A 57,671-nucleotide genomic window follows, 5' to 3' on the forward strand; every position below is an offset into this window, starting at 1 on the left:
GGCTGGCGGGTGCCGCTGGCAAGATGCCGCACCAGCTTTCCGGCGGTGAGCAGCAGCGCGTTGTAATTGCCCGCGCCCTGCTCAACGAGCCGTTGCTGCTGCTGGCCGACGAGCCCACCGGCAACCTGGACCCCGACGTGGCCGATAGTATCATGCGGCTGTTCGTGGAAATCAACAATGCCGGCACGGCAGTGCTTATGGCGACCCACAACTACCAGATCATCAAACAGTACCCAAAACGGGTGCTACAGTGCAAAGATGGACAGCTGCTCGATTCGGCCCGCGCTGGAATTGAACTGAGCTGATGCACGATACTTAGGTGAGGCCAAGGCTGGTATTTCGCGCAGAATGCCTCTTTGTATTATAGTAACTTAGGTTAGCACTGAATTTATACCTTTGCTGGCTCATTGTTCACTGCTAAACGCCCCTCAAATGCCTGGCCTTTCCATTCTGATTCCGGTTTACAACCGCGACGTGAGAGAACTGGTGCAGACGTTACAGGCGCAAGTCGCGGAGTGGCCGGGGGCGGTGGAAATTATTTGCCTGGATGATGGTTCGGAGCAGGCGTTTCGGACCTTGAACCAGACGCTGGCTAGCTTACCCGAGGTGCAGTACGAAGAGCTGCCCCGGAATATTGGCCGCGCTGCTATTCGCAACCGGCTGGCGGCCCGCGCCCAGCACCCGTGGCTGCTGCTGTTGGATAACAACGTGCGGCTGCCTCAGGAAGGATTTCTGGCGCGCTACGCAGCCGCGCTCGACCAGGCACCCGTGCTGGTGGGCGGTACGGCGTACGAACGATACGCGCCCACGCAGCTGCCCTACGTATTGCGTTGGAAATACGGCAGCAGTCGTGAGGCACGGCCTCTTGCTAGCCGCCAACAGGCTGCTTACGAGCATTTTAACCTGAAAAACGTGCTGCTGCGTGCCGATGTACTGCGACAAACGCCTCTGGATGAGCGCCTGACAGGATATGGTCACGAAGATACCCGCTTCGGCTGGGACCTGCGCACGGCCGGTATTCCGGTGCTGCACCTGGATAACCCCGTGCTGCACAGTTTCTTGGAATCAGCGGAGGCTTTCCTGAACAAAACCAGCGAGGGCGTCCGCAACCTGGCTTGGCTGTACCACCAGGATGGCCTAGGTGCCGAAACCCGCTTATTGCGAACAGCGCTGCTGCTGCGGCGCTGGCGGCTGAGTAAAGCCGCCCGAAAGCTTCTGGAGGCGCGGGAGCCACGGATGCGGCGCAATCTGCTGTCGCCCATGCCCAACCTGCGTCAGCTCGATCTGCTTAAGCTTTATTGGCTCCTCACGGAGCTAGCTCGTCTGAACGGACGAGGGTAGGCCACGAACGCAAAAAAGCCGGCGCTGTGAGCAGCCGGCTTTTTTTTGTTGATTCAAAAGGATGAAGGCGTGCCGGACGGTTTAGTCCTTCTTGTCGCCTTTCACTTCCTCTTTCACGTCTTTGAAGGCGCCTTTCACGGCTCCGCCGACTTTTTTGCCGACTTTCTCGGCACCGTTCGCCACGTTTTTAGCGGCGTTGCCTACGTCTTTGCCGGTATTCTGAGCCGATTGCTTCAACTCCACGCCTTCGCCTTTTGCTTTGGCTTCTTCTTTCTTACCCGTTACTAGGTCGCCGACCTGCGAGCCGCGCGCTTCGGCCTTGTCGAACGATTTGAAGGCGGCATATTTCAACTTTTCCTTCGTGATTTCAGCCTTATCTGAGCCACTGATGTTGCCCTTAATCTGGTCGTATTTCGTATCCATGGCGCGCCACTCAGCGTTGATGTTGCGCCAGTCGTCGATGTCGTAACGATCCTCGTTCTGCTTCACGCGTTGCACAAATGCCTCATAGGTAGTGCGGGCGTTAGCGGCCGTCATGGCGGCAGCCGGGGAGCTAGGTTTGTAGTACTTACCTAGCTTGCTGGGGGCGCTGCTAGCCGTTGAGGTTGTGGTAGTTGTCGTCGTCGTGCTGAGCGTGGTGGTGTCGGTAGCGCCGGCACGGTTGCGCCAGGCTTGCTCACGGGCGTCGTAGGCGGTGGTGTAGCGGGCGCGCAACTGTTCCAGCTCGGCACGGCGGGTGTCGTCGTACTTGTCCGCGTCGCGGTCGATGGCAGCTACGGCGGAGTCATAATCGGCCTTGAGCTTGGCGGTTTGCTGGTCGTATTCTTCCTGCGTTTCGTTGGCTACGTCTTTGGCGCTGGCCTCCGTGTTTGCCACGAACGTTTTGAAGTTGTTGTACGCCTCGTCCGTTTCCTGCGAAGCTTCTTTTTTATCAGCTTGCGAACAGCCTGTTTGCGAAAGCGAAACCCCACCAACTGCCAGCAGGAGTGTCAGGGCATTGATAGTCAGGATTTTCTTCAACATAGGTGTAAGGTTTAAAGGGTATGTAAGGCAGGGCGAAAATATGCGGAGCCTTTGCGCTACTTAACGCAAGCTTTCCGCGAGTGGTTACAGTTCAGCTCAGTATGAGGCAGATACGCCAAGGCTTCTATCTTTGGTGTCTGCCTACTACGCCAACGCCCTTGCCGAAACTTCTCACCCCGCCCGCCCCGATCCGGATGCTGGATCTGTCGGCCCAGCACGCCGCTATTCAGCCCGAACTTAACGCCGCTCTGCAAGCGGTACTTACCGAAGCTGCCTTTATTCAGGGCTCTGATGTTCAGCTATTTGCCACAGAGCTGGGCCAGTACCTAGGGGGGGCGCACATCGTGCCCTGCGCCAACGGCACCGATGCCCTCCAGCTGGCCCTGATGAGCCTAAAGCTGCCACCCGGCGCGGAGGTGATTGTGCCCGCCTTCACCTACATCGCCACGGCCGAAGCGGTAGCTATTCTGGGTCTGCGCCCCGTGGTGGTCGACGTGCTGCCCGACACTTTCGGCCTCGACCCGGCGGCAGTAGAAGCTGCTATTACACCGCGCACCGCCGCCATTATGGTGGTACATCTGTTTGGGCAATGCGCTGACTTGGAGACATTAACGGAAGTAGCTGAAAGGCACAACCTAGCTTTGATCGAAGATAACGCGCAGGCTATCGGGGCCACGTTTCAGTTTGCCGACGGCAGCCAGCGCTACGCGGGCACCGTGGGGCACGCGGGTACCACATCGTTTTTTCCGTCCAAAAACCTAGGTGCCCTCGGCGACGGCGGCGCCCTGCTCACCCGCTACGCGGGCACCGCCACGTATCTGCGCCAGCTCGCCAACCACGGTCAAACCCGCAAATACCACCACGAGCACATCGGCCTGAACTCCCGCCTCGATACGCTGCAAGCGGCGCTCCTGCGCGTCAAGCTGCGCCACCTAACTGCCTGGACCGCAGCACGCCAGCAAGTTGCCGCGCACTACGATGCGGTATTAGTCAATATTCCCGAGCTGCAAATTCCGGTGCGCGACCCACGTAGCACTCACGTTTTTCATCAGTACACCATCACCCTGAAAGACGCCGCGCAGCGCGATGCGCTACAGCAGCACTTGCAGCAGCACGGCGTGCCCAGCGTGGTGTACTACCCAGTGCCCACGCATTTGCAGCCGGCTTATCGCTACCTGGGTTACTTGGAAGGGCAGTTTCCGGTGGCGGAGCGTCTGTGCCACACGGTGTTATCGCTGCCTATTCATCCGGCGCTCACGGAAGCGCAACTTGATTACATTGCAGAAGTAGTCCACACTTTCTTCGCCGCACCGTTCCCCTCCGCATGAGTCAGCAGCCTCCTTTCATAACGCTTACCCAGCTTCAGCCGCTCCAGGACGCCGTGGTGGCCGCCAAGCTAGGTCTGGAAAAAATAGACGCGCAATCCGGGCCGAAAACCATAGAGCCCGTCGGAGCGGTTCGCTTTGTTATCTGCGGCGTGGGCCACATCGGGCGGCGGCACGCTACGTTGGTTTCGCGCTACGCCGGCGCCGAGCTAGTGGCCTTGGTTGATACGCGCGCCGAGCTGCAAGCCGAGTTGGAGGCCGAATATGGCGTGCCGTTCTTCGCTTCCCTGGATGACTACCTAGGTCGTGGTCCGGCTGCCGATGTGCTCACCGTAGCCACGCCCAACTACCTGCACGCCGCGCAGGCCGTGGCGGGGCTGCGGCGCGGTTTGCACGTAGTTGTCGAGAAGCCAATTGCCCTGCATAAGGCTGATGCTGAGCAGATTGTACACACGGCGCTGCAAACCGGTCGGCTGGTGTTTGGGGTGATGCAGAACCGCTACTCGCCGCCCGCCGCCTGGCTTAAGCAGGTGTACGACGAAGGAAAGCTAGGTCAGATTTATCTGGTGCAAATCAACTGCTTCTGGAACCGCGATGCGCGCTACTACCGGGCCGGCGGCTGGAAAGGCACGCTCGCCCAGGATGGCGGCACGCTCTTCACGCAGTTCAGCCACTTCGTCGATTTGCTCTACTGGGTGTTCGGCGACATTACCAATATCGCAGCTCGCTTTCGCGACTTCAACCATGAGGGCGTTACGGAGTTTGAGGACAGCGGCCTCGTCACCTTTGATCTGGTGCGCGGCGGCAGCGGCACCTTGCAGTACAGCACCGCCGTGTGGGACCGGAACCTGGAAAGCAGCCTGACGGTGGTGGCCGAGCACGGCAGCCTGCGCATCGGCGGCCAGTATATGGATAAGGTAGAATACTGCCACCTGCGCGACTACACACTGCCCGAGCTAGCCCCCACGAACCCCGCCAACGACTACGGCCCCTACCAGGGCAGCGCCGCCAATCATGTGCAGGTGATTGAAAATGTGGTGGATACGGTGCAGAAACGTAGTAGCGCAACGACGAATGCGCTAGAAGGCTTGAAGGTGGTGGAGATTATTGAGCGGATTTACTCTCTAGCTAGGTGAAAGCCGTGTACATCTCGAATAATTCAAACTGATGGATGCGTTGCATATTAATATTTAAGCTGAGCCTCGATATATTCCTGGCCTAGAGGACTTTCAATATGAAATCAGAATCTATTATCGTTGCGGTTCTATCATTGCTATTGTCTTTTTTGACTGTTTTGTTTACAAACCTATCCTCTATATGGGGAAAGTGGATTGATGCTCAACAGAAGAAAGATGATCATAGATTTTCTATTAGAAATGTATATGTAATAAATAAGATAAGAGCAGGCGAACAGGAGGTTGGTAATCTAATTATATTAATAAACGCTTATGAGGCTTTGGAGACGTATTATAGACACTTTAAAATAGAAGATATACTTGCTGAATCCACCCCATTTGATGTGCAGGAACGTATCAAAAGAGTTAATACCTTTACTGATAAGATTATAGAATCTGCATCAGCTTCTAACAATTATTGCTCTCTGTACTTTGATATCAATCAAGATTCATCAGATGTAGATGCAATTAGCAGCGAACTAACAGAGATTCGTGATTCTATAGATAATTTATCTGATAATATTAAAAAGGAGCATGGATTGTACCAAGAAGTTGAAATTCAGAGTGAGGGCAGGGTAAATTATGCAGATCAATTAAAGTTGGAAATAGAAAAATACTTAGATAAAAGTAAAATTGTGAAAGATTTTTATCACAGAAGAATCTTGATAATTCGTGAAGAGCTAGCCAAGTACGATATACTATAAATGCAAATGCGGTTTGTTCTTATACTTTAAAGAATGGTATGCAAAGAAGCACTTTGTTGATTGTCTGACTTATAGCGTAATGCAAGATTTATACTACTTCTGATGCTGCCGCTCATCGCCAACGTCGCTTCTCAGCTAGCTGCCCTCTGCCGCACGCGTCAGGTGCAGCAACTATACCTTTTTGGCTCGGCGGCAACGGGTAATTTTCAACCGGCTACCAGTGACCTAGATTTCCTGGTAACGCTTCAATCATTACCGCCATTGGAGCGAGGAGAAGCATTGATGAGCCTATGGACGGAACTAGAAGATTTATTTCAGCGCAAGGTAGATTTACTAACGCCGGAGTCGTTGCGTAATCCATATTTGGTGCAGGAAATTGAACGCACCAAAAAACTAATTTATGACGCAGCACGGCCGGAAATACTTGTTTGATATTCTCCGCGCTATTGAACTGGCAGAAGAATTTGTGCGCGACTTACCAAGCTTTGCTGCCTATCAGGTAGATGCCAAAACGCGAAGTGCCGTTGAACGGCAGCTAGGTATCGTAGGCGAAGCTGTAAACCATCTGCGGCGCGTGTGGCCGGAAGCAGAACTGCCGAATACGAAGCAAATGGTGGATTTTCGCAATAGGCTAATTCATTCTTACGATAACATTGATGATGCTGTCGTGTGGACCATCCTAAAAAAGCATTTGCCCATTTTAAAAGCTGACGTGCAACGCCGCTTAGCTTCGGAAGAGGAGTAGCCGCTATCTTCCGCTCATGACTTCCTACGAACAGCAAGCTGCCGAAGAATTGCGCCAGTGGCAGCAGAAGATGCAGCAGCGCCCTTCCATGCTGGACCGCGTTGCGCGGCGGGTGCAGACGCGCCTCAATGCCTTGCTGCCCGAGAAGCTGCACGCGGCCATCACTACGGCCATCAAGCAGATGGTGCGCGGCGTGCTGTTCGGGTCCATGCACACCACGCGTAAGCCGCTGCTCGAAGCCAGCCTGGAACAGCGCGAAACAGCCGTGCGCGCCCACGTGCGTGACTACCGCACGATGGCCGCCGCCGAAGGCGCCGTAACGGGTGCCGGTGGCTTCCTGTTTGGGCTGGCCGATTTCCCGTTGCTGCTGGGGCTGAAGCTCAAGCTCCTCTTCGACGTGGCCTCTGTTTACGGCTATGATGTGAAGGACTATACCGAGCGCCTCTACCTGCTGCATGTGTTTCAGCTGGCGTTCAGCAGCCAGCACACCCGCAACGACGTGTACCGCCGCCTGGCCGATTGGGAAGCCTACCGCCACACCCTGCCCACCGATGTGCACGAGTTCGATTGGCGCACCTTCCAGCAGGAGTACCGCGACTACATCGATTTGGCGAAGCTAGCCCAACTGGTGCCCGTAATCGGGGCGGCAGTGGGCGCGGTAGCCAACTACCGCCTCATCGAGCAGCTCGGCAACACGGCCATGAATTGCTACCGGATGCGCCACCAATCGGCAGCAGGTAAGCTTCTGTTTACCAATTTATAAGCTGTTAATTGTCATTCCGGGCAGCGCGAGGAATCTGAGTTGAGACCTAGGTTTTAAACCCAGATTCCTCGCGCTGCTCGGAATGACAATTCTGCTGGCTTTTTCAATCGGGCTGACCTAGGCTGCCTAACAACTCCGGCTACTTCGTGGTTGTCGGGTACTCCAAAACTTGCTTTACCCCGTAGAAGGTCCGGCTGCCAAGGCACCATAGGCTTTCTTTGCAAACTTGATGAAGTAGTATTTACTCTTTTTATGCTTAAAAAATCACTCGAACTTCTACACCAGGAAGCAGCCGAAACCGGCGCTAACACGCTGAAACGCAGCCTGGGCGGCCTCAATCTTATTGCAATCGGTATCGGAGTGATTATCGGGGCGGGGCTGTTTTCGCTCACCGGCATTGCGGCGGCCAACCACTCCGGGCCAGCCGTGACGCTGTCGTTTGTAGTGGCGGCGGTGGGCTGTGCGTTTTCGGCGCTGTGCTACGCCGAATTTGCCTCGATGGTGCCGGTGGCCGGCTCCGCCTACACCTACGCCTACGCTACCCTAGGTGAGCTGTTTGCCTGGATTATTGGCTGGGATTTGGTGCTCGAATACTCGGTGGGCGCGGCCACGGTGGCTATCAGTTGGTCGCAATACCTGGTGCGCTTCCTGAGCAAATACAACCTGCACATTCCACCGCAGCTAGTGGCTTCGCCCTTCGAGACCATCACGCTGGCGAGTGGCGCCCAGGTAACCGGCTTCGTAAATCTGCCCGCTGTTCTGATCGTGCTGGCCATTACGGCTATCATCATCCGGGGCACGCAAGGCTCAGCCATCTTCAATGCCATTGTGGTGGCGCTCAAGGTGTTAGTCGTGCTGGTGTTCATTGCCCTAGGTTGGCGATACATTGACCCGGCTAACTACCAACCCTATATTCCAGCCAACACCGGCAACTTCGGGGAGTTTGGTTGGAGCGGCATCTTACGCGGGGCGGGCGTCGTGTTCTTCGTGTTTATCGGGTTCGACATTGTGGCCACCATGGCGCAGGAAACCAAGAATCCGCAGCGCAACATGCCCATCGGTATCATCGGCTCGCTGCTGATTTGTACGGTGCTGTTCGTCCTTTTTGGGCACGTAATGACGGGCCTAGCCAATTATACGGAGTTCAAAAACAGCGCCGCGCCGGTGGCTATTGCCATCGAGAAAACGCCGTACGCGTGGCTGAGCCAAGCCATCATCATTGCCATTCTGATCGGCTACACGTCCGTGATTCTGGTGGATTTGCTGGGCCAAAGCCGCGTGTTCTTCACCATGTCGCGCGACGGATTGCTGCCGGGCGTGTTCTCGCAGGTGCACCCGCGCTTCCAGACGCCGCACAAATCCAATCTCTTGCTAGGCGTGTTTATCAGCCTATTTGCAGGGCTGGTGCCCATCAGCGTGGTGGGTGAAATGACGAGCATCGGTACGCTGCTGGCCTTCGTGATGGTGTGCATCGGCATCCTCATTTTGCGCAAGCGCGAGCCCAACACGCCCCGGCCGTTCCGCACGCCGTGGGTGCCGGTGGTGCCCATCCTAGGTATCCTGACGTGCCTGGTAATGATGGTGTCATTGCCAAAAGACACCTGGATTCGGCTGTTCGTGTGGCTGGCTATCGGCCTAGTGATTTACTTCGCTTACGGTAAGAAGCACAGCAAATTAGCCCAAGGGCAGGTGGCGGATGCCGGCATAGAGCCGCAAGGCACGCGGATGCAGTAAGGGTGTTGGTACCTAGGTGCTAGCTAGCCTAGCTTGGTCGGATTATAAATCCGGCCAAGCAACGACCTCTGTCGAACAAAGTCGAACAAATATGTAATATGGTCGACAGAAGTTGCTGATGTTATTGAGTTGGAATTTCCCTGCTTGACTCCTGCACAGCTAATGTATCGCCCGCTTTGACGCTTGCAATAGTAGCTTCCTTGAACTCGTTAAAAACCCTTCCAGACTTGTCGGAATACCTGTTATTTCCAGGAAGAGCCTGTTTGAAGCGGTAGTGTAACACGGCAAGGCGAATGTTGTTGCCTGCATTGTAGCCTACTACTACATGCTGAGCTACATAGCTATATGATAAATAATCAGGAACGGGAAGTAGTGGTGAAGTATACTTGAGCATCAGCCGGAAAAAATCGTTACGATCTGCGACCGGCATCATGAAAGGCGAATAGAATAGATATTGGTCTTTATTTCTACTTACGGAATAGCGTATGATGTTCGTGCCAATTAGAACTGTATCTGGTTTGACAAACCGGATAACATCGTCTGCGCTAAGGGTAGTAGTGGGTAGTACGAAGGAAACGCTTGATTGCTGGATAAAACGGTTCTTTACGGCTTCATCTTTAATCTCTTTACCATTCGTAAAAACACGCTGCCTGATTTTAGACGTGGGATTTTGCTCATCTTTTTTACAGGCTGATAAGCCGATAAGTGTTAGTAATAGAAGTGAAGTTGAATAAGCCCGCATCATATAAAAGACTTTACCAGTTTAGACGTAAAGTAATACATTAATAGTATATAGCAGGTCGTCTTAATTCTGCTTAAAACGGAATTTACGACCTAGGTTCTGCACAATCGTATTCACCTCCGGTACGGCCCGCGTCAGTAGGAGCACGGCGCCGTACACGGCCGTCAGTACCGCCGAACGGATGAGCATGGTGATGAGCAGCGAATGCACCATTGGCACCAGCCACGCGGCCAGTGCGGCGGCGGCGGCAATGCCCAGCACCAGCGGAATGCGCCAGGTGAACGGCTGAAGCCGGTAGCTGTACCACACAAACCACGTTCGGGCCACGTTGATGCTTACCTGCGCAATGACGGCCGCTACCGCTGCTCCGCTGATACCTAGCTTTGGAATCAGAAACCAGTTCAGCGCGACGGTGAGAATGGACAGGGAGACATTGAAAATCAGGTCGTAGCGGTAGCGCGGAGAGGTGACGACGATGAGGCCATTCACGCCGGTGATGCTGTCGAAGAGGCGGCTACCGAGCAGCAGCAGTACCACGAAGATGCCCTCGGCATAGCGTGATTTCATCAGCGAGTAGATGAAATCGATGTTCAGACCGATGCCCAAGGCTAGGTAGCAGCCGATTACCGTGTTGAGCAGCGTGGTGCGGCGGTAGAAGTCGGCCATGCGCGGCATGTCCTGCTGCTTCCAGTAGTCGGCCAGCAGCGGGAAGGCAATCTTATTGAGCGAGCGGGCCGGAATCGCCAGCGCCGTGCTGATGTTGGCCGCCACCCCGTAGATGCCCGCCGCGGCCAGGTTTACCTGCGCGCCCACCATCAGCGTATCGATGTACATGATGATACTGCCCGATAAGCTGCCGAGCAGCGTGAAGCCGCCTACGCTCAACAGCTCGCGCAAGGGGCGAATGCGGAACGCGGCGCGGGTGGGGCGTACGTGCAGTTCTTTAATGTAAGTCAGGTAGCCCGTCAGCAGGAGCGAGATAGTGCCGTTTACGCCCACAAACCACAGCACGTAGCCGCTGAAGGTGAGGGTGCCGTGCGCGTAGAGCAACGCCCCGGCCACGATCAGCAGCCGCTGCACGACATCCTGAATAAAGGAGGAAAACGCCGTGTGGTACAGCGCTTTAAGGTAGGCGTCCTGCAACGAATAGAGCAGCATGAACAGCGCCAGCACCGCGCCCCAGGCGTAGTAGGGTTGGAGCAGCGCGGCATCGTCGGCGTACCAATGCAGCATCAGAGGCTCGCCCACGAAGTACAGCACCGTCACGACCGCAAAACCGAGCAGCGGCACGCCAATCAGCAGCGGCAGAAAGCCGTGGTGGCCTACCTCGCGGTTGCGGAAATACGGGAAAAAGCGGATGCCTACGCTCGCAAACCCTAAAGCCGCAATCTGGGCGTACACCATGGCGATGGTGCTCAGCGTAGCCGTAAGACCTAGCTGTTGCGGCTCCAGAAAGTTTGGCAGCACCAAGGTCGTATTCACGAAACCTAGGCCCAGGCCGATGTAGGAAATAATAGTATTGCGCAGCCCTTGCCGCCGAACGATGCCCAAAGTGGTGAGATGGTAAGGTGGTGAGGTGGTGAGGTGGTGTTCAGGCTAATGCACTGCAAACTCACTATTTCACCAGCTCACCATTTCACAGATGTCCCGGCCGGTCACGAATGCCGCGCCTCGGCCACGAAGGTACTCCATTAGTGCTCGAAACTGCTCCGGACCATTGCGGGTGTTGGCTGGGTCGAAGTTCTCGTTGTGCCACAGCACCGTGCACACGCCGCCGAATCGTTCGATTTCCTGGAACATTGGCGTGAGGGCAGGCAGGATTTCGTCGGGAGCCAGCTGTAGGTAGTTGGGGTGATGCAGCGTGGCGTCCATCACGTTGAGCGGTATTTCGAGGAAGCTGGCAACGTGACCATTAAGGAAAAGGAACGGCTGAAAAGGCAGGCAGTAGGAGTTCCGAAAACCGAAGTGTTCGGCGAAACCTAGGGTTGTATCGAAGCGAAACATCAGGCTACTCACGATAACGGGCGTAATGCGTGGCTCCCATTGCAAATAGTGAAACCGGATACCCGCAACCTGGCCTTTGATGCAACGCTGAAGTCGATGCTCTTCCTCTTTCAAATTGCCTCCGTGTACTGCTGTGCCAATACTTCCATGCAGTCCAGCTTCAGAATCGCCAATTGCTGCTATAGCTTTCGCACATATCCTACTCAGTTTGTAATCGGCATTCGGTGTGCCATTAGCACTTTTACTCTGCTCAGGAAGGAAGAAGAACGTGCTCTTCGCGCCGTAGCTGGCTACTGTTTGCTGTACTTCGGCCAGGTTGTCCCAGGCGTCGTGTCGGGTGAAATGCTGCCATAGTCGTTGCCCAAAACCTAGCCAGTCGCGGCGGAGCAAAGCTGCTTTAGCAGGCGCTTTCCAGGCGCTGAATAGGTTGTCAATGTCGTGGGTGACGAAGACCGCAAACGGCGCATCAGCAGCCCACTGAAGCGGCTTTAGGGCGCGACCTGTCACATGCTCAACGGCCGCGCGGAGAATGTCGAAGTAATAATTTACCACCGGCACCGCCACGAAGCCGTAACGGTGCTGCACGCTGGCGCTGAACGGAAAGCGCCCGTGTCGGTCGCGCTCCTCGCAGAAGTATTCCTGCCAGCCGCTGAGCAGGTAAAACGCCGCCGAAATAAGATCTGAGTTGATAATGGCTTGGTTATCAACTAACTCAAGCAGCGGTTTATCGGAAGCTAGGTCGAAGAAGAACGGTAGCCGCCGGCCTTGCCACTCGCGCCAGCTCGGTGCGGGAGGGTAGGGAAGTTGCCGCTCAAAAAAGTCACCGGCGCCATCGGCTACTTCCACCTGCGGTTGTTGGCCGGCGTAGCCAATTGGAACCGCATCGGCGCCAGCATAGGCTAGTCGGAAGTGGTGCAGCACATAGGCTAGTCGCGTTTCGGCGGAAACGGCAGCGGCAGAAACCTTGGGCAGAACAGTAGCCATACCGGCGAAGATACTAAGCGCGAGTCGCCAACCACTCCCGCAGCTCCCGCAAGGCGCGCTCCTGGCTATGGCCTTCATCCGCAGTACCTAGGGTAGCATTGTAGTAAGCCGCCCGCCGGAATAAATCAACGGGCTTCTGCGCCTGGTAACGCCGCAGCAACGCGCTGACTTCCAGTAGGGTATCAGCCCGCTCAATCAGGCCGTGCGCCACGTAGCCGTAGTAGTCATCGGTGCCGCTGTGCGTGTTGAAGCGGTAGTAAATACTAGCTACGTTCAGCAAGGTAGCCTCTAGGTGCGTGGACGTATCGGCAGCAATCAGCGCATCCTGGTGCAGCAAAAATTCAAATACGTTCTGCTGGCGGGCGTTGGAAAACTGCAACCCAGGGTGTCGTTGAAGCAAAAACGAGAAGTCGCGCAAGTCGCCGGGGTGGGCGCGGAACGTGACGGTGAGCGTCGGAAATTCCTGGTGTAGGTGCCCCACCAACTCCGCAAGCGCCGCCGAATCGTCGAGGATGTTGGCGGCAATACCTAGGTGCTGCACGGTGGGGTTCAGGTTGCGCTGTTTCAAAAAGGCGTCGGCTTTCGGCATTCCAACTAACTCCACCCAGCCAGCTACGGGCCCGCATTGCCGGTACTTATCCAGCGCGTCCTGACCTTCCAGCAAGCTCAAATCGAAGCCCAAAGGCGGAAAGTGCGTGCTCACGCTAGCGTGCTGCACGTAGGCAGTCGGTACGCCGCAAGTGCGGGCGGCCAGGAGCAAGGCGCGGGCGTCGTCGTTGTGGTCGTTGGCAAAGAGGATAGCTCTGGGTTGGTAATGGCGGAGCGCCCGACAATACACTTCGTAGTAGCCAATGGCATTGAAAATCAGATCAAAAAAACGCCAAGCCCGGTGTCCTTCACTACGAAGTAAGCTGGTTAATACAACCGGAAAATGCCAATAGTAAAGCAGCTTCCGCCGCAGTGAAAGCCGGTTCACCACGTTGTTGTAGCGCCCGATCTGCTTGCTCTGCCCGGCCACCATGACGCTACCCGGCAGGCCTTCTTTCACAAAATTCAGTGCCTCGTAGTTGTTCTGGCTCACCACGTACAGCCACACCGCGCCACCTAGGTTTTCTGGGTTGCGAATGGGCTGAAAGATATTGCCGACCAGTCGTAAGCCCGTGTAGCCGAGTACCTTCAGCAGCCGCCGCGCCGCGCTGGCCGGCGAAATAGCGGCGAGCGTGCGCGGCGGCAGCGAGGCAAACAGATCCGTGAACCGTAGCTGTAGAATGTCGCGGGTGCGGCTTACCAAATCAGCCAAATACGACATAGCGGCTACAGCATCTCCCAGGTGAGCGGTGTGCCCGCGAGCAGGTTCTGGCGGGCCGGCTTACCTAGCAGCGGCTCGTAGTAGCGCGGCGGCAGACCTAGGCCCGGTCGCACCACCCGGATGTTCTCCGTCGTGAACGGCTCCCCGGCTTGGATATCCTGCGCCACGTAGATGGAGCGCTTGTAGAGGCGACTTTTTTCCTCGGCGCGCTGTACGCCGTATTGTATCTGCCCAAGCGCCTGCCAGGCCCGCTCGGTTTCGGTGACGAGCGCCGCAACCTCCTCAGGTTCAAGCGAAAAAGCCGAATCCACGCCGCCGTCAGCCCGGCGCAGCGTTACGTGTTTCTCAATCACGCAGGCACCCAAGGCTACGGCCGCTACGGCCGCGCCCACGCCCATTGTGTGGTCGGAGAGGCCGATGGGCGACTCGGGGAAGAGCTGCGCAAAGTGTGGAATGGTGCGCAGATTGGTGTTTTGAGGCGTAGCGGGGTAGGTGCTGGTGCATTTGAGCAGCACCAGATCTTTACAGCCCGCTTCGCGCAATACGGCTACAGCTTCGGCTACTTCGGCCAGGGTGCTGGCGCCGGTGCTCATAATCACGGGCTTACCCGTGGCAGCTACCCGGCGCAGCAAGGGCCAGTCGGTATTTTCGAAAGAGGCAATCTTGTAAGCGGGCACGTCGAGTGTTTCCAGGAAATCCACCGCCGACTCATCGAAAGGCGAGCTAAAAGCGAGCATGCCGTGGCTCTTGGCGCGCTCAAACAACGGCTGGTGCCAGTCCCAGGGCGTGTAGGCTTCCTGGTAAAGCTCGTGCAGCTCGCGGCCGTACCAAAGGGAGTTGGGGTCGTCGATGCGGTAGGCGCCGGGCAGCGTCATTGTGTCGGCGGTATAGGTCTGGAGCTTGATGGCGTGGGCGCCAGCCGCAGCTACCGCATCCACGATAGCCAGGCCGCGCTCCAGATCCTGGTTGTGGTTGCCGCTGAGTTCAGCAATAATAAACGGCGGCTGGTCGGGGCCAATAAGGCGGGAGCCGATGGAAAAGGTAGACATACTGCAAAGAAACGAAGAGCCAGCAAACAGCAGGGCTCAACGACCTGCTCAGTAGTAGAGTTCCTCTTCCGTAGCACCTAGGTCGACGGGCTCGGGCGCCGGACCACCGATTGTTTCGACTTGTTGGCGCAAGGCTAGCTGCTGCTCAAAATCACTGACCCGCCGAATTACAGCAATGGTGAGTAGGGCGGAGATGATAGTTAAGCCATAGTCAATTAAATCCGCAATAATGGCATTCTGCAACTGGACCAGCGTTTCCGGATTAGCTGTAATACGAGAGGAGATATTAGCTACGAAAGCCCTCACCAAGAATGCGGCCCACCACCAATATAAAAGCTTATGTGGCTGCACGGCATCGCAGGCAAGTAGCTGTGTGTTGCGCCAGATCTCGCGCATGATGGTATAAGGCCGCCGTAAGTTCATGTACGGAACAAACCAAGCGCCAGCAGCCCATTTCTCTTCATGCTCTATCACGAGGCCCACGCGTTCCAGATTTGCATAAGCTCTTCGGAACCAACGAATAAAGTACACGACAGAAATAACCAGCAGCGCAAGCTGGAGCAAGGTTATCACACTGGCAGCAAGAGTTATGACGGGGTAAAATTCGGAAGAATCCAGTAGTGCCAGGTGAATAAAACTGAAAATAATACTCGCGCTAGCAAGCAGAATGACACACCAGAAAACAGCCAACCCCTGTCGCGCCCGCTCAGAATTATCAAGCAACATAAAATTTAACTTTTCTTATTGAGTATATTTTCTCAAAGAAAGTTAAACCTAGGCTGCTTCCCAAGAAAAAGTAAGCGAATCGGCTACTTGCGTCTCGGGAAAAGATAAATTATGAAAACCAGCCCGCTCAAACGCTCGGATCGAAGCTAGGTTAACTGTTTGCACATGACCCAGCACACGCCGTACGGTCGGGAACTGCTGCAATAACTGCCGCGTACCACTTACCAGCAGCCCGGAAGCCAAGCCCCGGCCCCGGTAGTCGCTAGCGAGCAGGTAGCTCAACGTAGCTTCGGTGTCGGCTACGCTGAAGCGGATAAGCCCGGCGGGTTGATGCGTTGCAGGATCTTCGGCAATTACCAAAAATGCGTTCGGGTCACTCAGCCGATCTTGGAACCATTGCTCGTGCTCGGCACGGGTAACGGAATTTGGATTAAAGGAATATTGTCGAACGGCGGGCTCATTGGCCCACTGAAAAAGCTGCTCCGAATCGGCGGCCGTAGCAGGGCGCAGCGTCAGCGAGAAATCGGGGAGCGTGAGGGCGGCAAACTCCTGGCGGAGCCGCTGAGCCGAGCGGCCATCGAAATAACGACGTTGAGTATGGCGCAGCTGCTCCCCAATGCGGCCAGCCTCGGGCGAGGTCAGCACGTTGGCGGCGCTGGCGTAGGGCAGACCTAGGCCCGCCGAGCGCAGAAAGTAATCCAGGTCGTGCTGATTTGTAGCCGTAGGCAGCAGAAACAGCAGCCCGCCGTCAGCGGCGCAGTACTCATAGCTGATGGTGCTGGACGAACACACCGCCGCGCCGCACTGCTGCATGAGCCGACCTAGGTTGGCGGCCGGCAAGTTGCGGTGCAGCGTAAGCCGCGCCTGATCCTGCGCCCAGCTTTGCAGCCCTTCCCAGCCCGCGTAGGCGCTGCCTACTACGGCATGAATATGCTCAGTGGCAGGTAGTTGGAGCAAAGCGGCGGCTACCTGTTGCGTCTGGTGCGTCGGGTCGGCGCCGCCCAGGCAAACCAGGATAGTAGCCGCCGAAGCGGCGCCGGCAGACGATTGGTCTATTTGGCAGAAAGCCGCGCGCAACGGTGCGTAAGCCGGCCCAGCCAGCAGGCGGGCGCCGGGCCGGCGCAGATCGTACTGCTCCCGCGTGACGCCGCCCGCCGGATTCAGCACCAGATCGGCGGCGAAAGGAAAGGCGTGCAGATCATCCAGGCAAATCAGCCGCGCCACCAATGGGCGCACTGCTTCCTGGTAGTTAAGCTCAAATCCGTAGCCATCCAGCACCAACATGTCTGACGGGCGTAGCACGTGCTGCCGAAGCCAGGCCGGTTCGCCGGCGGCTGGTTGCGGCAGCATCTCTATCACTTCCTCGCAAACACTGCGTAGTTGCGCCGCCACCTCAGGGCTAGGTTCCTGAATGACAAAGATGCACGCAAACCGCTCGCGCAGGATTTCGGCCAGGGCGAGCAGCCGCATCACATGACCCAGGCCGATACGCGGATTGCCATCGGCGCGAAAAATGAGGCGCGTGCGCTCTGCCATTGCTATGTTTTTTTCTGTTCTACGTGTGCGTTCAGGGCAACCAGCTCGGGGTGCGCGTCCAATAACGTGATGAGTTCATCGGCCGATAACTCGGTGGCCCCGAAGTCTTGGATCAGCGTGCGAATAAGCGCGAAATCGTCGGCCGTATCAACGGTGAGGCGGTATTGGCTACGATCTTCGGAGCGCGTAATATGCTGAAAACGAACGTGCCCCGAGCGGTTCTGGTGAATGTAGGGCGTCACATGTTCCCGATCGCCGGGCAGCGTGGCGTGGGTAAAGGCTTCATCCAGCAGCTCGCGGGAGAAAACTTCAAAGTCGAAGCCCCGCGGGAAGGTACGCTCCAATACATTCGAAAGGTAGAGGCGCGGGTCGGCCTGCCGTAAGTATTCGCGGACGCCTTCGGCGATGAGTGACCCATCCAGCAGCGGGCAGTCGGACGTGACCCGCACGATAATATCCAGCGCGTGTTCGGCGGCGCATTGGTGGTAGCGGGCCAGCACGTCGTGCTCATCGCCGCGCGTACAGGGCAAGCCTGCCGCGGCGGCATACGCTGCCAGCGGGTCATCCGCAGCATTGCCCGTAATAGCCAGATAGAGCGGTAATTCGCTTTGCCGCAGGCGGGCCACATGGTAGTGCAGCAGCGGCCGATTGGCCACCGGCATCAACACTTTACCGGGCAGCCGCGTGCTCGTCATGCGCGCTTGCGAGATGATGCCGATGCGAGGGGAGGAAGGAAACACGAACTACTGCTGATTAACAAACTCCTGAATGCAGGCAATAACGTACGCCTGCTCCTCATCGGTGAGCGACGGAAACATCGGAATGCTCAGGCAGCGCGCATAATAGGCTTCTGCGTGCGGAAAATCGCCGTTCTTCCAACCTAGGTCCTGATAGTAGGGCATGGTATGCACCGGAATATAGTGCACCTGGGCGAAAATCTGCCGCTCGCGCAGGGCTTCGTACAAGCCTTTGCGGTCTGCTACCTGAATGACGTACAGATGGTAGGCGTGGCCGGGCGCTCCGGCCAGGGGGCGCACGCCGGGCATACCGGCAAATGCCGCATCGTAGCGCGCAGCCAAGGCACGGCGGCGAGCCAGGCCGGCGTCGGCGCGGCGTAGCTGACTGATACCTAGGGCTGTGAGCATGTCGGGCAGGCGATAGTTGTAACCTAGCTCCTGCATTTCGTAGTACCAGCCGCCGTCGTTGCGGTGCAGCTTCGCGGAGTCTTTCGTGATGCCGTGCGTGCGCAGCAGCAGCAGCTTCTCGTACAGGTCCGGGCGGTTGGTCGTTATCATGCCGCCTTCACCGGTGGCAATGTGCTTCACGGGGTGAAAGGAGAAGATGGATAAATCGGCAAACCGGCCGTTGCCGCACCATTGCTCAGCGCCTTGGCTATCCGTAAAAAAGCCGCCCGGCGAGTGCGCCGCGTCTTCCACGAGCCACAGGCCAAATTCGTCGCACAGCTGGCGGGCTGCTTCCAGGTCAACGGCCAAGCCAGCGAAATCCACCGGAATCAAGCCATGAAAGTATCCTTTGGGCTGACTTTCCAGCAGCTGTCTAACTGCTTGTAAATCAATAAGGCCGGTAACAGGATCAATATCCGCAAAATACACTTCGCCGCCGCAGTAGCGCACGCAGTTGGCCGACGCCGCAAACGTGATGGGCGTTGTAATCACCCGCTGCCCCGGCTGAACTTCTAACGCCAGGGCTGCCAAGTGCAAAGCCGCAGTGCCGTTGCTGACAGCCATGGCGTATTTCACTCCTATATATTCAGCGAACTTCTGCTCGAACTCCGCCACTTTCGGCCCTTGGGTCAGGAAGTCGGATTGGAGCGCTTCGGTCACGGCTTGCACGTCTTCGGGCGTGATGTGCTGGCGACCGTAAGGAATAGGATGAGTAGGGCGAAACGGGGAAATAGCAGGAATCATAGCAGATCAAAGATAGGCGGACGTTGGGCTTTACTGTAAACAAATGAACTGTGCATTCTGCCAAACCTAGGTGAAGACGTGGTGAATTATGCCCCAAAGCAGCCTTTTATAAACAAGAAGGCTGTTCTCTGGATAGAAAACAGCCTTTTAAAACCTAGAAGACCTAGCTTTTACGCCACAAACGCCGGGTCTACGTGCTGCCGGATTTCCTCCTGAATCTGCGCCGCGTCGAGCCATTCATCGTTATTCGCCGAGTCGTAGTGGAAGCCCAGGGGCATGCGCTTGCCATTGAAGTGCACAATAAACTTGTCGACATCCCACTGCGGGGTGAACGGCAGAATAACGTAGTACTTAGCTAGTTCCACCGTGCTCAGGGCGTCGGTTTCGGTTATCATCTCTTCGTGCAGCTTCTCGCCAGGACGGATACCTACAATTTCCTGCTGGCAGTTGGGACCGATAGCTTTGGCTACCTCCGTGATTTTATAGCTAGGTATTTTGGGCACGAAAATCTCGCCGCCCCAGGCATGTTCCAGCGCGTACAGCACCAGGTCAACGCCGCCTTCGAGCGAGATGTTGAAGCGCGTCATGTCGGGGTGAGTGATGGGCAGCACGCCGGTGTGGCGACGCTGCAAAAAGAACGGCACCACCGAGCCGCGCGAGCCAATCACGTTGCCGTAGCGCACCACCGAAAAGCGCAGGTCGCGGGCACCTTTCATGTTGTTGGCCGCCACAAAAAGCTTATCCGAGCAGAGCTTGGTAGCACCATACAGGTTGATGGGTGCCGCAGCTTTGTCGGTGCTCAACGCTACTACATCCTTCACGCCGCAATCGAGGGCCGCGTTAATGACGTTTTCGGCGCCGAAAATGTTGGTTTTGATGCACTCCATCGGGTTGTACTCGGCGGCCGGCACCTGCTTGAGCGCCGCGGCGTGCACAATCACGTCGATGCCTTCGCAAGCACGCTTCAGCCGGTCGCCGTCGCGCACGTCGCCGATGAAGTAGCGAATAGCCGGGTACTTGCTGTGCGGAAACACCTGCGACATCTCGAACTGCTTCAGCTCGTCGCGCGAGTACACCACCAGGCGCTTCACCTGCGGGAATTTCTCGAACACCGTCTGCACGAACTTTTTGCCGAACGAGCCAGTGCCACCGGTTACCAGAATAGATTTATGATTGAGGTCGAGGGCCATAGAAAACAGTTTGCCAACGCAACAGGCGGGCATAAGAAGGGCAAAAGTAGGCATTCCGGACCTAGGTTGCGTACTTTTGTGCTTGTAGCGCGAAGCTCCAGCTTCGCGCATCGTTGAACGACTTGTTTCTGGGTTCGTTCAACAACAAACCGTTCAACGAGACGCGAAGCTGGAGCTTCGCGCTACTTGCACCATGCCCGAACCTGTCAAAGTCATCATCTGGGACCTGGACGATACCTTTTGGCGCGGCACGCTCTCCGAAGGCGCCATCGAAGCGCTCGAGGAAAACCTAGCCTTGGTGCGCGACACGGCGGCGCGGGGCATCGTGCACACCATTGTCAGCAAAAACGACTTTGCCGCCGCCGAAGCCAAGCTCACCGAGCTAGGTATCCGCGACTTGTTCGTGTTTCCGCAAATCAGCTGGCAGCCGAAAGGCCCGATTATCAAGACGTTGCTGGAAAGTATGCAGCTGCGGGCGCCCAATGCCTTGTTTCTGGACGATAATCCCATCAACCGGGCCGAAGCGCAGTTTTATAACCCCAAGCTGCAAGTCGCCGACCCCGCCGAGTTGCCGCAACTAGCGCCGCTTTTGCGCGCCAGCGGCAAGCCCGACTCTGGCTTTTCGCGCCTGGAACAATACAAATTGCTCGAACGTCAGCAGCAGGCCCGCGCTACGTACCAGGACAACCTAGCTTTTCTGCGTGACTCGAACGTGCGCATTCAGTTCCGGGAAGGCGCTGCCGTATTGCCCGACCTCGACCGGATCGAGGAGCTGATTAACCGCTCCAACCAGCTGAATTTCACCAAGCAGCGCGTCACGAAAGACGAACTGCAAGCCAGCTTCGAGGATGCTAATCTGCGCTGGGGCACCGTGCGCGTCCACGACCAGTTTGGTGACTACGGCTTAGTCGGGGTGTACTGCCTGAACCAGACGGAAAACCGGCTGGAGCAGCTGGTTTTTTCCTGCCGCATTCTGCACCTGGGCATTGAGCAGTTTACCTACGCTTGGCTAGGTTTCCCCGCACTGGAAGTGCAGGGCGAAGTAGCCACGGAGCTGAACCAAACCGAGCAGCCCGACTGGATTACGGTAGTGACGCAGGCGCAGGAAGCCGTCGAAGATGACCCAACGACTATTAAAACTGGTTCGCGCTTACGCGTGCTGCTCAAAGGCGGCTGCGACCTAGGTCAGCTGACGCCCTTCCTGCAAGCCTTTCAGCTGGAGGTTTGGGAAGAGTTCAACTACGTGAATGAGAACCAGATACCCGTGCACGTAGAACACACCGAACTGTTGCGACTGAGCCGGGAGCTGCCCGCAGCCGAGCAGCAGCGTCTGGCGCAAAGTCTACCGTTTTTGGGGGAAGAAGCCTTCCAGACCAAGCTCTGGAACCATGATTTTGACGCCGTAGTGTACAGTCCCTTAATGGATTACACGCAGGAGCTATACCAGGAGAAGGCCACCGGCGTGAAGATTCCTTTCGGGGGCTATCAGGATCTAACGAAGGCTGACCTAGGTGCACAGGCGGCAAAGTACGCACAGCGCAGGTTTCGGGGCATAGACGAAGCGTTTCTGCGCCGCTTCAGTCAGGAGTTTGCGTGCGTGGGGCAGATTGCGCCCGCCGAGTTCAAGGAGAACCTAGGTTGGCTTCGTACTCAGTTGCCCCCGGCAATACCCATTTTCCTGCTCAACGGGGCCGAAATCGAAGTGCCGGGTTCGGGCGAAACAGGCGCCCGGCAGCGCCACATCCTGATGAACCAGGCCCTGACAGAGTTTGTCACGGAAGCTGAAAACTGCTTCCTGATTGACGTGCGCGACTTCATCCAAACGCCCGCCGACGTCACCAACAACCTGCGCCACTACCAACGGCCGCACTACCGCACGTTGGCGCAGCGCGTGGCCGCTGCAATCGAAACCTGGCAAGGCCAGCAGCTAGGTCATTCCGCCTGGGCCGATTGGCGCGCGCGCCTGGCTAGCCGGGTGCCAAACAAGGTGCGCGGCGCCTGGGAAAAGCTGGTGAAATAGCCCAAACCTAGGTCTGGGCTACTTGCCTTGAATCAGCTGTACGAGCCGCTGCGTCAGGGCTTTGCGGGAGTAGCGCGCGTGGTTCAGCGCCGGTAGATCGAGGTTCGGGTTCTTGCTCCACTGGGTTATCAAACCTTCCAGATGCTCTAGCATCGTCGGGTAAGCATCATAGGCTAGAGTGCGGCCGGCGCCACATTCCTCCAGCAGATTATCGGCATCAGATCCAACCGGGCCAATGCAGATAATGGGCTTATTAGCAGCCAGATACTCAAACACTTTGCCCGGCAAAATGCCGAAGTTATTGGCTACATCAGGAATAGCCATCAGCAGCACCGTGGCCCGCAGTAGGTAGCGCACCGACTCCTCGTGGGGCACAAACGCAATGAACTCGACGTGCGCACCTAGGTTATTTTCCTCAATCTGCCGCCGCACGCCATCCGACACCTTGCCCACGAAACGCAGCTGCAACGGCACCTGCGGATGGCGCTGAAGACATTCGGCGCAAGCCTTCAGGAATAGCTCAATATGGTACGTCTCGCTGATGGTGCCCGTGTGCGTAATCAGTAGACAATCAGTGGGTGGGGTGGAGCGAATACGAAAGTCGCTTTCGTCGTAGCCGTTGGGCAGTACGTGGAATTTACTCGCCACAAGCCGCGGCGACTTGCCCAGAAACAGCCGCTTCGTGTCGGGACTAGTGACGAGTACCGCATCGGCCTGCTCCAGCACCTGGCGTTCGTAGTAGGTATCGAGCCAACGGGCAGGGAGGGTCTGATTCAGCTCCTTGTGGTAATAAATATCCGTCCACGGGTCGCGTAGGTCAGCCAGCCAGCGTAGCCCGTAGCGCTTCTTTAGTGCCAGGCCGATCAGTTGGGTGGAGTGCGGCGGGGAGCTGGTCAGCACCGCGTCGAACTGCTCGCCTTGGGCCAGCAAATCGGCTACCGCGCGTAGCACATGCCGGTTCCAGCCGCGGCGCGGGTCCGGAATAAACACGTTGCCGCGCACAAATTTGAAAAACCGTTGCTGAAAGCTGGTTTTGCTTTCGTTGGCAAAGCCGCCGTAAGGAATTTGCTGCCGGCCAGTCAGCTTCTTATAGCTGCCAAAAGGCTCCGAAGTATCCGTCCGGATGACGCGCACGCCGGCCGGAATTTCGTCGGCCAGCGAATGGTCGAGCACGGGGTAAGCACCTTTTTCCGGATCGACGGTGATGACGGTGCATTCCACCCCCAGCGCCGGCAGATGTTTCACAAACTTCAAGCTACGCTGCACGCCCGCGCCCCCCGAAGGTGGCCAGTAATAAGTAATGACGAGCAGGCGCATAGAAGAAACCGAATTAACAGCTGAAAGAAACCGCGAAGGTAAGCAGTATCGGCTTTCTGGGTTTTCTGGTTAATTTTGGGAAGCGAAACTTTGCTCCTCACTATTTCCTTTTAGCTATATGGCTGATGATAACTCCGAACTGCTGGCGATAATGGGCGACGTTCTGCGGGCAATCGACCGGCAAACGGAAGAAAATAAGCAGCAAATCACCGAGTTACGGGAGGAGTTTGTCAGTGCGTTCAACAACTTCGCCACTGCTATAGTAGATGGCTTCATCCGTGTGGAAGGCAAGATTGATGCTGTGAAGCAGGAAGTTGTAGGCGTGAAGCAAGAGGTAGCTGAACTGCGAACTGACGTAGACGGTCTCAAGCAGGAGGTTGCCGGAGTGAAGCAGGAAATAGTTGAGCTGAAGCAAGAAGTAACGGAACTCAAGCAAGAAGTAACCGAAGTAAAGCAGACGGTGCAACGCATCGACCAGCGACTGGAGAAGGTGGAAGCAAATCAATCCGTAACGGAAGACGTGGTGCGCCGCCTCACCATTCTCGAAAACATCGTGCTGAATAAGGCTTCTTAGCCTTGAAATCAGCTCATTAGTAAATTACATAATCAGCACATCAGCAGATGTTCGATAACTTAAGTACCAAACTCGACCGTGCGTTTAAGACTCTGAAAGGTCAGGGCAGCATCACGGAAATCAACGTAGCCGCTACCATCAAGGAAATCCGCCGGGCGCTGGTAGATGCCGACGTGAACTACAAGGTTGCCAAAGAAGTAACCGACAAGATCAAGGACGAGGCCATGGGCCGCGACGTGCTGACGACGGTTTCGCCGGGCCAGCTAATGGTAAAGATCGTCTACGATGAGTTGACCGAACTCATGGGCGGCGAGAAGCAGGACATTGTTATTAAGGGCGAGCCGGCCGTCGTGCTGCTGTCGGGCTTGCAGGGTTCGGGTAAAACAACCTTCGCCGGTAAGCTAGCTAGCTTCATCAAAAAGCAAAACCGCAACGTGCTGCTGGTCGCCTGCGACGTGTACCGCCCCGCCGCTATCGACCAGTTGAAGGTGCTCGGCGAGCAGGTTGGCGTGGAGGTGTACTCGGAGCCGGAAAACAAGAATCCGGTTGAGATTTCGCAGAATGCCATTGAGTACGCGCGCAAAAACAACAAGAAAGTAGTCATCATCGACACCGCTGGTCGTTTGGCCGTGGATGAGCAGATGATGCGCGAAATCGAGGCCGTGAAGCGCGCCATCAACCCGTCGGAAACGCTGTTCGTGGTTGACTCCATGACGGGTCAGGACGCGGTGAACACGGCCAAAACCTTCAATGACCGCCTGAACTTCGATGGCGTGGTGCTCACCAAACTCGACGGTGACTCGCGCGGTGGTGCGGCCCTTTCGATTCGGGCCGTGGTGGAGAAGCCCATCAAGTTCATCTCGACGGGGGAGAAGATGGAGGCGCTGGATATGTTCTATCCGGATCGTATGGCCCAGCGTATCCTAGGTATGGGCGACGTCATCTCACTCGTGGAACGTGCTCAGCAGCAGTTCGATGAGGACGAGGCCAAGCGCATCAACCAGAAGATTCGCAAGAACCAGTTCAACTTCGACGACTTCCTCTCGCAGTTGGAGCAAATTAAGAAGATGGGTAACCTGAAGGACCTGGTCGGCATGATTCCCGGCATGAGCAAGGCCATCAAGGATATTGATATTGACGACGATGCCTTCAAGCCAATCGAGGCCATCATCAAGAGCATGACTCCGCAGGAGCGCGCCCAACCCGAGCTGCTGAACGGCTCCCGCCGCAAGCGCCTCGCCAAAGGCTCGGGTACTGATATTCAGCAGGTGAACAACCTGATGAAGCAGTTCGAGGATATGCGCAAGATGATGCGTACCATGAACAAGATGAGCCAGACCAAAGGCGGCATGGCGCAGATGGCCAAGATGATGGGCATGCGCGGCAAGTAAGATCTATATCTGAGCCACGGCGCCGCCCGAATTTTGTGGACGACGCATGATAAACAAAGAAAGAAGGCCCGAATGCAGCTGCATTCGGGCCTTCTTTCTTTGTTTGAAACCTAGGTTGAGACGAAGCAGGTGATTCAAGATTAATATTCCTTTCGGGTTTCGTGCTCTTCCCAGGCTCGGAATCCGGCCGAGGCTTCTTCCCGCAATAGTTCGTGCATCGGAATAGCGCGCTCACTCAGCGGTTTCTCAAGCTCATCGTAGATGAAGTGGTCGTCGAAGCCGATAGCGGCGGCATCCTGCTTGGTGTTGCCGTAGAACACGCGCCGCGGACGAGCCCAGTAGATTGCCCCCAGGCACATCGGGCACGGCTCGCAGGAGGTATACAGGTCGCAATCAGTAAGTTGGAAGGTACCCAGGGCCGCGCAGGCTTTACGAATGGCATCGACTTCCGCGTGGCAAGTCGGGTCGTGGGTGCTGGTAACCTGGTTGAAGCCGCGGGCGATAACCTGACCATCTTTCACTACTACCGCCCCAAATGGGCCGCCATGGCCGGCCTGCATTTTTTCGATGGAAAGGCGAATGGCTTCGCGCATAAAGTCGTCGTGGGGAGCTTCCATAAAGGGGAGAGTCAAAGGCAAAAAATATATACAACTGCTTTGCTAGCTAGGCAATTTACGAGTAAATGGCCGTTTATCGACTCTCAGACTAGCTTTTCGTCAGGATGCTAGCTTAGCCGGCAGCTTGATATTTCGTATTTAAAGAGGGTCAACTGGTTTTTGGCACGAGCATTGTAATAAGCTATTTCGAAAGAATAGTTTTTTAGGTGTTTTGGTTGTGGAACAGGAGCCGGTCATTGACCGGCTTTTGCTTTTTACAGCTTTTCGCATCAGATTTTGCCTGAATTCCTGCCAACCTAGGGGCGCGTATAGAAATTACAGCGTCTATGAGCAGCGCACCTATCCGACCAGCTTAGAGTTCCTGCGCGGCTTTGCCATCGCGCATCTGATACAGGTAGTTCCAAGTTTCGGCTGTCACCAGCGCCGCAAATTCCGTTTTGTTTTCAACTGGCATGCTGTACTGCCGCTCGTAGAACTGCATAAGCTGTTCGGCAAGCGCTGGAGCTTTTTCGGGCACCATAGCTTCCGTGATATGCTGGTGCTCGATCAGGTGCTCCAACTCATTCAGAATGGGCGTTGGCAGTCCTTTGCTGGCCAAAGAGCCAGGAAATTCATTTGTCTGGTCAGTCATTTTGGATTTAATTATTGAGTGGGGGAGGAATGATAATTCTAGGTACTGCTAAAGCTTCAGCTTAGTTACCTACGTTAGGTAAGTTCTACCAGTGAGCTATTATAAAGTTGCAGCTACTACTAGGTCTGACTTCAAATTACCTAGGTAGTTCGTCAGGTATCTTAGTGAAATAGGAGCAACGCGGTTTTTTACGCGCCCAGAGCTAGTAAAGCGTTATGATAGAAAGCCTAGGTTTATTGAGGTAGAGAAGTAATGAAATTATATCATTTGTAGAATGATTATCACAGGAGAAAGTAAAATTGGTATCGTCGCCTGCCGGCTGACAACAATATCTGCAATAGATTCTGAAGACTAGCAGCCAACAAGTAGGAAGAAGAAAGTACAGATTAATAATGAAGTTTTTAGGGTATTATCTTCGAGCAGATGTCTTGCTGAGCAGGAGATTTGTGAAAGAAAGACAAGCAATTAGTCTCTTACAAGCTACGTCAATGATGTTCAAAAATGTGTTATTAGTGAAAGCTGTGAAGTATAGGAATAGGAATTAATTATTGCTTTATAATAAAATCTTTTTTTCTTTGTCGTCGTAATCAGAAAACAAAACGATTTTTTCAACCACCAAAATACCTACGACAGTGGCAAATATGGATTTAAATAAGCTGCAAGACATGATTCAAAACGCCACCACTAATGAGCAAGTGATTGGCGACATGCGAAAGGCTTTTAACAAGCTCCAGACAGCTTTTGATGAGCTTTCGGCAGTATTTCAGGAAGGCTATCAGCCTGCTAAAAAAGAGCGTAAGCCCCGCGCTGAAGGTGCTAAGCGCCCCGGTCGCCCAAAAAAGGTTGAAAACCAAGGCTAATTCCTTCGAATTTACCGCAACCAAAAAGCTCCTGCCTGACACGGCAGGAGCTTTTTGGTTTTTTCATCTGCTGAGAACCTAGGTTTCTCCTTTCCATAAAACTATACCGCAGCTAATCAGACTCAGGTAAAATATATTCTCTGCTAACCCAATCCGGAGGTAGCAGCTAAGTATTGAATTTGCTGTTTATCGGGGAGGAAGGAGAAGTACTTTTAGGTAATATACAATTAGCTGTATGTAATTGATGGAGTTTGTAAAAGCATGAACCAGAAAGGAAAGCATGAGTCAATATCAAGTAAAAGGAGAAGGATCTGTTTCACTGATTTGCAGCGCATCTTATTTTAGCTGCTACTACTGCTGAGCCGTATATCTGGCTTTTGTTAAGCGACCAAGAGGCTTTCAATATCATTGTTCTGGGTACTTCAAGACTTAAAAACAAGAAAGCCACGCATTTCTGCATGGCTTTCTTGTTGGGAGTCAGAGAAACTATCAAGCAAAAGGCAATTGCTTATAACATACAACCTAGGTTTCTACTTCAGCGCTAATACAACGACTGATTGCGCGGGTACTTCAACTTCCAGCTTATTGCCGCGCTTTTTAGCTCCTTTAAATTGAGCTAGCTTAACATTATTTGGCTTGTCGAAGGTGTTATAATCCGAGAATTTAGCTGACGTAAGAATTTGACCCGTTACATTTTTCCAGGCCACGCCATCTATACCTGATTCGATTTTAACTGATTTTTTCGGGTCCAGATTTACGAGGGAAATATGTACCACACCATCCTTGTCTTTCGACGCGGATGCGTTCAGAGCCGGGATTTTTTCCTTGCCCAACGCGTAGTCGGGGCTGGTGAATTGCAGGGGCAGGTACTGCGCGTCCTGGTGCACCTGGTAGAGGTCGAAGACGTGATACGTGGGCGTGAGCAGCATTTTTTCTTTATCCGTCAGGATGAGGGCTTGCAGCACATTTATGGTTTGGGCTAGCTCCGCCATTTTCACCCGGTCGCAGTGATTGTTGAAGATGTTGAGCGTGGTGCCAGCTACTAGCGCGTCACGGAGCGTGTTCTGCTGGTAGAGGAAGGCCGGGTTCGTGCCGGGCTCCACGTCGGTCCATACGCCCCACTCGTCGACCACCAGCGCGACCTTCTTCTGCGGATCGTACTTGTCCATAATGGCGGAGTGCGCCGCCACAATCTCGTCCATTTTCAGGCTGTTCTTCACCGTGTTGAAGTAAGCCTGCTCGTCGAAGCCGGTGGCTGGGCCTTTCTTGCTCCAATTGCCGGTGGGCAGTGTGTAATAATGGAGCGAAATGCCCCACATCTGATCCACCGGAATCTTCTTCATGCAGACTTCCGTCCAGTTGCGGTCGTCGCCGTTGGCACCGCTGGCGATTTTACGCAGCGGGGCGCCGGGGTAGCTCTTGGCAAACGTCGCGTAGCGCTTGTACTGGTCGGCGTAGAACTCGGGCGTCATGTTGCCGCCGCAGCCCCAGCTTTCGTTGCCAGTGCCCCAGAAGCTCACTTTATACGGCTCCGGGTGGCCGTTTTGCGCGCGCATTTTGGCGAGTGGCGTGTCGCCGTTCAGGTTCAGGTATTCCACCCAATTCGACATTTCCTCCACCGTGCCGCTACCTAGGTTGCCGGCGATGTAAGGCTCCGTGTGCAGCATGTCGCACAGCTCCAGGAACTCGTGGGTGCCGAAGCTGTTGTCTTCCACCACGTCGCCCCAGGTGCCGTTCAGCATCTTCGGGCGCTGGGTGCGCGGACCGATACCGTCGCGCCAGTGGTAGGTGTCGGCGAAGCAGCCGCCGGGCCAGCGCAGGTTCGGGACTTTGATCTTATTTAGGGCTTCAATGACGTCGAGGCGAAGCCGGTCCTTTTTGGGCACGTTCAGGTTTTCATCCACCCAAAAGCCGCCGTAGACGCAGCGACCTAGGTGTTCAGCAAATTGTCCGTAGATGTGTTTGCTGATTTGCAGTTTGGGGTCGCCGGCCTGCACGTTCATCACAATCGATTGTGCAAACGTTGAAAAAGAAGTTGTACAGCTAAGTCCGGCGAGAAGGGCTACTTTTTTAAGATTCATTGGATGGGAAGGGGGAGTAGAGAAAAGGCATTCAAAAGTGGGACATTAAGATTTCTCTGGAACACTGTCGACCTGAAACGTTCCCGTCGATGTAGTCCGAAAAAGGGCTACTAGTAAAGGCAACGGCCTTGTCGATTTGTCGACAAGGCCGTTGCTTATTAATCACTTACGCTTGTGCTGCGTTCAACGAAGCGGCTTTTACAGCCTGTAGCAACGTCTGGATGCCTTGGGCCGGGTCGGCACCTAGGTGCACGCGCAGCGTACGACGGTCGTAGTTGCGCAGCGCTTCCAGGTCGCCTTGGGCCTGAGCGTTCTTCAGCGTACCGAAGCTGTAGGAGCGGCCCGGTAGCGGCAGATCGTTCGGGTTATCAGCGGTGAGCTGTAAGAACAGGCCCGTGTTGGGGCCGCCTTTGTGGTACTGGCCCGTCGAATGCAGGAAGCGTGGGCCGTAGCCGAACGTAGTCGCAACGTGCAGATTCTCTTGCAGATACTCGCGCAGCTGCTCGATGGATTGGTTCAGCTCGGGCGTTTCCGTCAGGTAAGCCTGAATGGCTACGTAGTCGCCGGGGTTGGCTTGGAAGTAGCTGGCCAGCAAATCAGCGGCATTGTCGCCGGTGCTGGTGCCGTAGTAGGCTACGCCATCGGCTTCCAGTGCTTTTTCTTCTTCGGGCAGCTTGCCTTCTTCGGCTACTACCTTCATCAGCTTATCGGTAGCCGTTTTGGCGGCCTGCACGTTGGGCTGGTCGAAGGGGTTGATGCCGAGCACCGCGCCTACGATAGCCGTAGCCACTTCCCAGCGGAAGAACTCCTGACCTAGGTCGAGCGGATCTTCCATCAAAATGGTGATAACCGGGTGGCCGGCTTGCTGCAACGTATTCAGCTTCTGCTTATTGGCTTCGTCGGCTTCGTTCTGGTAGCCCACGTACACAAACACCCGGTCGTGGCCGTATAGGCTAGGTTCAACCAACGGCTCGCCGGCCACCGGCAGGATGCCTTTGCTTTCCTTGCCCGTGCTTTCAGCTAGTAATTGCTCCAGCCACAGACCTAGGTCGCTCAGCGACTGCGGCACGATCAGCGTCAGCTTGTCGCGGCCTTGCTGGGCCATAATGCCGAGCGCCACACCTAAGTCTAAGCCAGGGTTTTCTTCGGTGGTGCCGTAAGCACCGCAAGCACGCATCATACGAATGGCGCGTTCCAGAATCTCGCCTACGTTGAGACCATACAGCGCGGCCGGCACCAAACCGAAGTAGGTGAGGGCCGAGAAACGGCCACCCACTTCCGTGAAGTTCAGGAAAATACGGCGGTAGCCTAGCTCTTCGGCCGTCTTGATGAACTTGGAGCCGGGGTCGGTGATGGCAATGAAGTTTTCGCCGGCCTTGTCGCCTTTGATTTCCTTCACCTTTTCGTAGAAATAGTCGCCGAAAGCAAGCGGCTCGGCCGTTGTGCCCGATTTGCTGGCTACGATAAACAGCGTCGTTTCCAATGGCACGCTCTCTTCGATGTGGCGCACCGTGCCGGGGTCCGTGGTGTCAAGCACCAGCATTTCCAAGAATCCTTCCCCTTTCGGAAATGATTTTTCGAACACAATAGGAGCCATCGAGCTGCCGCCCATGCCCATTACCACAACGTGCGTGTAGCCTTCGGCTTTCGCAGAGTGGGCAAACTGCTCCAACGCGGGCGCCATCGGAGCCATCGTTTCGGCTACGCGCAACCAACCCATGAAGCTGCGGATACTCTCCTGCGCTTCGGCATCCTGGGTCCAGAGCGTGGCCTCTTTCTGCCAGAAACCTTCGATGAAGTTGCTGCTCTTATACTCCTGCACCTTCGCGTCAATATCGGCCTGGTACTGACCTAGCTGGAACGTGGCGGGCGGCGTTGTCTCGGCGAAAGCGAGCTGGCGCTTCTTCTCCAACGCCTGCATGAGTTTGCCGAACGGATCCTTAAACTTCTGTGCGCCTTCTACTTCGAGCTGGTTGGTGAGGGCTTCCAGGTCCAGACCTAGCTTGGGCAGGTCGTTGAGCACTTGGTCAACCTTATCGAGGTTGTCTTCCAAATGCACGGCGGGCTTGCCTTTCTCACGGAAGATATCCAGCGTTTCCAGCGGAATCGTGTTCACCGTGTGCGGCCCGATGAGCGACTCTACGTACTTGAGGTCGTCGTACTTCGGGTTTTTGTTGCCGGTGCTAGCCCACAGCAGGCGCTGCGTGTTGGCACCTTTCGCTTTCAGCGCTTCCCAACGCGGACCCGCAAATATCTCTTTATAAATCTGATACGCTTTCTTCGCGCTGGCAATAGCTACTTCGCCGATCAGGCCTTCCGCAATCTGAGCCTTATCGCCACCTTCGGCTACCATCTTGTCCAGCATCGGGTCAATCAGCACGTCGATGCGGCTGAGGAAGAAGCTAGCTACCGAGCCGATGTTGTCGATGGGCTGACCGGCTTTCACGCGGTCTTCCATGCCGGCAATAAAGGCTTCAGCCACCAGACGGTAGCGCTCCAGGCCGAAAATCAGCGTCACGTTCACGTTGATGCCTTCGCTGATGAGGCGCCGGATAGCCGGCAAACCCTCTAGCGTAGCGGGCACTTTAATCATCACGTTGGGCCGATCGACAGCCTTCCAGAAGCGCATGCCTTCCTCGATGGTGCCTTCCGTGTCGTTCACCAGTTCGGGCGAAACTTCCAGGCTCACGTAGCCGTCGCCGGAGTTGTCGTTGCTGTCGAAAAGCGGACGGAACAAGTCGCAGGCCTGCTGCACGTCGGCAATGGCCAGCGAGGTGTAGATTTCCTCCGTTGATTTATTCTGCAACGCCAGCGAGCGGATAATCGCATCGTAGTCGTCGCTGCCGCCGATGGCTTTCTCGAAGATGGCGGGGTTGGAAGTCACGCCGCGCAGGCTGTCTTCCTGAATTAGCTTTTGTAAATCGCCGTTAACCAGGATCTTGCGACGAATAAAGTCCAGCCAGATGCTTTGGTTGAACTGGCGTATTTCTACTAATGGGTTCATGAATGTGGGATTGAAAGAACCGTTTTGAAAAATGGCGCTGGCGCTGCAATACCAGCCCACGCTGTTTGGGCGACAATGTACTTCAGCTTCTAAACAAAGCGAAAGTACATTGTCTTTTTTCTAGTTTGAATTAGACGATTTATACTGTTCGTAAAATCGTTAAGCGGTCATGCTTGATTTAGCGTGCTGCTGTTGAACTATGTAGAGACGCAATATTTTGCGTCTCCTCGTTGAACGACCGGCTAGAAGAACCTAGGTAAACAACATCAGCAACGAGGAGACGCAAAATGTTGCGTCTCTACATGGTTCAACGAAGCGGTGAGATGCTTCGGCAAGCGCAGTATGACGTTCTGCTAACCTAGGTTCCTTACGAAACCACCTGCTTCTTGTCTTCTTCGGCGGGCTGATCTTGCAGAACGGTGTGCGCCACCTCCACTACATTCTTCACCGTGAAGCCAAACTCCTCAAACAGGAACTCCGCCGGCGCCGATTCGCCGAAGCGGTTCATGCTGATGCTCGTGCCTTCGTCGGTAACGTATTTGGCCCAACCAATCGGCGAACCTGCCTCAATGGAAACGCGCTTGCGCACCGTAGGCGGCAGCACTTGTTGCTGGTAGGCTTTATCCTGTTTCTCAAACAGTTCCCACGAAGGCATGCTCACCACGCGGGTCGCAATTCCCTCGCCTTGCAGCGCCTTTTGCGACTCCAAAGCCAGGCCCACTTCCGAGCCGGTAGCGATAAGGATTAGCTTGGGCGTGCCGCCATCGGCTTCGCTCAGAATGTAAGCGCCTTTGGCTACACCTTCGCGGGCCGAACCTAGGACAGTTTGGTCGAAAATCGGCAGCTTCTGGCGCGACAGGATCAGGCACACGGGCGACTTCGGCGTCGTCATGGCGATGCGCCAGGCTTCGGTGGTTTCGTTGGCGTCGCCGGGGCGCAGTACCACTACGTTGGGCAGCGTGCGCAGCGACACCACCTGCTCAATGGGCTGGTGAGTCGGGCCGTCTTCGCCCAGGCCAATGCTGTCGTGGGTGAACACGAACGTGGAGGCCGACTCGGCTAGGGCCGTGAGGCGGATGGCACCGCGCATGTAGTCGGAGAAGGTGAGGAACGTGCCGCCGTAGGTGCGCAGGCCGGCGTGGTGGGCAATGCCATTCATGATGCCGCCCATGGCGTGCTCGCGCACCCCAAACCAGATGTTGCTGCGCTCGTAGTGGCCGGGCTGGAACGAGTCGTCGCCCGACTTGTCCATCTCGTTCGACGAAGCTAGGTCGGCCGAGCCGCCGAACATAAACGGCACTGATTTCTTCAAGGCAGTCAGCGCTTTGCCGGAAGCCTGGCGGGTAGCCAGCTCGCCATCGGCGGGCGTATACACCGGCAGGTCTTTGTCCCAGCCGTCGGGCAAGTCGCCGTTAAAGGAAACGTGGAACTGCTGCGCTTCCGTTTGGAATTGCTGCTCGTACTGCTTGAATTTCTCGTCCCACTGCTTTTGCAGCTCGGTACCTTGCTGACCGGGCGCGCGCAGGTGCTCATATACTTCATCGGGCACGACAAACGTAGCTTCGGGGTCCCAGCCGTAGAACTCCTTGGTTTTCTTAACATTGTCAGGACCTAGGGGGCTGCCGTGCGACTTGCTGGTGCCGGCCAGCGGCGAGCCGAAGCCGATAATGGTTTTCACCGCAATAATCGACGGCTTGTCCTTTACCTCTTGGGCAGCCCTGATGGCGGCTTCAATTTCGTCGAGGTTATTGCCGTCGGCCACATGCTGGGTGTGCCAGCCGTAGGCGTCGAAGCGCTTCATGGCGTCTTCGGTGTAGGAGAGGTTGGTGGGACCGTCGAGCGAGATATTGTTGTCGTCGTAGAGGTAGATGAGCTTACCGAGCTGCAAGTGACCTGCCAGCGAAGCTGCCTCCGAAGCAATACCTTCCATCAGGTCGCCGTCGCTGACGATAGAGTAGGTGTAGTGGTCCTGAATATCCTCAAAGCCTGGCTTGTTGTACACGGCAGCCAGGTGCGCTTCGGCCATGGCCATGCCCACACCGTTGGCGAAGCCCTGACCTAGGGGGCCAGTCGTTACTTCCACGCCGGGCGTCACGTTCGACTCGGGGTGGCCGGGCGTGCGGGCGCCGTGCTGACGGAACTGCTTCAGCTCGTCCATCGGCAAATCGTAGCCATAGAGGTGCAGCAGGCTGTAGAGCAGCGCCGAGCCGTGGCCGGCCGACAGCACAAACCGGTCGCGGTTGGGCCATTTTGGGTCTTGGGGGTTGAAGCGCAAAAAGCGCGACCACAGCACGTAAGCCATCGGGGCGGCGCCCAGCGGCAGACCAGGGTGACCTGAGTTCGCCTTTTGCACCATATCGACCGACAATAATCGGATGGTATCGACGCTAAGCTGTTCCAGGGAGGTGGTGGTTGTAGAAGCCATGAAAAGAGAAATGAGTTGATTAGAAAGGCGTTGGCTGGGAAGAAAAGCGGAGCGGACTAGCTGACCAGGGCTGAGGCAGCCGCTAGCCTGCTTACCTAGCATGCGTACGTAATGGAGCCGCTCCCGTTCGAAAACCGGATGAGGTCGGCAAAGTAGGCAATCTTGGTAAGTAGCACAATCTACGGCGTAGATCAGCACAAACGTTTGTGTTATTCCCGAAATCTAAACCTTTGCTTTTTGGTTAAGCAGTACAAGGACACCGGCAAATACCTAGGTGTCTGAAGGCAAAAAGATAGATGTTGCTGCTACCTTCGTCGGGCGGAGCACCGGGCGCTTCCCTTTGCGGCCATGTTCATGGCGTATCCTAGCTTTTAGGTTTGTGAGAGAGTTTTTGCTATTCGTCGATACGGAAACGTCGGGGCTGCCCACCGACTGGAGCCAGCCGTATGCGGCCGAGCAGAACTGGCCTTACATCGTGCAGCTGGCCTGGGTGATCTACACCAAAGACGGACAGCAGGTGAAAGCCGAAAACCACTACCTGCCGCTTCCCGACGGCGTGCAGATCAGTCCCGGCTCACTGCGCGTACACGGCCTCACGCCTGATTTTCTGCGCGTTAATGGGCAGGATCGGGCCTCGGTGATGCAGCGGCTGCACGACGACCTGGCGCACTACCAGCCGATGGTGGTCGCGCATTTTATGGAGCTGGATCTGCACATGATCGGGGCCGGCTTCTACCGCTTGCACCTCGATAATCCGTTGCAGAGGCTGCCCACTTTCTGCACGATGAAGCTCACGGAAGGATTTATCCGGCCGGCCGGGCAGCGCTACTTGTCGCTGGGCGAGCTGTACAAACGCTTGTTTCAGGAGCCGCTGCTGCACCAGCACGATGCCTGGGTCGATGCGCAGGCGGCGGCGCGGTGTTTCTTTGAGCTGCAACGCAAGGGCGACATCACCGAGCAAGTCATTGCGCATCAGCAGCTACCGCCCGTTCCGACGGAAACGCGCCGCCCCTGGTGGCGCTTCTGAAAACCTAGATTTCGGTTTGATCTTCGGCCGGTTGGCGGGGCACTACGCACGTAAACGCCGTAAATTCTCCTTCCTCACTGATAAACGTGAGAGAGCCGCCGTAGCCTTTGGTGATGATGTCGTAGCTGAGCGACAAACCCAGGCCGGTGCCTTCGCCGGGCGGCTTGGTGGTGAAAAAAGGTTGAAAAATCTTCTCGCCGATGGCCGGCGCAACCCCGATGCCGTTGTCGCGGATCTGAATTTCAACCTGTGTACCTAGGTCACGGGTAGTCAGCACGATTTCCGGCTGGTAAGCGGCGCCGAGCTGCTTTTGCTTTTCGGCGGTGGCGTAGCAGGCGTTGGCAAACAGGTTCAGTAGCGCCTGCGTGATGTCGGAGGCAATGCCGCTGACCGAACCTAGGTTGGGCGCCAGGTGCAAAGCCAGCTTTGCCTTGAAGTGGCTGTTTTTGGTGCGCGCGCCCTGATACGCCAGGCGCCAGGCTTCCTGCGCCAGGGCATTCACGTCGAGCAACTGATGCTGGCCGGCGCCGGAGCGCGAGTGCGCCAGCATGTTCTTCACAATGCCGTCGGCGCGCTGCCCGTGCTGATGAATCTTCTGCTGGTTCTGCGTTAAATCCTGGAGTAATTCGGTAATCAGCGGCTGGCCCTTCGAGGAAATGTTTTCTTGCGCCAGCTCCGTGGCTAGCTCGGCGGCCAGCTCAACGCTCACTTCCGCAAAGTTGTTGATGAAATTCAGCGGGTTCTGGATTTCGTGGGCCACGCCGGCCGTCAGCTCGCCCAACGAAGCCATTTTCTCGCGCTGAATTAATTGGTTCTGAGTGGCTTTTAGCTGCGTCAGGGTGCGGTTGAGGTTGTCGCGCTGCTGGGCAATCTGGTCGTTCTTGGCGTTCAGGCGTTGGTTGGCGCGCTGCTTGAGCACCACGTTGCGCCACAGCAGGCCGGCCACCAGCACCACACTACCTAGGCCGGCCAGCAAAGCATACAACTGCTGGCGCTGCCGGATGCTTTGCTGGGCCTGCAACTGGCGGGTTTTGGTGAGAAGCGCAATCTGCGCCTGCTTTTTATCCAGCTCGTAGCCGTAGCGCAAGGCGCTGGTTTTGCGCTGCGTTTCTTCTCCCTTCAGCGTGTCGGAGTAAGCCATGTAGAGGCGCTGGTGCCGATACGCTTCGGTAAAGTTGCCGCGCTGCGCGTAAGCCTGTGCCAACAACTTGTTAGCATCCTGTAAGTTAGTCTGGCTACGCGCTTGCTGGCTAAGCTGTAGCGCATGCCGGGCCAGCGTCAGCGCACTATCGAGCTGGTGCGTATGGAGGTAGAGCTTGGCCAGAATCAACTCCGCGTTAGGTAAGATGTAGGTGTCCTGTGCGGCGTGGGCGCGGGCCCGCGCTTGCCCGCTGTAGACCCGCGCCTGCGCGTAATTGCCTTGACTCCAATACGCATCGGCCAAATTGACCAAGGCCACAGTTTCGCTCTGCTGATCTTGCTGCTCACGAGCGATTTGTAAGGCCTGTTGGAAATAGCGGAGAGCTAAGCGCCAGTTTTTCTGTTCCTGATAAACGGTGCCTAGCTCGGTCGCAGCACTAATAGTTACCTGTGGATCTTTCCCTTCGCCATTACGCAGGGCGGCTTTCAGCATAGGAATTGCCGCGTTGTGGTCGCCCAGGCGAGCGTAGAGCGAACCTAAGGTTGCTTGCAGACGGGTCTGTGTCATGACGGCGCCAGTTTGCTCCGCCAAAGGCAGGCCCCGCAGGCCCGCGTTGATGGCCTGCGCGAAATTTCCCTGAATCAGATCAATCAGACTCAATTCCAGATATACCTGGCTTAGGCCGCGGCGGTTAGCCTGCCGCACAAACAGCCGTTGCGCCTGCTGAGCGTAGTGCCGCGCTTGCTCGTAGTTGGTCTGCCGGCGCGCCAGCGTACTTAGCAAAAGCAGCGCACGGGTTTGTCCCTTCACATCCCCGAGCTGCTGGGCTAGGGTTAGGGCTTGCCGGGTAATAACCAACGACTGTGGCAAATCGGGTGCGGCCAAAGCGAGGGCCAGGGCCTGCAAGCGGCGTACCCTGGTGGTATCGGGTTGAGGATGAGCTTGTACAAGCTGGCGTAGGCTATCGGCCTTCCGGTTTTGAGCGGGTAGCGCAGGCGCCATTATCAGAATCAGCAGAAATAATAAAAGCAGGCGGCGCATACGTGGAGTGGTCCGTAGCTAAAGGGGGATAGTAGGAACTATATTATTCATAATAGTACATATTTTATTGGTATAGTGCAGGTTGGTTGATGAATTGCTTGCTTTTCGGCTGGCTGCCGGCTAAGTGCGTAGCGCGCCCGTTATCTATCTGCGCCAAGCTCACAAGCTTATTCTGTCAAAACCAAGACGATGCTGCTGGCTTTGGTAAACCATGTACCTTGCCACCTAGGTCGCATCATTTGTGCTCCGACTTACGCCTGCGAAGTATATAGCCTGCTACTTATTCCTGAAATTGCGCTGGCGTACACTGCGCCTTTTTCCTCCCCGAACCCCCTTAGACCTCTGCTCCATGAACGAGGACCGCTTAGCTTTTCTGAAAACGGTACCGCCCTTCAACGTGCTGCCCGACGACGTGCTGGAAGGAGTGGTCGATTTGCTGAAAGAAGTGCATCATCCCAAAGAAGGCATGATCTACTTGCAGGATGAGACCAAGATGCGCGGCGTGGAAATCATTGTGGAAGGCGAGTACGAAACCTTCTTCTATGATAGCGAGCAGAACAAGCGCGTGCTGGAGTATTATCGGCGCGGCTCCTGCTACGGCGGCGTGTCTATCTTACTGAATAAGAAGCGCTCTATCCGCACCGTCATTGCCAAGAAAGGCACCGTGGTGTACTTCCTGCACCGCCACGATTTTCGGGAGTTGTGCCAGGCGTACGAAAGCTTCTTCCACTACTTCACGGCCCGCTACGGCGAGCGCATGCTCGATGATGAGTACGCGCATTTTGTGAAGCCTTCCCGCGCACCCGAGGAAAACGCTATTGCCTCCGACCAATTCTACTCCCGGCGGCTGGAAGCTATTGAGTTTCGGGATCTGATAACCTGTCGGCAGGATGCCCCCGTGTACGAAGCGGCTCGCAACATGGCCGAGGGCAAAACCAGCTGCCTGTTTGTGACCGATGCCCAGGAAAATGTTATCGGCTACGTGACGGATATTACCCTGCGCGACAACGTGGTAGCCCGCCAGACTGCCACCGATGCGCCGGTAGCGAGCATCATGGATACGCCGGTGGTTTCTATCGAGAGCACCGCGTACGTGTATGAGGCGCTACTGCTGATGTTTCGCACCAAAACCCGCTACTTGCTCATCAGCAGGGCGGGGAGCTACATTGGGTTCATTAGCCGCAACAAGCTGCTGAGTGACCAGGGTCAGTCGCCGTTCGTGTTCATTCAGTCGGTGCGGCAGGCACTGTCGGTCAATGAGTTGAAGCGTCGCTGGGAGGAGGTGCCCAAGATGGTGTACCAGCTGCTGAACCGCGGCGTGCGGGCCGAAATCGTGAACCAGGTAATTACGGCCGTGACGGACACCATTGCCCTGCGCGTCATTGAAGGCGTGGTGGTGGAAATGGGGCCGCCGCCGGCCAAGTTCGTGTTTATGGTGCTTGGCAGCGAAGGCCGCAAAGAGCAAACCCTGCTCACCGACCAGGACAACGCCATCATCTACGAAGACAAAGCCAACGAGCAGCGCGAGCTGGTGCGCGAGTACTTCCTGCGCTTTGCCGAAATCATTTCTGATCGGCTTAACTCCATTGGGTTCAGCTTCTGTGAGGGCGGCTACATGGCCAAAAACCCCAAGTGGACGCACTCCCTTTCGCACTGGAAGCGCAACTATCTGGAATGGATGGCCGAGTCGAACCCTGATAAGGTGATGAAGTTTTCGGCCTTCTTCGATTGCCGCTACCTCTACGGCGACCCGAATATCATGGTCGAGCTCAAGGAGTTTCTGAACCAGGAAATGCAGCGCCCCCTGGACAGCTTCTTCCTGCACATGACCAACAACGCCCTGCAATACGAGCCGCCACTGACGTTCTTCCGCAACTTCCGCACCTTCACCATCGGCAATCAGCAGGTGTTCAACCTGAAGAAAACCATGACGCCCATCGTGGATCTGGTGCGGGTGTACGCGCTCAAGCACCGTATCTTCCTGACCAACACGGGCGAACGGCTGGAAGCCTTGCAACAACAGCACGTCTTCACCCAAAAAGAGTATCAGGAACTATTGCAAGCCTATTATTACCTGATGGGCATGCGCCTGAAAAAGCAAGCCATCCAGATCATCAACGACCGCACCGCGCCCGATAATTACCTGGACCCCAACAAGCTGACGAAAGTGGAGCAGGTAACCTTGAAAGAAATTTTCAAGGTTATTTCCGACTTCCAGGTGCGCATCAAGGTTGGTTTTACGAAGTCATTGTATTAACCTAGCTTCCTGGCCCCAGGCCCAGGGTTGAACCCCCTGGCTATTTAGTGGGAGAAGAACTACTCGCTACGTATCCCAGGGTTTCAACCCTGGGATACCGGGGCCTATCAATGCACGATGCGCAGCTCGTAGTCGACAGCGCCATCGAGGGCGGTGACAGTGAAGGCGCCCACACGGCTGGGGCCGTACCCTAGGTTTACCTTCACAAACTCGTCGCGCACGGGCAGCAGCTCCAGAACCTCCTGGCGCAAAGCCTCGAGGTCCTCGTGCATGTTCTGAAGTTTTTGCTGCACCTCGTCGGCTTCTTGGTCGAAGCTGCCGGTGGCGGGCCGCTGGTCAAACTCGGCCTCTGCTTCGGCTATTTTTGCCTCCGTGACGGGCAGGTTGCGGGCCGCTACCGTCGCTTTTCGCAGCTCTTCTTCGGCCGCCAGGTAGGCAATAACTTTTTGCTCAAGCGGTATCAGCGCAGGGTCTAGGTATTCGAGATTACTGGACATAGGGGAGAGGCGGAAAGAAATATATCGTCAAGCCCAACAACGCAAACCGGGCGGGCAAGGATGCACTGAGCACCAGGAAACCAGCGCAGCCAGGCTTTAGTGTGTTGGCCTAACAGCTAAGTAGTAACTAGCTGCTGAGCCGTAGCAACAGCCTTGCGAGAGCTACTCGCAAACGTTTGCGTGTTCAAAGACAAGCACACTATTTTTCACCATGATTGTTTTAATAATCTAACTAGCTATCAGCATATTACCATAAAGCAGGAGGCCATTTACACAGGCTGCGGGGGTTTGCAATAGACTAATTTAACCCCGCTTTTCGCTTGAAATGCCCCCTGCTAGGAGGCGAAACAAGCTCTACTTTCGTCTTGCAGAGTCACTTGGCTAAGAGCCCGTTTGAGGCTGGAAACAAGGTGCTCGATCTACTTGCTGGACCAGTACAAAAGATTAGAAGCTGTTTACGTCTGATTTTAAATACTAAAGCCTGGAAACGTTTCCAGACAGGAGGAAAAGCATTGATTAGCCTGCAAATCAGTTCTCCTTTTCTAAATGGCTCAGGCTTCCTGGCTGTGTCAGGTAAGCCGATACTTTAATGTGAACCGCTTCTAAGAGTCGAACTATCCTTGACTGCAAGTTGCTGCCACCTGCACAGCAGCACTACGGTTACTTGTAGTTAAGCGGTGAGTAAAGTTCCGTTGCCTACCTAGCTTTCTCAGTTCTCCCTACTATATGATAAAACCTTTACACCGAAGGGGCTTCCGACGTTTGCTCTTGCTTGCGGCTGGTATGGCTGGCAGCAACTACGTGCTGGCCCAAACCTCACCAACGCAGGCGCCGATTGTGGCCCCTGCCACCAACGCGCCGGCTCCTGCCTCCACGCCAGGTACGCCACCCGAGCTAGCTAAGCCTCCCATACCGACGGTGTTTACGGCTTCCGTCACCGATGAAAACGGCGAGCCGCTGACGGGTGTGCACCTGGCTAATGAGAGCGGCTCGATTGCGGCGGTAACCGATTCGGTAGGCCAAGCGGAAATGCCGGGCATCAACGCGGGCGAAACGCTGCTGCTGAGCGTAGAGAATTCGGTGGTGCGGCGCTTCGTGGCAGGCGCCGACCAGAAGCCGATTATCGCCCTCGACACGAAGAACGCGGCCGTGGCGCGGCTCAAGCCGGTGCGGCTGCTGTTTAATACATCCATCCGGCCCGACTTAACGGCAGCTTCCACACAATCGATTTACTACCGCGACTTGCAGAAGTTTCCGGTAACTACCTTCCTCAATGCGCTGGCCGGCCAAGCGGCGGGTGTGCAGGCCATTCAGCTGTCGGGGCGCCCCAGCGACGACTTTTCGGTGGTCTCGGTGCTAGGGTGGAACCCCACCATTGTGATTGATGGCATTGCGCGGTCCAGCAGCTCCCTGGACCCGGTTACCTCGTTCGACTTAGAGGAAATTGAGTCGGTGACGGTGCTGAAGGATGCGCTGTCGACCGCCATGCTAGGGGTGCGCAACACCAACGGCGGCATTCTGAACGTGACCACGCGCCGGGGCACGCCGGGCCAGCCGCGGATTTCCTTTACGGTGCAATCGGCTACGCAGCAACCGCTTAAGTTCCCGAAAGCCCTTGATGCCTACGACTACGCTACCCTCTACAACGAGGCCCGGGTGAACGACGGCCTCGCGCCGGTATACACCCAGGCCGACCTGGCCTTGTACCAAAACGGGCAGGACCCCATCGGCCACCCCAACGTGAACTGGCGCGATCAGGTGCTGAAAAAGTCGTCGCAACTCAATCGATACACCTTTAGCGCGAGCGGCGGCAATCAGTTCTCGAAGTACTTCGTGTCGTTGGAGCACCTGAGCCAGTCGGGCCTGCTGCAAACCAGCGACATCAATAAGTACAACACCAGCAACGACTACAAAGCCTACACGGTCCGCTCGAACATCGACCTGCAGCTGAGCAAGAAGCTGACCGGCGGCATCCGCCTGCTGGGGCGCATCCTGAACGGCAACGACGCGGGTTCGACCACAACCACCATCCTGTCGTCGCTGCTGAATACGCCGGCCAACGCCTACCCGGTTTTCAATACCAACGGCTCGTACGGCGGCACCCAGCAGTTTCAAAACAACCTCTACGCGCAGACAGTAGGCTCGGGCTACCGCCAGAACTACAAGCGAAACGTCATTGCCGACTTCTACCTGCAACGCTCGCTCGATGAGCTGACGCCCGGCCTGTTTGTGCGGGGCACTGGCTCGTACTACGCCAGCCTGTCGGAGAACATTGCGCGCAACAAGACGTTTGCCACTTTCCTGCAAACCACGCCGGCCACCGGCAACCCCACTTACCAGCAGTTTGGCACCAACGGCGACCAGGCTAATGGCAACAGCATCTCTTACCAGAGCAACACCACGTACCTGGAAGCGGCCCTGGGCTACAACCGGCAGTTTGCCGCGCACGGGCTGAATGCCATTGTGGTCGGCAGCCGCCAATCGGCCAATACCGACTCCGATCTGCCATACACGGTAACGGGTTTGTCGGGTCGGTTTTCGTACAACTACCAGCAGAAATACGTGGCGGAGCTGGCTTTCGGTCTGAACGGCTCGAACCGCTACCCCGACAACGGCAGCACCAAATACGGCTTCTTCCCGGCGGCGGGCCTGGCCTGGAACATCTCGCGGGAGAGCTTCCTGGAGTCGCAGAAGTGGCTGTCGTTTCTGAAGCTGTACACCTCCATTGGCCTAACGGGCAACGACAACCCCGGCTACTTCAGCTACATCCAAACCTACTTCGACACGCCCGCTGTGTACTTCGGCACGGGTGCTGGCACGCAAAGCGCCAACACCGAACAGGTTTTGGCTACCATCGATCGCACCTGGGAGAAGGCCCGCAAGCTGACCCTAGGTGTGCAGGGCGCCGTGCTCGACAACCACCTAGGTTTTACCCTGGAGTACTACAACTCGCTCTACTACGACATGCTCCAGCAGCGCGGGCGCAGCACCACGCTGCTGGGCCAGCTCTACCCCGACGAGAACATCGGCCGCTACCACTTCTACGGCGTGACCGGCCAGCTGACGTACCAGCAGTCGTTTGGCAACCTAGGTTTGTTTGCCACTGCCAACATCGGCGTGCAGAATTCGCGGGTACTTTCCATTGACGAGGTGTACCGCCCCTACGAATGGATGCAGCGAACCGGACAGCCTGTAGGTCAGAGCTTTGGCTACGTGGCGGAAGGCTTGTTCCAGAACGCGGCCGATGTAGCCGGCCACGCCACGACCGTAGGCTACACGCCCCAGCCCGGCGACATCAAGTACAAAGACCTGAATGGCGACGGCATCATCGATCAGTTCGACCAGGCGGCTATCGGCTCCACCAAGCCCTCGATTCCATTCGGCGTCACGGTGGGCGCACGCTGGAAGGGCTTCGACTTCTCGGTGCTGCTGCAAGGCGTGCTCAACCGGCAGGTGTACCTGCAGGGTAACAGCGAATATGCCTTCCAGAACAACGGCTTCGGCGGCGCCTTCGAGCAGCACCTCGACCGCTGGACGCCCAGCAACCCCAACGCCACCTACCCGCGCGTGGGCCTGGGCAACAACCTCAACAACTTCGCCACCTCCAGCTTCTGGCTGCACAACAACAATTACATGCGCCTGAAGAACGTGGAGCTAGGCTATACGTTCCCGCTGAACCTCAGCCAGCGGGCGCGGGTGCAAGGTGTGCGGCTGTTCTTCAACGCCACGAACTTGCTGACCTTCAGTCAGTACGACCGCATCGACCCGGAAGTGTACAACGCGGCTTATCCCATTCAGCGCCTGCTCAACCTAGGTCTCAACATCAAGCTATAGTTTTTTTAGCTGGTAGCTATTGGCTGTTAGCTGCTAGCTTTTTTCAGCCGGTATCTTCCCCATAATAGCTACCAGCTAACAGCTAAAAAAACTATAGCCAAGAGCTTCAGCATATGAATCAAAAGCTACTCATTCCTTTGGCGGCCCTGGTGCTGGCCCTGGGTACCACTGCTTGCAAGAAAGATCCCGAAACCGAGCCGCGCTACCTCATCACCGATGAGCTGGAGTGGGACAACGCCGACAAGAACGCGACCCTGGCGCAGTGGTTTCTCAACGACCTGTACTCGTATCTGCCCGGTGGCTTCAACCGCGTGGGCACGGGTACGGACCCCGGCGACTTTCTCGACGCTGCCTCCGGCGATGCGTTGCCCTCGCGCAACAACCGGCCGGTGGAATATTACCTCACCGGCACGGTGAGCGTGGTCAATAACCCGGATGCGTATTGGAGTTCGGCCTACGCGGCCGTCCGGCGGACCAACATCTTCCTGGCCAACGTTGACAAGGTGCCGGCGACGGCTGCTAACCTAGGCTTGTGGAAGGCTGAGGCGCGCTTCATCCGGGCCATGATGTACTTCGAACTGGTGAAGCGCTACGGCGGCGTGCCGCTCATCGGCGACAAGGTGTTTACCCTCACCGATGATCTCGCGCTGCCGCGCAACACCTACGAGGAGTGCGTCAACTACATCGTGAGCGAGTGCGACGCCATCAAGGGCGACCTGCGCAAAGACGCGAGCCTGGCCGACGCCGATTGGGGCCGCATCACGCAGGGCTGCGCCATTGCACTTAAGGGCCGGATGCTGCTCTACGCGGCTAGCCCGCTGTTCAACGGGGGCGGCGTAAACGGGGCCGGCGCGTTGCAGGGCTATCCTTCATACGACGCCAACCGCTGGCAAAAGGTGCTCGACGCGGCGCAGGAGCTGGTGGGCCTCAACTACTTCGCCCTGCAAACCTCGACTTCGGCGGCGCCGGCGGCTTACCTGAGCGTGTTCACGACGAAGCGTAACCGGGAAATCATCTTGGGCAAGCAGGTAGCGAACAGCACCCTCATCGAGCAGTACAACACGCCTATCGGCTACAACTCGGCCAGCATTAGCAGCCTGGGGCTCACCAGCCCGACCCAGGATTTTGTGGATGCCTTTCCGACCAACGCGGGGGCGGCCGTTTCGACCACGGGTGCCGTTTCCTACATCAACCGCGACCCGCGCCTGGCCGCTACGGTATTCACCAACGGCACTAAGTGGCTGAACCGCAACGTCGAAACGTTCACGGGTGGCCTCGACCGGCCGGGCGGCAGCGCCGTGCAGACCCGCACCGGCTACTACCTTCGCAAGTTTATGGGCGACTTCACCAGCGCCACGGCCTTCTCGAACACTAGCCACAACTTCCCCATTTTCCGCTACGCCGAAACGCTTCTCAACGCCGCCGAGGCGCTTAACGAGCTAGGTCGCACCGAGGACGCCATGCAGCGCATCTTCGCGATTCGGCAGCGGGCGGGCATTACGGCCGGTTCGCCGGCGCGATACGGCGTGAAGCTAGGTATCAGCCAGAGCGAGGCCCGCGACTTGATCCGCAACGAGCGCCGCATTGAGCTGAGCTTCGAGGAGCACCGCTTCTGGGACGTGCGCCGCTGGAAAATTGCCGAAACTGCGCTGAGCGGCCCACTCTACGGCGTGCAGATTACCAGGGAAGGCACCGCTGCCAACCCAACTTACATCTACACGCGCCAGCAGGTAGCCACCATGACCTTCCAACCTAGGTTGTACTACCTGCCGCTGCCCTACGACGAGACCACCAAGAACCTGAACCTGACACAAAACCCCGGCTGGTGATTTTCAAGCTGTTAGCTGCTGGCTAGTAGCGGTTAGCTTCTTTTTGAGCTGACTTCTGATAAAGCCAGCAGCTAACAGCAAGCCGCTAACAGCTAACAGATGATCATGAAAAAAATTCTACTCTTTCTATGGTTGACCCTGGGCGTGGCTACGCAGCTAGCCTACGCGCAGGGTCGGGTGGTGCAGGGCGTGGTGCGCGACCTTCAAGGGCCCGTGCCGGGCGTATCGGTGTACGAAAAAGACACGCCTGCCAATGGCATTGCCACCGACGGGGAAGGCCGCTACCGCCTCACCCTCAAGGGTAAAAGCGGGGTGCTGGTATTTCGCTCCGTGAGCTATAAGCTCAGCGAGGTGCAGGTGGGCACCCGCACGGTCGTCAATGTGACGATGGAATCGACGGAACAAGAGCTAGGTGAAGTAACCGTGGTGGGCTTCGGCGAACAGCGCAAAATCACCCAAACCGGCTCGGTGAGCCAGGTAAGCGGCCGCGAAATTCGCGAAAACCCTTCAGCCAGCTTGCAGAACGCGCTGGTGGGTCGTCTGCCGGGCTTCTTCTCCCAGCAGTCGTCGGGCCAGCCGGGTGCCGATGGCGCCGCGTTCTTCATCCGGGGCGTGAGCAGCTACAACTCGAACAACCAGCCGCTTATCATCGTTGATGACATCCAGTATTCCTACGATCAGTTTGCCCGCCTCGACCCCAACGAAATCGAGAGCCTGGCAATTCTGAAAGATGCCGCTACCACAGCCATTTACGGGGTGCGCGGGGCCAACGGCGTTATCGTAGTCACCACCCGGCGGGGCAAAGATGGTCCGCCCCAGATTACGGCTAGGGTCGAGTCGGGCTTGGCGCAACCCACCAAGATTCCGCACTACTTGGATGCTTACCAGAGCGCCTCGCTCTACAACCAGGCCCAGGTAAACGACAACAATGCCAACCCGGTGGCGGGCTTCAAGCCGCGCTTCTCCGACGCCGACCTGCAAGCCTTCAAAGACGGCTCCGACCCCTACGGCCACCCCAACGTGGACTGGCGCAAGGTGCTGTTCCGCAACTGGAGCCAGCAGTACAAGGCCAACATCGACCTTTCTGGCGGCTCGCCCCGCGTGAAGTATTTCACCTCGGTGGGCTACTTGTTTCAGAACGGCATGCTGAATGATTTCAGCAAGAACACCGGGGTAAACAACAACTACTACCAGAAGCGCTACAACTACCGCTCGAACCTGGACATCAACGTGACCAAAGGCATGGACCTGCGCGTGGACGTGTACGGCAACTTTGCTCAGGTGAACACGCCCTCAGTGAACAGCCCCAACAGCATCAACTCGCCCTACGGCGACGTATTTTACGACTACAGCAGCTTTGCTACCCTAGCTCCGTTTGCCTATTCCATCTACAACCCCGACGGGACGTATGGCTACAGCAAATGGTCGCGGGATGTGAACTCGGCCTACAACGTGAACAACGTGGTGGGCCGCCTCACCAACAACGGCTACTACCGCAACTTCGAGAACAACATCAACGGCGTCCTCTCGCTCAAGCAGGACCTAGGTGTATTCACCGACCGGCTCAAGGGCCTTACGGCAACGGGGCGGGTGGCCTACACCAGCAACTACTACTACACGCGTTCCATGACGCGCAACTCGTTTCCGTCGTTTATCTACTCGCCCGGCACGGAAACCTACGAGCCCCGCGACGTGAACGTGTACCGCACCCAGCGCTACTTCGCCGGCTACGACACGCGCAGCACCTCGCGCGTGGTCAACCTGCAAGCCATCCTGAATTACGACCGCACGTTTGGCAAGCACCACGTTTCGGGGCTGGCTCTGTACAACCGCAACTCCAACACCGCCGCCAACAGCAACAACGTCTACAACTTCATTCCGGCCAACTTCCTGGGCTACTCGCTGCGCCTGGGCTACGACTACGCCGACCGCTACCTGTTTCAGATCAATGCCGGCTACAACGGCTCCGACCGTTTCAGCGCGGCGAACCGCTACGGGCTGTTCCCGGCCGTGTCGGCGGGCTGGAACATTGCCGAAGAAAGCTTTTTCAAGCGCGCCTTGCCGGTGTTTGATGTGCTGAAAATACGTGGCTCGTACGGCCTGGTGGGCAACGACGCGCTGGGTTCGGGCTACAGCTACTACTACCAGCAGAACTACGCCAACGGCAACAGTACCAACGGCAACCCCAGCACCACCTTCAACACGGGCATCACCAGCACGCCGCAAGCTGGCGTTGCGGAAGGCACCCTGGCCAACAACAACGTAACCTGGGAAAAGGAGAAAAAACTCGACGTAGCGTTGGAGTTCCGGCTGCTGAACAACACTCTTTCCGGCAGCGTCGACTACTTCCGCAACAACCGCTACGACATTCTTACCACGCGCGGCACCGTGTCGGGCATCTTCGGCCAGACCTTGCCGCCGGTGAACCTAGGTCGGGTACGCAACCAAGGCATTGAGCTGGAGCTAGGGTATCAGAGCCCGCTGTCGCGCGATTTCTCCTACTTTATTAAGGGGAACTACTCGCTGGCCAAGAACCGCATCCTCTTCCAGGACGAGCCCAAAAACCAGTACAGCTACCAGAACTTCACCGGCCACAGCATCGGCCAGCAGCGGGTGTACATCTATGACGGCTTCTACAGCCAGGCCGACATTGCCAGCTCCGACGTGCCCAAGCCCGCTACCGGCGCTCAGCCCGGCGACCTGAAGTACAAGGATCTGAACAACGACGGCAAGATTGACTCCTACGACCAATCGGTGACCGGCTACCCGAGCTTGCCCAATACCACCTATGGCGTCAACCTAGGTATGCGCTACAAGGGCTTTAGCGTCAGCGTGCTGTTTCAGGGTGCCAGCAACTTCAACGTGGCGGCCGGGGCCGAAGCCATCAAAGCATTTGGCGCCAACCTGACCGACATCCACACCAAAGCCTGGACCCCCGAGCTGGGCGACGATGCCGCGTACCCGCGCCTGACGTTGCTGGGCGGCATCAGCGACCCGCTGAACCGCTCCACTTTCTGGCAGATTTCGGGCAACTTCCTCCGCCTCAAAAACGCGCAGATCAACTACGACATTCCCAACACCCTCACGCGCAAAGTGGGCATTCCGGCAGCCCGCGTGTACGCCAACGGCACCAACCTGCTTACCTGGACAGCCGCCAGCAAGCTCTACGACTTCGACCCCGAAATCACCCTAAACACGGCCCGCACGATTTACCCGCCTCAGCGGCTCATCAACCTAGGTCTGAGTGTGACTTTTTGAGGTGAGCTAGTGAGATGGTGAAATGGTGAGTCTGACGCGTAAACTGCGCGCATTGCTCGAATGGAGCAAACAGAGCCTGCACTCCCATTTCATAACTCGCTGTTTCACTACTTACTGCTTTTCTGCACTTTGTATGAAAAAACTACTTATACTACTGCTGGGCGTCACGGCGATGCTGAGTGCCTGTAAGAAAGACGACTTTCTGGAGCCCAAAACCAGTGCGCTGACCGAACAAACGGTATTCAGCGACAGCACGCGCACCATGGCCTTCCTGAGCCGCATCTACGCCGACGCGGGGTTTAGCTTCCAGAAGCTGCGCTGGTCGAACCACGGCAACACCGAACTCGCCACCGACGACGCGGAGTACGTCTTTTCAGGTACGGGGCAGGTGGCCGTGCAGCTCTACAGCGGCATCGTGACGCCGCTCGCCTTCATGGGCAACGGCACGGCGTTTTCGACCAGTGACGCCAGCGACTTTTGGGTGACGCCCTGGGCCAACATCCGGCGCGTAAACCTGCTGATGAGTCAGCTGCCCCGCACGCCGCTGTCGAAGAAGATGCAGGCCAGGGTGACGGCGGAAGCCCGTTTCCTGCGGGCATGGTACTACCACTATCTGCTGGTGACCTTCGGCGGCGTGCCGATCGTCGGGGATAAGGTATATGGCATTGAAGATGTGATTGATATGCCGCGCACGTCTTACGCCGACGGCATCGACTACCTGACCGCGGAGCTGGACGAAATTGCTCCGCAGCTGCCCATCGCCGCCGAGTATTCGGCGCCCGACTACGGCCGCGTTACGCGTGGCGCCTGCCTGGCCCTGAAGAGTCGCATTCTGCTTCAGGCGGCCAGCCCGCTCTTCAACGGCGGCGCCGAAACCAGCGATGCTTCGCTGGCCGCGCTGGTAAGCTACCCCAGCACCGACCCGAGCCGCTGGCAGAAAGCCGCCGATGCCGCCAAGGCCGTTATCGACCTAGGTACTTATTCGCTGAACGAAGACAACGTGACTAAGCCCGGCTACGGCTTCTACTCCGTTTTTCTGCGGCGCGTAAACTCCGAGTACATCTTCGCTTACCACCGCCCCGCCAACAAGGATATGGAGCTGTACTACAACCCGTCTACGCGGGGCGGGAACAAGTACTCGATGCCGACGCAGAACATCGTGGATGCCTTCCCGATGCGCAACGGCAAGGCCATCACCGACCCCACTTCGGGCTACAACGCGGCCAACCCCTACGTCGGGCGCGACCCGCGCTTCAACTACACCATTATCTACAACGGCTCGTCGTACTACCTGTCGTCGGCGGGGCGGGCCGCGCCGGTGTACACCTACGAGGGCGCACCCACCGATGGCTTCGACGTCACGACTTCCGCCACGGGCTACTACGGCCGCAAGATGTGCGACTCGACCACCTCGCAGGGCGGCGGCTCGAACACCGAGCGCAGCTGGCCGCTGATCCGCTTAGCGGAGGTGAAGCTCAACTACGCCGAAGCCCTCAACGAGCTAGGTCGCACAGAAGATGCTATGGCGCAGATCTTTGATATTCGGCGCCGGGCCGGCATCACGCCCGGTTCGCCGGCGCGCTACGGCATCAAGTCCGGCATCAGCCAAAGCGAGGCCCGCGAGCTGATCCGCAACGAGCGCCACATCGAGCTAGCCTACGAAGACCACCGCTGGAACGACATTCGCCGCTGGAAAACGGCCATGGTAATCAGCAATGCCTACAACAACCGCATGCGCATCACCAACCGGGGCACAACCGCCGCGCCGGGCCCTTACACCTACAACGTGGTGCCCACGATTCGCCGCCACAACTTCCGCCCCGAAATGTACCTGCTGCCCATCCCGGACGCCGAAATCCGCAAGGTGCCGCAGATGCGCCAAAACCCGGGGTGGTAGGGGAGTAGCTGAGTAACTGCGTAATGACGTTCAACCATTTACTCAATTACTCAGCTACTCACTTACTCTAAACAGCCAAGCCAACTAAGTAACGCTAGACCTAATGGTGAAGTATTTTATGGGCGCCTGCCTGCTGGGCAGCCTGGGCCTGACGACCGCGCCGGTCTTTTATCCGACCCCAACCAAACCGGCCCAACACACCTTTAGCCTCAGCAGCGAAAACTTCCTGCTCGATGGCAAGCCGTTTCAGATGATATCGGGCGAGCTGCACTACCCGCGCATTCCGCGGGAAGCGTGGCGGGCCCGCATGAAGATGGCCAAAGCCATGGGGCTGAACACGATAGGCACCTACGTGTTCTGGAATGTGCACGAGCCCCAGCCGGGCAAATACGACTTCAGCGGCAACAACGACGTGGCTGCTTTTGTGAAGATGGCCCAGGAAGAAGGCCTGTGGGTGGTGCTGCGACCTAGCCCCTACGTGTGCGCCGAATGGGAGTTTGGCGGCTACCCGTACTGGCTGCAAAACGTGCCCGGCCTGAAGGTGCGCAGCCAGGAGCCGCAGTACGTGGCCGCCTACAAGCGCTACATCGAGGCGGTGGGCAAGCAGCTCGCCCCGTTGCAAGTCAACCACGGCGGACCGGTGCTGATGGTGCAGGTGGAAAACGAATACGGCTCGTACGGCAACGACAAGGAATACCTAGCCCTAAATAAAAAGCTGTTTGAACAGGCCGGTTTCGATGGCCTGCTCTACACCTGCGACCCCGCCCGCGACGTGGCGGCTGGCCACCTGCCCGGCCTGCTACCGGGGGTCAATGGCATAGACAAGCCCCGGCAGATTCGCAAAATCGTGCAGGCCAACCACGAGGGCAAAGGCCCTTACTACGTGGCCGAATGGTACCCGGCCTGGTTTGACTGGTGGGGCACGCGCCACCATACCGTGCCGCTGGAAAAATACACGCCGGGGCTGGACTCGGTGCTGCGTGCGGGTATGTCGATCAACATGTACATGTTTCACGGCGGCACCACGCGCGACTTCATGAACGGGGCCAACTACAAGGGCGACACCTCGCACTACGAGCCCCAGATCAGCAGCTACGACTACGACGCCCCGCTGGATGAGGCGGGCAACGCCACGGCCAAGTTCCGGGCTTTCCGCGAGGTCATTGCTCGGTACCGTCCTGCCAGTCAACCCTTGCCGCCGGTGCCCGCTGCCAAGCCCAGCACGATGCTGCCCGCCATGCAGCTGACTCGCAGCGCCAGTCTGCTCGACCGCCTGCCCACGCCCGTGACCAGTGCCAGGCCGCTCACCTTCGAGCAGTTGAAGCAAGCCTACGGCTTCGTGCTGTACCGCACAACGGTGCCGGGTGGTGGCAGCAAAATGCTGAAGATTAACGCGTTGCGCGACTACGCTGTGGTGCTGGTGAATGGCAAGCGCGTGGGTACCCTCGACCGCCGCCAGAACCAAGATAGTATGCGCGTAGCATTGCCCGCCGGGCAGGTGCAGCTTGATATCTTGGTGGAGAACCTAGGTCGCATCAACTTTGGTAAGTATCTGCTGGAGAACAACAAAGGCATCACGAAGAGCGTGAGCCTCGACAGACGTGAACTGACCAGCTGGCGCATGTACGGGCTGCCCTTCAATCAGGCGCCTACGGTTGAGAAGGTCATCGGCACGGCGCCAGTTGCCAGCAGCGCGCCGGTGCTGCGCTCGACCACGTTCACCGTCGCCGCGCCCACCGATACTTACCTCGACATGCGCGCCTGGGGCAAGGGCAGCGTGTGGGTGAACGGCCACAACCTAGGTCGGTACTGGGCTATCGGCCCGCAGCAAACCATCTACGTGCCGGCCGAGTGGCTCAGGAAGGGCGCCAACGACATCACGGTGCTAGAGCTGCTCAAGCCGCAACAAAGCACCCTCACCACGCTCGACCATCCGATTCTCAGCGAGTTGCGCCAGATAATCAATTGATAACGCAGCGCGGGCTTTGTAGTCCGCGTTTGCTGATTTCCACGCGCGGGCTGCAAAGTCCGGCTACTCATAAACAAGCGTTGTAGTATGAAAAAGACTCTCCTTGGGCTACTGTTGACGTTGGCTAGCGCAACCCAGGCGCAGCAGAAGCTGACCGCTTTCGAGCCTGGCAAGGTGTGGCCCGATGACAAGGGTACCCACCTTAATGCTCACGGCGCGGGCGTGCTCTACGACAAGGGCCGCTACTACTTGTTCGGCGAGCACAAGATTGCCGGACCTAGGGGCAACAGCGCGCAAGTCGGGGTCCACTGCTATTCTTCCACCGACCTCTACAACTGGAAGGATGAAGGTATTGCTCTAACGGTTGCGCCCGAGGGCTCTGGCTCCGAGATTGAGAAAGGCAGCGTCATCGAGCGACCCAAGGTGGTGTTCAACAAGAAGACCGGCAAGTACGTGATGTGGTTTCACCTGGAGCTGAAGGGCAAAGGCTACAGCGCTGCCCGCACGGCCGTAGCCGTGAGCGACAAAGCTACCGGCCCTTACGCCTACATGCGCTCGTACCGGCCGGGCGCGGGGCAGTGGCCCCTAGGTTTCAAGGAAGAATGGAAGCAACCGGCGCCCAACGAGGCTAACCTGAAATGGTGGACGCCGGAGTGGCGCAAAGCCGTGACGGAGGGCCTGTTTGTCCGGCGCGACTTGCAGCCGGGTCAGATGGCCCGCGACATGACCGTGTTTGTTGACGATGATGGTAAAGCGTACAACATTCATTCTTCGGAAGAAAACCTGACGCTGCACGTAGCCGAGCTGACTGACGACTACCAAGGCTTTACGGGCCGTTGGAACACCATCGCGCCAGCGGGCCACAACGAAGCGCCGGCGTTGTGCAAGCGCAACGGCAAGTACTACCTCATCACCTCGGGGTGTACCGGTTGGGCCCCGAATGCGGCGCGTTCGTTCGTCTCTTCCTCCATCTGGGGGCCGTGGCAGCAGCTCGGCAACCCTGCTACCGGACCCGACGCCGACTCGACCTATCACTCGCAGAGCACCTACATCCTGCCGGTGGCAGGCAAGAAAAACGCCTTCATTTTTATGGCTGACCGCTGGACGCCCAAGAACCCCATTGAGGGCGGCTACATCTGGCTGCCGCTCAGCTTTGAGGGCGACCAGCCCCGCTTGCAATGGGCCGACCGCTGGAACCTAGGTGTGTTCGACCAGCCCAAAAAGGCAGCCGTTGCGCAGTAGCACAGCGCCGCCCAGAAGGACCCACTGGGCTATAAGCAGGCGGAGTAGGGGAGAGTGAATTTGTCCCCGGTTTATGCTCAAAACGTCCCTGCTATTCGACCTGCAAGGTGCATACTTTCGAGAAGCCGTAGAAAAGTGGGCGACACTTACCGGGTTGCCACTATACGAAATCCATCATTTACCCTCAATAAGTACTTGCCTGCTTCGCCAGTCAGGGTACTTGGCTTAATGAAAAACAGCACCTTACTCGCTTTGGGCTTGGCCTTGCTGCCGGGTACCCTGGCGCACGCCCAGACCACCCCGCCTACCACCTTCACGACAACCGTCGCGCGCCCTGATACCAAGCTGCCGCCTTTCAAAATAGAGCAGCCCGACAAGAAGCTCAGCCCTTTCACGGGCATGACGCGCAAGCATTGGCAGCAGGCCGCGCAGTATCTGCTCACGGGCGCTTTCAGCTACATCCACACGCTCGACGACCCGATGCAGTTTCCGAAGCAGCCGGGTAAGAGCTATCCGCGCAATGCGGGGCAAGTGCCGACGGAAAAGCTCGAAGGCCTGTGCCGCACGCTGTTTATGGCCGCGCCACTGCTGAAGGAAAACCCTGGGCTAACGCTGAACGGCGTTAAAGTAGCCGACTACTACCGCCACCAGCTAAGCCGGTTGGTAGACCCTGGCAGTGACACCTACATCAAGCCGCGCGCCGCCAACGGCGGACCCAGCCAAAACCTGGTGGAGTTTGGCGGCTTGTCGGTGGCCCTGTTTGCCGCGCCCGAAGTGCTGTGGGACCCGCTGCCTGAGACTACCAAGAAAGCCCTGGCCGCCACCATGCTCAGCTACGGCGACGGCCCGACGGTAGCACAGAACTGGCGCTACTTCAACATCTTCATTCTCAGCTTCTACAAAAGCCGGGGCTACCAGGTGAACGAGAAGCTGATGGAGGAGTACCTGCAAAAGCAGCTGACCCACTACCGCGGCGAGGGCTGGTACCACGACGCACCCGCCTACGATTACTACAGCATGTGGGCCTTCCAGATGTACGGCCGCCTGTGGTCGGAGTACTTCGGGCGGGAGCATTACCCGGCCATAGCCCAGCAGCTGAATGCCAACTTCGCCCCGCTCAAGGACAACTACCCGTATATGTTTGGGCGCGACGGCAGCATGATTATGTGGGGGCGCAGCATCGCCTACCGGTTTGCGGCGGTGGTGCCGTTCCCGCTGATGGGTTTGCACCCGGAGCCGGGCACCAACTTCGGCTGGATGCGGCGCATTGCCTCGGGCGCCATGCTCCAGTTCCTGGAAAACCCTGACTTCTTGCAGGATAACATTCCGAACCTAGGTTTCTACGGCCCCTTCGATCCGGCGGTGCAGTCGTACAGCTGCCGCGGGAGCGTGTTCTGGCTGGCCAAAGCGTTCCTAGGTCTGTTGGTGCCTGCCGATAGCCCTTTCTGGACGGCCACGGAGAATGAAGGCGCCTGGGCGACGAAAGAGCTGGCGCCGGGCACGGTGTTCAACAAGTACGAGCCGGGCTCCAACATCCTCATCACCGACTACCCGAACAGCGGGGCCGCCGAAATCCGGGCGTGGTGCCACGTGCCTGTCATCGGGGCGGGCGAGCCGTTTCGCGGCAGCGAGAACTACAACCGCCTGAGCTACAACAGTGCTTTCCCCTGGCAAGCCGATGGCCCAAACGGCGAGGTAGCCATGAACTACGTCTTCAAGAACAAGGAAAATCAGTGGGAGCCCCTGCGCCTCTACACCTTCAGGCGCTTCGAAGATGGCGTGTACTACCGCGACGCCGAGCTGGAAACCAACAAAAACCTGCGCCTGAGCCTGGCCGACATTACGTTGCCCAACGGCATCCTGCGCGTGGACAAGAACACGGGCTCCGAAGTCACGGCCGTGCGCCTGGGCCACTATGCGCTGCCACAGCTTGGAAATCAACCCATTAAGCGGGAAATGCGCAAAGTGCGCGGCCGTCAGGTGCAGCTCATCAGCAACGGAACTTATCAGTTGGCGCTGGTGCCGCTCAGCGGCTGGGAAACAGCCGAGGCAGTAGACGCCAAGGGCTTGCACCCCGCCAGCAATGCCAGTACGGTGCTCGACGCCGCGGCTACTTTCGTGCCCGGCAAGGAGCCCATCTATGCCACGCTCATGCTCTGGAAAAAGGCTGGCCAGAAGTGGACCGACGATGAGCTGGTACCGGTGAAAAAGTTAGCCTATTCCGCCCAGAATAACAGTGTGCAGGTCGACTTCGCCGATGGTAGCAAGAAGATTGTGCAATTCAAATAACTCAGGAACCCGACAAAAACTGCGCAACACGCGGCACCGACAGCAGCCTTCGAACGCAACCGATGTTGTTGAGAAATAAGGTTTTGCAAAGGAGAGAAGACTGTTGCCGGCTGGCCAGGCGGGAGTGGGAACTCGCCGGGTTGGCTTCGGTGCCGCGTACGCGCAGTTTGTGCCGAAAACCTAGGTTGTGTA

General features: G+C 57.0%; 41 protein-coding genes (1 of these 41 running past the window's edge). 22 read left to right on the top strand and 19 right to left on the bottom strand.

Going from position 1 to position 57,671, the window contains the following annotated elements; translation table 11 throughout:
• Both IEX74_RS13230 and IEX74_RS13235 read left to right on the top strand, forming a co-directional pair.
• Positions 1-305 carry the 3' portion of a cell division ATP-binding protein FtsE gene (locus IEX74_RS13230; protein ID WP_188814455.1) on the top strand. 394 nt of this gene lie to the left of the window's left edge, so 305 of the gene's 699 nt are visible here — the last part of the coding sequence; the start codon falls outside the window, past its left edge; its stop codon occupies positions 303-305.
• Positions 306-432: 127 nt separating this feature from the next.
• Positions 433-1,341 (top strand): glycosyltransferase family 2 protein, encoded by a 909-nt coding sequence (locus tag IEX74_RS13235; RefSeq protein ID WP_188814456.1) that lies wholly within the window; start codon positions 433-435, stop codon positions 1,339-1,341.
• A gap of 81 nt (positions 1,342-1,422) precedes the next feature.
• On the opposite strand, the gene IEX74_RS13240 is transcribed toward IEX74_RS13235, so the two are convergent.
• Positions 1,423-2,364 carry a DUF6565 domain-containing protein gene (locus IEX74_RS13240; protein WP_188814457.1) on the bottom strand — a complete coding sequence of 314 codons (942 nt, stop codon included), beginning with the start codon at positions 2,362-2,364 and terminating at the stop codon, positions 1,423-1,425.
• Between the two features lie 158 nt (positions 2,365-2,522).
• On the opposite strand from IEX74_RS13240, the gene IEX74_RS13245 reads away from it, so the two are divergent.
• The 7 genes from IEX74_RS13245 to IEX74_RS13275 all read left to right on the top strand — a co-directional run bounded on the left by IEX74_RS13245 (position 2,523) and on the right by IEX74_RS13275 (position 8,810).
• Positions 2,523-3,692: a DegT/DnrJ/EryC1/StrS family aminotransferase gene (locus tag IEX74_RS13245; RefSeq protein WP_229755274.1), complete on the top strand. Its 1,170-nt coding sequence runs from the start codon at positions 2,523-2,525 to the stop codon at positions 3,690-3,692.
• The gene (locus tag IEX74_RS13250; protein ID WP_188814458.1) at positions 3,689-4,825 is read left to right on the top strand and encodes a Gfo/Idh/MocA family protein; all 1,137 of its coding nucleotides are present in this window, start codon (positions 3,689-3,691) and stop codon (positions 4,823-4,825) included. The genes IEX74_RS13245 and IEX74_RS13250 overlap by 4 nt, the downstream gene beginning before the upstream one ends.
• 98 nt (positions 4,826-4,923) lie before the next feature.
• On the top strand, positions 4,924-5,568 hold the full coding sequence (locus IEX74_RS13255; protein WP_188814459.1) for a hypothetical protein: 645 nt from the start codon (positions 4,924-4,926) through the stop codon (positions 5,566-5,568).
• Positions 5,569-5,670: 102 nt separating this feature from the next.
• Positions 5,671-6,000 (top strand): nucleotidyltransferase family protein, encoded by a 330-nt coding sequence (locus tag IEX74_RS13260; RefSeq protein WP_188814460.1) that lies wholly within the window; start codon positions 5,671-5,673, stop codon positions 5,998-6,000.
• Positions 5,969-6,313 (top strand): HepT-like ribonuclease domain-containing protein, encoded by a 345-nt coding sequence (locus IEX74_RS13265; protein ID WP_188814461.1) that lies wholly within the window; start codon positions 5,969-5,971, stop codon positions 6,311-6,313. The genes IEX74_RS13260 and IEX74_RS13265 overlap by 32 nt, the downstream gene beginning before the upstream one ends.
• 16 nt (positions 6,314-6,329) lie before the next feature.
• The gene (locus IEX74_RS13270; RefSeq protein ID WP_188814462.1) at positions 6,330-7,076 is read left to right on the top strand and encodes an EcsC family protein; all 747 of its coding nucleotides are present in this window, start codon (positions 6,330-6,332) and stop codon (positions 7,074-7,076) included.
• Between the two features lie 252 nt (positions 7,077-7,328).
• Positions 7,329-8,810 (top strand): amino acid permease, encoded by a 1,482-nt coding sequence (locus IEX74_RS13275; protein WP_188814463.1) that lies wholly within the window; start codon positions 7,329-7,331, stop codon positions 8,808-8,810.
• A 121-nt stretch (positions 8,811-8,931) separates the two neighbouring features.
• Here the strand turns inward: IEX74_RS13275 and IEX74_RS13280 are convergent, their stop codons facing one another.
• The 10 genes from IEX74_RS13280 to pseB all read right to left on the bottom strand — a co-directional run bounded on the left by IEX74_RS13280 (position 8,932) and on the right by pseB (position 20,278).
• Positions 8,932-9,555: a hypothetical protein gene (locus IEX74_RS13280; RefSeq protein ID WP_188814464.1), complete on the bottom strand. Its 624-nt coding sequence runs from the start codon at positions 9,553-9,555 to the stop codon at positions 8,932-8,934.
• Positions 9,556-9,615: 60 nt separating this feature from the next.
• Complete coding sequence (locus IEX74_RS13285) at positions 9,616-11,103, bottom strand: lipopolysaccharide biosynthesis protein (RefSeq protein WP_188814465.1); 1,488 nt, start codon at positions 11,101-11,103, stop codon at positions 9,616-9,618.
• Between the two features lie 69 nt (positions 11,104-11,172).
• Positions 11,173-12,540 carry a DUF7033 domain-containing protein gene (locus IEX74_RS13290; RefSeq protein WP_188814466.1) on the bottom strand — a complete coding sequence of 456 codons (1,368 nt, stop codon included), beginning with the start codon at positions 12,538-12,540 and terminating at the stop codon, positions 11,173-11,175.
• A 13-nt stretch (positions 12,541-12,553) separates the two neighbouring features.
• Complete coding sequence (locus IEX74_RS13295; protein WP_188814467.1) at positions 12,554-13,849, bottom strand: hypothetical protein; 1,296 nt, start codon at positions 13,847-13,849, stop codon at positions 12,554-12,556.
• 5 nt (positions 13,850-13,854) lie between these two features.
• Positions 13,855-14,898, bottom strand: a complete 1,044-nt coding sequence (gene pseI / locus IEX74_RS13300; RefSeq protein WP_188814468.1) for a pseudaminic acid synthase — start codon at positions 14,896-14,898, stop codon at positions 13,855-13,857.
• Positions 14,899-14,946: 48 nt separating this feature from the next.
• A complete protein-coding gene (locus tag IEX74_RS13305) occupies positions 14,947-15,471 on the bottom strand; it encodes a DUF4328 domain-containing protein (protein WP_188814469.1) in 525 nt (174 codons plus the stop codon).
• A gap of 201 nt (positions 15,472-15,672) precedes the next feature.
• Positions 15,673-17,160 carry a UDP-2,4-diacetamido-2,4,6-trideoxy-beta-L-altropyranose hydrolase gene (pseG, locus tag IEX74_RS13310; protein ID WP_188814470.1) on the bottom strand — a complete coding sequence of 496 codons (1,488 nt, stop codon included), beginning with the start codon at positions 17,158-17,160 and terminating at the stop codon, positions 15,673-15,675.
• Positions 17,161-17,162: 2 nt separating this feature from the next.
• A complete protein-coding gene (locus tag IEX74_RS13315) occupies positions 17,163-17,900 on the bottom strand; it encodes a cytidylyltransferase domain-containing protein (RefSeq protein ID WP_229755275.1) in 738 nt (245 codons plus the stop codon).
• A gap of 3 nt (positions 17,901-17,903) precedes the next feature.
• A complete protein-coding gene (gene pseC, locus IEX74_RS13320) occupies positions 17,904-19,088 on the bottom strand; it encodes a UDP-4-amino-4,6-dideoxy-N-acetyl-beta-L-altrosamine transaminase (RefSeq protein WP_188814471.1) in 1,185 nt (394 codons plus the stop codon).
• 170 nt (positions 19,089-19,258) lie between these two features.
• Positions 19,259-20,278: a UDP-N-acetylglucosamine 4,6-dehydratase (inverting) gene (pseB, locus tag IEX74_RS13325; protein ID WP_188814472.1), complete on the bottom strand. Its 1,020-nt coding sequence runs from the start codon at positions 20,276-20,278 to the stop codon at positions 19,259-19,261.
• A gap of 193 nt (positions 20,279-20,471) precedes the next feature.
• On the opposite strand from pseB, the gene IEX74_RS13330 reads away from it, so the two are divergent.
• Positions 20,472-22,298 (top strand): hypothetical protein, encoded by a 1,827-nt coding sequence (locus tag IEX74_RS13330; RefSeq protein ID WP_188814473.1) that lies wholly within the window; start codon positions 20,472-20,474, stop codon positions 22,296-22,298.
• 18 nt (positions 22,299-22,316) lie between these two features.
• On the opposite strand, the gene IEX74_RS13335 is transcribed toward IEX74_RS13330, so the two are convergent.
• Positions 22,317-23,615: a glycosyltransferase family 4 protein gene (locus IEX74_RS13335; RefSeq protein WP_229755276.1), complete on the bottom strand. Its 1,299-nt coding sequence runs from the start codon at positions 23,613-23,615 to the stop codon at positions 22,317-22,319.
• A gap of 118 nt (positions 23,616-23,733) precedes the next feature.
• Here IEX74_RS13335 and IEX74_RS13340 point away from each other — a divergent pair, with 118 nt between their 5' ends.
• Positions 23,734-24,189: a hypothetical protein gene (locus IEX74_RS13340; RefSeq protein ID WP_188814474.1), complete on the top strand. Its 456-nt coding sequence runs from the start codon at positions 23,734-23,736 to the stop codon at positions 24,187-24,189.
• Positions 24,190-24,236: 47 nt separating this feature from the next.
• Positions 24,237-25,580 carry a signal recognition particle protein gene (gene ffh / locus IEX74_RS13345; protein WP_188814475.1) on the top strand — a complete coding sequence of 448 codons (1,344 nt, stop codon included), beginning with the start codon at positions 24,237-24,239 and terminating at the stop codon, positions 25,578-25,580.
• 140 nt (positions 25,581-25,720) lie between these two features.
• Here the strand turns inward: ffh and IEX74_RS13350 are convergent, their stop codons facing one another.
• A complete protein-coding gene (locus tag IEX74_RS13350; RefSeq protein WP_188814476.1) occupies positions 25,721-26,197 on the bottom strand; it encodes a nucleoside deaminase in 477 nt (158 codons plus the stop codon).
• Positions 26,198-26,549: 352 nt separating this feature from the next.
• Positions 26,550-26,828 (bottom strand): hypothetical protein, encoded by a 279-nt coding sequence (locus tag IEX74_RS13355; protein WP_188814477.1) that lies wholly within the window; start codon positions 26,826-26,828, stop codon positions 26,550-26,552.
• A gap of 632 nt (positions 26,829-27,460) precedes the next feature.
• Here IEX74_RS13355 and IEX74_RS13360 point away from each other — a divergent pair.
• On the top strand, positions 27,461-27,688 hold the full coding sequence (locus IEX74_RS13360) for a hypothetical protein (RefSeq protein WP_188814478.1): 228 nt from the start codon (positions 27,461-27,463) through the stop codon (positions 27,686-27,688).
• Positions 27,689-28,218: 530 nt separating this feature from the next.
• Here the strand turns inward: IEX74_RS13360 and IEX74_RS13365 are convergent.
• From IEX74_RS13365 to tkt, 3 genes are all read right to left on the bottom strand, one after another.
• A complete protein-coding gene (locus IEX74_RS13365; protein WP_188814479.1) occupies positions 28,219-29,769 on the bottom strand; it encodes an alpha-N-arabinofuranosidase in 1,551 nt (516 codons plus the stop codon).
• A gap of 166 nt (positions 29,770-29,935) precedes the next feature.
• Positions 29,936-32,773: a bifunctional transaldolase/phosoglucose isomerase gene (locus IEX74_RS13370; RefSeq protein WP_188814480.1), complete on the bottom strand. Its 2,838-nt coding sequence runs from the start codon at positions 32,771-32,773 to the stop codon at positions 29,936-29,938.
• 367 nt (positions 32,774-33,140) lie between these two features.
• On the bottom strand, positions 33,141-35,198 hold the full coding sequence (tkt, locus tag IEX74_RS13375) for a transketolase (RefSeq protein WP_188814481.1): 2,058 nt from the start codon (positions 35,196-35,198) through the stop codon (positions 33,141-33,143).
• A gap of 379 nt (positions 35,199-35,577) precedes the next feature.
• On the opposite strand from tkt, the gene IEX74_RS13380 reads away from it, so the two are divergent.
• A complete protein-coding gene (locus IEX74_RS13380) occupies positions 35,578-36,225 on the top strand; it encodes a 3'-5' exonuclease (RefSeq protein ID WP_188814482.1) in 648 nt (215 codons plus the stop codon).
• Between the two features lie 4 nt (positions 36,226-36,229).
• On the opposite strand, the gene IEX74_RS13385 is transcribed toward IEX74_RS13380, so the two are convergent.
• The gene (locus tag IEX74_RS13385; protein ID WP_188814483.1) at positions 36,230-38,407 is read right to left on the bottom strand and encodes a tetratricopeptide repeat protein; all 2,178 of its coding nucleotides are present in this window, start codon (positions 38,405-38,407) and stop codon (positions 36,230-36,232) included.
• A 349-nt stretch (positions 38,408-38,756) separates the two neighbouring features.
• Here IEX74_RS13385 and IEX74_RS13390 point away from each other — a divergent pair, with 349 nt between their 5' ends.
• Positions 38,757-40,664, top strand: coding sequence for a DUF294 nucleotidyltransferase-like domain-containing protein (locus tag IEX74_RS13390; protein WP_188814484.1), 1,908 nt, complete (start codon positions 38,757-38,759; stop codon positions 40,662-40,664).
• Between the two features lie 107 nt (positions 40,665-40,771).
• Here the strand turns inward: IEX74_RS13390 and IEX74_RS13395 are convergent, their stop codons facing one another.
• Positions 40,772-41,161, bottom strand: a complete 390-nt coding sequence (locus IEX74_RS13395) for a hypothetical protein (protein WP_188814485.1) — start codon at positions 41,159-41,161, stop codon at positions 40,772-40,774.
• 783 nt (positions 41,162-41,944) lie between these two features.
• Between IEX74_RS13395 and IEX74_RS13400 the strand changes: the two genes are divergently transcribed.
• The 7 genes from IEX74_RS13400 to IEX74_RS13430 all read left to right on the top strand — a co-directional run bounded on the left by IEX74_RS13400 (position 41,945) and on the right by IEX74_RS13430 (position 57,479).
• A complete protein-coding gene (locus tag IEX74_RS13400) occupies positions 41,945-44,995 on the top strand; it encodes a SusC/RagA family TonB-linked outer membrane protein (RefSeq protein WP_229755277.1) in 3,051 nt (1,016 codons plus the stop codon).
• A gap of 113 nt (positions 44,996-45,108) precedes the next feature.
• Positions 45,109-46,824, top strand: coding sequence for a RagB/SusD family nutrient uptake outer membrane protein (locus IEX74_RS13405; RefSeq protein ID WP_188814487.1), 1,716 nt, complete (start codon positions 45,109-45,111; stop codon positions 46,822-46,824).
• Positions 46,825-46,929: 105 nt separating this feature from the next.
• Positions 46,930-50,082, top strand: coding sequence for a SusC/RagA family TonB-linked outer membrane protein (locus IEX74_RS13410; RefSeq protein WP_188814488.1), 3,153 nt, complete (start codon positions 46,930-46,932; stop codon positions 50,080-50,082).
• A 133-nt stretch (positions 50,083-50,215) separates the two neighbouring features.
• Positions 50,216-51,979 carry a RagB/SusD family nutrient uptake outer membrane protein gene (locus IEX74_RS13415; protein WP_188814489.1) on the top strand — a complete coding sequence of 588 codons (1,764 nt, stop codon included), beginning with the start codon at positions 50,216-50,218 and terminating at the stop codon, positions 51,977-51,979.
• 103 nt (positions 51,980-52,082) lie between these two features.
• Positions 52,083-53,948, top strand: coding sequence for a glycoside hydrolase family 35 protein (locus tag IEX74_RS13420; protein WP_229755278.1), 1,866 nt, complete (start codon positions 52,083-52,085; stop codon positions 53,946-53,948).
• Between the two features lie 87 nt (positions 53,949-54,035).
• On the top strand, positions 54,036-55,190 hold the full coding sequence (locus IEX74_RS13425; protein ID WP_188814490.1) for a glycoside hydrolase family 43 protein: 1,155 nt from the start codon (positions 54,036-54,038) through the stop codon (positions 55,188-55,190).
• Positions 55,191-55,418: 228 nt separating this feature from the next.
• Positions 55,419-57,479, top strand: coding sequence for a DUF2264 domain-containing protein (locus tag IEX74_RS13430; RefSeq protein WP_188814491.1), 2,061 nt, complete (start codon positions 55,419-55,421; stop codon positions 57,477-57,479).
• The last annotated feature ends 192 nt before the right edge of the window (positions 57,480-57,671 follow it).

The organism is Hymenobacter cavernae (assembly GCF_014641455.1).
In the GTDB taxonomy this organism is placed as follows: domain Bacteria; phylum Bacteroidota; class Bacteroidia; order Cytophagales; family Hymenobacteraceae; genus Hymenobacter; species Hymenobacter cavernae.

What these genes read in the sequence shown, in the direction of transcription:
- IEX74_RS13235 (WP_188814456.1), top strand. Translation starts at nt 433, where the DNA reads ATGCCTGGCCTTTCCATTCTGATTCCGGTTTACAACCGCGACGTGAGA.
- IEX74_RS13240 (WP_188814457.1), bottom strand. Translation starts at nt 2,364, where the DNA reads ATGTTGAAGAAAATCCTGACTATCAATGCCCTGACACTCCTGCTGGCA.
- IEX74_RS13250 (WP_188814458.1), top strand. Translation starts at nt 3,689, where the DNA reads ATGAGTCAGCAGCCTCCTTTCATAACGCTTACCCAGCTTCAGCCGCTC.
- IEX74_RS13255 (WP_188814459.1), top strand. Translation starts at nt 4,924, where the DNA reads ATGAAATCAGAATCTATTATCGTTGCGGTTCTATCATTGCTATTGTCT.
- IEX74_RS13260 (WP_188814460.1), top strand. Translation starts at nt 5,671, where the DNA reads ATGCTGCCGCTCATCGCCAACGTCGCTTCTCAGCTAGCTGCCCTCTGC.
- IEX74_RS13265 (WP_188814461.1), top strand. Translation starts at nt 5,969, where the DNA reads ATGACGCAGCACGGCCGGAAATACTTGTTTGATATTCTCCGCGCTATT.
- IEX74_RS13270 (WP_188814462.1), top strand. Translation starts at nt 6,330, where the DNA reads ATGACTTCCTACGAACAGCAAGCTGCCGAAGAATTGCGCCAGTGGCAG.
- IEX74_RS13275 (WP_188814463.1), top strand. Translation starts at nt 7,329, where the DNA reads ATGCTTAAAAAATCACTCGAACTTCTACACCAGGAAGCAGCCGAAACC.
- IEX74_RS13280 (WP_188814464.1), bottom strand. Translation starts at nt 9,555, where the DNA reads ATGATGCGGGCTTATTCAACTTCACTTCTATTACTAACACTTATCGGC.
- IEX74_RS13290 (WP_188814466.1), bottom strand. Translation starts at nt 12,540, where the DNA reads ATGGCTACTGTTCTGCCCAAGGTTTCTGCCGCTGCCGTTTCCGCCGAA.
- IEX74_RS13295 (WP_188814467.1), bottom strand. Translation starts at nt 13,849, where the DNA reads ATGTCGTATTTGGCTGATTTGGTAAGCCGCACCCGCGACATTCTACAG.
- pseI (WP_188814468.1), bottom strand. Translation starts at nt 14,898, where the DNA reads ATGTCTACCTTTTCCATCGGCTCCCGCCTTATTGGCCCCGACCAGCCG.
- pseG (WP_188814470.1), bottom strand. Translation starts at nt 17,160, where the DNA reads ATGGCAGAGCGCACGCGCCTCATTTTTCGCGCCGATGGCAATCCGCGT.
- pseC (WP_188814471.1), bottom strand. Translation starts at nt 19,088, where the DNA reads ATGATTCCTGCTATTTCCCCGTTTCGCCCTACTCATCCTATTCCTTAC.
- pseB (WP_188814472.1), bottom strand. Translation starts at nt 20,278, where the DNA reads ATGGCCCTCGACCTCAATCATAAATCTATTCTGGTAACCGGTGGCACT.
- IEX74_RS13330 (WP_188814473.1), top strand. Translation starts at nt 20,472, where the DNA reads ATGCCCGAACCTGTCAAAGTCATCATCTGGGACCTGGACGATACCTTT.
- IEX74_RS13335 (WP_229755276.1), bottom strand. Translation starts at nt 23,615, where the DNA reads ATGCGCCTGCTCGTCATTACTTATTACTGGCCACCTTCGGGGGGCGCG.
- IEX74_RS13340 (WP_188814474.1), top strand. Translation starts at nt 23,734, where the DNA reads ATGGCTGATGATAACTCCGAACTGCTGGCGATAATGGGCGACGTTCTG.
- ffh (WP_188814475.1), top strand. Translation starts at nt 24,237, where the DNA reads ATGTTCGATAACTTAAGTACCAAACTCGACCGTGCGTTTAAGACTCTG.
- IEX74_RS13350 (WP_188814476.1), bottom strand. Translation starts at nt 26,197, where the DNA reads ATGGAAGCTCCCCACGACGACTTTATGCGCGAAGCCATTCGCCTTTCC.
- IEX74_RS13355 (WP_188814477.1), bottom strand. Translation starts at nt 26,828, where the DNA reads ATGACTGACCAGACAAATGAATTTCCTGGCTCTTTGGCCAGCAAAGGA.
- IEX74_RS13365 (WP_188814479.1), bottom strand. Translation starts at nt 29,769, where the DNA reads ATGAATCTTAAAAAAGTAGCCCTTCTCGCCGGACTTAGCTGTACAACT.
- IEX74_RS13370 (WP_188814480.1), bottom strand. Translation starts at nt 32,773, where the DNA reads ATGAACCCATTAGTAGAAATACGCCAGTTCAACCAAAGCATCTGGCTG.
- tkt (WP_188814481.1), bottom strand. Translation starts at nt 35,198, where the DNA reads ATGGCTTCTACAACCACCACCTCCCTGGAACAGCTTAGCGTCGATACC.
- IEX74_RS13385 (WP_188814483.1), bottom strand. Translation starts at nt 38,407, where the DNA reads ATGCGCCGCCTGCTTTTATTATTTCTGCTGATTCTGATAATGGCGCCT.
- IEX74_RS13390 (WP_188814484.1), top strand. Translation starts at nt 38,757, where the DNA reads ATGAACGAGGACCGCTTAGCTTTTCTGAAAACGGTACCGCCCTTCAAC.
- IEX74_RS13395 (WP_188814485.1), bottom strand. Translation starts at nt 41,161, where the DNA reads ATGTCCAGTAATCTCGAATACCTAGACCCTGCGCTGATACCGCTTGAG.
- IEX74_RS13400 (WP_229755277.1), top strand. Translation starts at nt 41,945, where the DNA reads ATGGCTGGCAGCAACTACGTGCTGGCCCAAACCTCACCAACGCAGGCG.
- IEX74_RS13405 (WP_188814487.1), top strand. Translation starts at nt 45,109, where the DNA reads ATGAATCAAAAGCTACTCATTCCTTTGGCGGCCCTGGTGCTGGCCCTG.
- IEX74_RS13410 (WP_188814488.1), top strand. Translation starts at nt 46,930, where the DNA reads ATGAAAAAAATTCTACTCTTTCTATGGTTGACCCTGGGCGTGGCTACG.
- IEX74_RS13415 (WP_188814489.1), top strand. Translation starts at nt 50,216, where the DNA reads ATGAAAAAACTACTTATACTACTGCTGGGCGTCACGGCGATGCTGAGT.
- IEX74_RS13420 (WP_229755278.1), top strand. Translation starts at nt 52,083, where the DNA reads ATGGTGAAGTATTTTATGGGCGCCTGCCTGCTGGGCAGCCTGGGCCTG.
- IEX74_RS13425 (WP_188814490.1), top strand. Translation starts at nt 54,036, where the DNA reads ATGAAAAAGACTCTCCTTGGGCTACTGTTGACGTTGGCTAGCGCAACC.
- IEX74_RS13430 (WP_188814491.1), top strand. Translation starts at nt 55,419, where the DNA reads ATGAAAAACAGCACCTTACTCGCTTTGGGCTTGGCCTTGCTGCCGGGT.